Source organism: Ruegeria sp. G2 (assembly GCF_056533505.1).
The window spans coordinates 676,708-733,342 of sequence record NZ_JBQFON010000001.1; the positions used below are offsets into that span (position 1 = coordinate 676,708).

Below are 56,635 nucleotides of genomic sequence, written 5' to 3' on the forward strand. Positions count from 1 at the left end.
AAACGGCGGAAAATCGTCAATTTCCATGACCATTTTTGCACAAGATCATGGCAGTCGCCGCCACATTCGTATTCTCGCTGTGGAGGGATTGTTAGAATTCTCAGATTATAATATTGTTATTATTGTATTTTTTGCAAATTGAAGGATACGCGCGCCCGCATCCCGAGGCCACACGTAAAATTAAGCCGTCGGAACTTCCGTTCCGCTGGTCCAAAGAATCAGGATGACACTCACTCAGTGATTTCGACTACAACCAGCTCACGTTCGCTGGCGCCTCGGGCATGATCCAGTGCTTGTTGGTAAGCGGGTGAATTATAGCACTCAACTGCAGCCTCAACCGAGGGGAAACGGGCGACCACATTACGCGGACGTTCCTTGCCTTCCAACTGCACGTACCGCGCGGCACGGGCTATGAACTCACCGCCATGGGCGGCGATCGCAGGACCTGCCAGCTCGGCGTATTTTCCGTATGCATCGGCATCAGTCACAGTGACATGAGCAATCCAGAGTGCAGGCATCTTATCCTCCCAAAACCTGTTCCGCGGCTTTTATGGCTGCTTCTACGTTAGAGGCATCTTTGCCTCCGCCTTGTGCCATGTCAGCCCGACCACCACCACCCTTGCCGCCAAGTTCGGCAACGGCAGCGCGAACCAGATCCACGGCTGAAATTTTGTCCGTCAGATCCGGTGTAACACCGGCGGCAACGGCAGCTTTTCCACCTGTATCTGCGATTAGCAACACAGCACCTGAGCCCAACCGGTTTTTGTGCTCATCGATCAGCGTTGGCAGGTCCTTTCCGGACACGCCGGTCAGTGATTGGGCCAGGAAGGCCATACCATTGACCTCTTTTGCTTCAGAGCCGCCCTGCCCTGCGCCACCAGCCATCGCCAGATCACGGCGCAGTTGAGCAACTTCGTTTTGAAGCGATTTACGCTCATCCATCAACGATTTCACACGCGCAACAACATCATCCGGCTGTGCTTTCAACTCCAAAGCAATAGCGCCGAGACGCTGATCCTGAGCCGACAGGTGATTGAAAGCTTCTTCCCCAGTAAGAGCCTCAATCCTGCGCACACCTGCGCTGCTGGCGCTGTCGCCGAGAAGGACAAACGTACCTATGTCACCCGTCTGGCGCACATGGGTGCCGCCACACAATTCGATCGACCAGGTCTCACCATCCTGCCCTTTGCCGGTAGGTGCCTTACCCATCGACACGACACGGACCTCATCACCGTATTTCTCGCCAAACAACGCCTGTGCACCCAGCGCGCGGGCATCGTCTGGCGTCATGATACGCGTCTCGACAGCCGAGTTCTGGCGAATAAAGGCATTCACCTCACGCTCGACCTTTTGAATCTCTTCCCGCGTCAAAGCCTTTGAGTGGCTGAAATCAAACCGCAATCGGTCGGATGCATTTAATGAGCCTCGCTGAGCCACATGATCACCCAGCGTTTCACGAAGGGCTTCGTGCAACAGGTGCGTCGCTGAATGGTTTGCGCGAATGGCCGTACGTCTTGCGTGATCGACTTCAAGCTCAACAGCGTCACCTGTCGAGATTGATCCATGTTCAACTGTCACCTTATGAGCATAGACCTTCCCGTCGGCAAATTTTCTGGTGTCGTCAACACGGGCAACGTCTTTTCGTTCATCGAGCCTGCGGATTTCACCTGTATCGCCAACCTGACCACCGGCTTCACCATAAAACGGCGTCTGGTTAACCACGACCCAGCCACTGCCGCCTTTCTCAATACTATCGACCAAGGCACCATCGACTACCAGTGCAGCCACCTGACCTTCGGCTTTTTCCGTGTCGTAACCAAGGAAATCGGTAGCGCCGGCGGAATCTAACACATCGAACCAGACAACCTGATCAGCTGCTTCGCCAGAACCAGCCCAGGCAGCGCGCGCCTTTGCTTTTTGTTCGGCCATAGCGACATCAAACCCGTCAGTGTCTACTGTACGTCCTTTCTCGCGCAGCGCATCCTGAGTGAGATCGAGCGGGAAACCGTATGTGTCATAAAGCTTGAATGCCGCATCACCCGGTAGCGGATCACCTTCCGACAAACCAGAGACCTCGTCATCAAGCAGTTTCAAGCCGCGATCCAATGTTTGTTTGAACCGCGTTTCCTCCAGCAGCAATGTCTCTTCAATCAGAGGTTGCGCCTGACCAAGTTCGGTGTATTGCGCGCCCATCAGTTGAACCAGAGTTGGCACCAAACGGTGCATCACCGGATCTTTCGCCCCCAACAAATGCGCATGGCGCATCGCACGACGCATAATACGACGGAGAACATATCCACGCCCATCATTTGACGGCATCACCCCATCAGCGATCAGGAAAGATGTCGAACGCAGGTGATCCGCAATCACACGGTGATGCACATTCTGATCCCCATAAGGATCAACTCCGGTGGCCTCCGCGGAAGCCTCGATCAGTGTTTTGAACAGATCAGTGTCGTAGTTGTCATGACTGCCCTGAAGCAAGGCACCAATACGTTCCAGTCCCATGCCAGTATCGATCGACTGCATATCGAGCTCGACCATCGAGCCGTCTTCGAACTGCTCGTTTTGCATGAAAACGATGTTCCAGATTTCGATGAACCTGTCGCCATCTTCTTCGGCGGAACCCGGAGGGCCACCCCAGATGTGATCGCCGTGATCATAGAAAATCTCGGTACATGGGCCACATGGCCCGGTTGGACCCATTTGCCAGAAATTGTCATTGGTGGCGATGCGAATGATCCGGTCTTCGGGAACTCCTACCTTCTTCCAAATTTCAAAGGCTTCATCATCGGTATGATAAACCGTCGCCAGCAGGCGGTTCTTGTCGATCCCAAATTCTTTGGTGATCAGCTCCCACGCAAACGGAATCGCTTCCGGCTTGAAGTAATCTCCGAACGAGAAATTTCCCAGCATTTCAAAGAACGTATGATGGCGTGCGGTATAGCCCACGTTATCTAGATCATTATGCTTGCCACCTGCGCGCACACATTTCTGCGCTGTGGTTGCACGATGATAATCGCGAGTTTCTACGCCGGTAAACAGGTTCTTGAATTGAACCATACCTGAGTTCACGAACATCAAAGTCGGATCATTACGCGGCACCAATGGGCTGGACGCAACCACTTCGTGGCCTTGCTTGGCAAAGTAGTTCAGAAAGGTCGAGCGGATATCATTCAGCGTGGGCATTTGGGCTCTCTCAACGCGCATTCATAATGGTCTGCGAAGGTTTAGCCCTCTGTCCAAGGAGTGTCCACAGCATTGGACGACCCAAACGAAACAAGGCGGCTCCCTTGAGCCGCCCCGTTCTACGTATTCTAAGCACTATAGGAGTGCCGGGGGATTTCTGCTGATGCCGTCAGAGTGCATTACGCTTCGAGGATATCATCCTCTTCCGCCTCGGGGGGCATTTCAAAATCCAGACCGTGGGCCGCGCGAATCTTGTCTTCGATCTCCAACGCGGCGCGGGAATTGTCACGCAGATATTGCTTGGCGTTTTCACGTCCCTGCCCGATCCGCTCGTCGCCATAGCTGAACCATGAACCTGACTTTTCAACCACTCCGGCTTTAACGCCCAGGTCTAGCAATTCGCCCATCTTGCTGATGCCTTCGCCATACATGATGTCAAATTCCACCTGCTTGAACGGCGGCGCCACCTTGTTCTTCACAACCTTGACGCGGGTCTGGTTGCCGACCACCTCGTCGCGATCCTTGATCGCGCCGATGCGGCGGATATCCAGACGGACCGAGCTGTAGAACTTCAGTGCGTTGCCACCGGTCGTGGTTTCCGGGCTGCCGAACATCACGCCGATCTTCATCCTGATCTGGTTGATGAAGATCACCATGCAGTTCGAGCGATTGATCGAGCCGGTCAGTTTGCGCATTGCCTGGCTCATCAGCCGGGCCTGAACGCCCACGCTGCTATCGCCCATGTCGCCTTCCAACTCGGATTTCGGCGTCAGGGCCGCAACCGAGTCGACCACAACCATGTTCACCGCACCAGAGCGCACCAACGTATCAGTGATCTCGAGCGCCTGTTCACCGGTATCGGGCTGCGAAATCAGCAGTTCATCCAGATCAACACCCAACTTGCGGGCATATTGCGGGTCAAGTGCATGTTCTGCGTCTACAAAAGCGCAAACACCGCCACGTTTTTGCTGTTCAGCAATGCAATGCAGTGTCAACGTGGTTTTACCCGAACTTTCAGGCCCGTAGATTTCAACAATCCGCCCCATCGGTAGCCCACCGATACCCAACGCAATATCCAGGCCCAGTGAGCCGGTTGAGCTTGCCTCGATATCCTGCTTGGAATCCTCGCCCAACTTCATGATCGAGCCCTTACCGAACTGCCGTTCGATCTGAGCCAATGCGCTGTCGAGCGCCTTTTGCTTGTCTGCGTTTTTCTTGTCGCTCATCGTCAGAAGATCCGCCATTGTCCTGTCACTATCCCTTTTGTCACACCCTTTGACGGGCGGCAATCGCTGCTTTGTTCGCCTCTTGTTCCTTATGGGACCAAAAAGAGAACATTTCAACTAAAACTTATGAAATTCAGTCTTAGGCAATTGTGTTAAAGAGTCGTTTACGACAATCTGCCAATCGAAAAGCGTTGTAGAGAAAAGATAAATGCTTGTTTTTTATGAAGAGCGTCTCGCGCTTTTGTCCGTCCCCAAAACCGGCAGCACAGCTTACCAATCTGCTCTGAAAGACCGTGCCGATATCGTTGTCTCAGGTCCAACTGAATTAAAACACGCAAACATGCGCCGCTTTGACCGGTTCTATCAAACCATGTTCAAGAAGCTGTTTGACACTGAAATGGAGGTTATGGCCGTCGTCCGAGAACCCATCGACTGGTTAGGGAGTTGGTATCGATATCGCACGCGGCAAGAATTGAGAAATCATCCACACTCTACTCAGGGGCTTGATTTTGAGGCATTTGTAGTTGCCCATATGCAGAAATCCCCTCCGGCCTGTGTGGATGTCGGACGCCAAAGCGAATTCTTAATGCCCCGCAGCAATGGTGCCGGATTGAGCCACGTGTTTAAGTACGAAAACCAAAGCAAGATACTCGATTTCCTACGAAATCGCCTGAACTTCGACATACAACTTCCGCAAGAGAACGTTTCGCCGAAGCTCAAGCTTGAACTCTCGAAAGACACAGACCAGCAATTTCGCAGCTTATTCGCAGCGGAATTTGCACTGCATCAATCTGCTGAATAACGGCGTCAGTTGAGTTGCTGAAACACCGCTTCGGTCAACTGCGTCAATGAAAATGGTTTTGGCAGAAAGGTCGAGTTTTCAATCTCGGGACCGGATTCACCAAATGCGCCTTCCGTATAGCCGGACATAAAGACCACCCGGACCTCGGAGCGCGTTTTCATTGCCTCGCGCACCCAGGTCGGACCATCCATGCCAGGCATCACCACATCTGTGACAAAAACGTCGACCGTGAGATTTGGGTCCTCCAACATATGCAGCGCATCCTCGGCTGATTCCGCCTCAAGCACTGTGTACCCCTTCAGACGCAGCGCACGCGTGGCAAAAGCGCGGACGGGGGCTTCGTCCTCGACTAACAGAACAACACCTTCACCTTGCCGCGGCTTTTGCTCTTCGGGGGCCTCTGGTGTTATCGGTTCAGATGTCTGCGCCGCAGCACTGACAGGAAGAAGAACGGTAAATTCGGTACCCGTACCGGGTACGCTGTCCACGAATATGAATCCTCCGGTCTGTTTTACAATGCCGTATACCGTCGAAAGACCCAGACCTGTCCCTTCTCCGGTGCGCTTGGTGGTGTAGAAAGGTTCGAATACCTTTTGCAGCTTGTCCGGAGGGATACCTATGCCGCTGTCTATGACCTTGACCATCACATACTCGCCCGGCAGCACTGTCGCCCTGTCGCGCGAATAGGCCCGCTCTAGATTCAGAACTTCGGTTTCGATCCGAATCTCACCGCCGTCGGGCATCGCATCGCGCGCGTTTACAACCAGATTCATCAACACCTGCTCAAGCTGTCGTTTGTCGGCACAAACCGGCTTGAGCACGGGATCATGGCTGAGCGTCAAGCGGACCTTCTCGCCCACAAGGCGATTCAAAAGGTGGATCAGATCGGAAATCGTGTCTCGCAAATCCAACACCTCGGGCCTGAGGGTTTGCTTTCGCGAAAATGCAAGCAACTGACTGACCAGAGCGGCAGCGCGGTTGGCATTCTGGTTGATTTGTACAAGGTCACCATAATTCGGATCATTTTGGTCGTGGCGCAGCAACAGAAGATCGCAATGCCCTGATATTGCGGTCAGCAGATTGTTAAAATCATGCGCAACCCCACCTGCCAACTGGCCCACGGCCTGCATTTTTTGCCCTTGAACGAATTGCGCCTCAAGCGTTTTTAACTCGGTTGCGTCATTCAGAACTGCGATCAGATTTACCTGACCGTCACTCACAATGCGAGACAGCGTGACCTGAACGAACACTTCTTTGTCTTTACGGGTAAGGCGCAGAAACTCTGACTTTGGAGCAGAAGTCTGTTCAACCGTACGAGCGAGCCAATCCCGAATCGAATAGCCAAGCCCGTGCATAACCTCGTCAATTCTGGATTCGCCCAGCCGAACCTCACCCACCAGTTCGATTGCAAGGTGGTTGGCTTCGATGATCTCACCATCGGGCGCCAATCTCATGATCGGGACCGGCAAATCAGCGAACGAAGTTGCCTCGTGTTTTGCACCGCTATCATTGATCGGGGTCAAAATCAGTTCGCGTGCAATTCCGCTTCGGCGTAACTGAGAAACCAGGACAGTTTTATCACCCTCGGGCGTCACTACTCGAATTGCACTGCCAAGCCCGCCGGGATCGCCCAGCACAGCATTCTCTGGTGATAACTCTGCAAACGTGGCGGGCGTGCGGCCAAAAAATTTTGCAGCTGCATCATTGGTGTTTAGAATAACTTCATTCCGACCAATGGTGATGACCGGTAACCCGACATTTCGCCAGGCTTGCTCAGCCTCTAATGCGAAGCGCCAGCAATACCAATCTTGATCCAGTTTCGATACCGTCACCGGTATGGTTTGACCACGTGTGACTACATCCTCCTCAGCTTTTACCCGCGACCGGAGCTGAGTTTGAAGACGCAGCAGAATCGCCGCCGGATTGGCGAATACAGATCGCAAAGCGTCATCCAGTTGTTTCTCTGGTATGGCATCAAGGCCGAGGCTGGCCTGCGAATTGACCAGGACTATTCGGCCATTTTGATCCGTAACGATACAGGCTGCGGTATCTTGTTCCAAAAGCGCTGCAATCACGCCTTTTGTACGCTGCTCAATCTGCTTGGCGATCCAATTGCCTAAGATTGCAAACCCAACAACCGCAAGAAAAGACAGACCAACGGTTGCAACACCAGTGTTCCATTGTTTTGGAAGGACACCCAAGGCAGCAAGCAGGCAGAGAAGAAGGGCAATCAAACCCAAAGACACATAGCGCCCGCGATCAGATACGACCCGATCTGACAAACGGGGAAACGCTTGGGGAACACTGGGCATAAAGCAGCTCTTGTTAAGACTTATTTGACCAATATCGGCCCACAATCGTTAATTGCCGCTTAATAAATCAGCGGTGAGAACTCCTTTAAGTTGTTTGATCGGATCTAGGTTCTAGTCAAGTGGGCCGAATAAAATCCATCCGCCCCGTGTGAAACCAGCCACGTACCCCGAAACCCAGACCGCCAATCCGAATGCTCTTGCAGAAAACTGTCCACTATCGCGTCGTTTTCGACAGACAGCATTGAACATGTGGCATAAGCAATCGTACCTGCGTCTGCGGTCAATGGAGCGACGCTCTTCAAAATCATTGCCTGAATGCGGGTAAGTTCCAGCAAGCGCTCAGGCGTCAGCGCCCATTTCCCCGCGGGCGAACGGCGCCATGATCCGCTTCCAGAACAGGGCGCATCCACCAGAACGATGTCAAAAGGCGCCTGTCCTGATACCTGATCCGAGGTCAGCAGCGAAATTTCAGCGCGCGCCCGCTTTGCACGTGCAGGCAAATCTGCCATGCGACCTGGATTGATATCATGCGCAAAAACCTGAACGCCTTCGGCCCTTGCCGCCAAGGCCAAGGTTTTGCCACCACCACCGGCGCAATAGTCCAGAACCCTCATTCCAGGTTGCAATTCCAACGCTGCTGTAACGGCTTGGCTGGCGGCATCCTGCAGCTCGATTAAACCCTCAAGATATGGATTGCATTGTGAGATTTTTCGAGCACCAGCGGTGACTTCCAAAGCAGTGTCACACGCTGGGTGAGGCTGCGCCACTATGCCTTCATCCGAGAGGCATTGGATGATTTCAACCGGATCAGCTCGCGACCGGTTCACCCTCAAATGCACCGGGGCCCGCCCCTGCAATGCAGATGCGGCTGCGTTGGCCTCATCTTTCAACGACGCCTTGAATTCGGGCCACAACCAATCAGGGATGTCGAGGGCTTCGGCCTCGGTCTGGAAACCTCGGTCTTTCTCGGCATCTGTTACCGAGGTTGGCGCATATCGCGCGCCCGAGAAGTACTGAGCAAGATCCTGACCCGATGATCGCATCGCGCCGATCATCAAGCCCCGCCCTGTTTCAGCCCCACCACGCGCGGCAAAGGATCGTTTGCAGCGTAACGCATCAAATACGTGATCGCGGATTGCCGCACGATCTTTCGAGCCCGCAAACCGACTGCGCCGCGCCCAACCTGTCAACGCTTTCTCGACTGGCGCTCCGGCCAATATCTCATCGAGGATGTCGATCGAGGCCTGAACTCGGGCTGCGGGTGTCATAGCTGGGTCCGTTTGACTTTGTCATAAACTTCGATGCCCAGATACGAGCACCATAGCGGTTACATGATCCGATAGTTCGGGCTTTCGCGCGTAATCTGCACGTCATGCACATGGCTTTCCTTCAGGCCTGCACCGGTGATTTTGACAAAGTTGCAGTTGCGACGCATTTCATCCACCGTTGCGCATCCGGTATAGCCCATTGCTGCGCGCAAGCCGCCAACCAGTTGATGCACAACCGCACTGGCGGACCCTTTGTAGGGCACCTGACCCTCGATCCCCTCGGGAACCAACTTGTCGTTGGCTGCATCCTTCTGAAAATACCGATCCGCCGAGCCGCGCGCCATCGCGCCCAAACTTCCCATGCCGCGATAGGATTTGAACGAACGGCCCTGATACAAGATGACCTCACCCGGACTTTCGTCTGTGCCAGCGATCATCGAACCAACCATGGCACAAGATGCCCCCGCCGCGATCGCCTTGGCGAAGTCACCCGAGAATTTGATGCCACCATCAGCAATGACTGGCACGTCACCTGCTGCTGCCGCACAATCCATGATCGCAGTTAGTTGGGGAACCCCAACACCAGCGACCATCCGCGTTGTACAGATCGAGCCGGGCCCGATGCCCACCTTGATCGCGTCTGCACCCGCATCGATCAGCGCTTTGGTGGCCTCGGCGGTGGCAACATTACCAGCAATGATCTGAACCTCGTTCGACAGCGTCTTGGCGCGTTTCACCGCGTCCAGAACCCCCTGCGAATGACCATGCGCGGTATCTACAACGATGATATCAACCCCGGAATCGACCAGTTGCTCAGACCGTTCAAAACCCGCGTCCCCGACAGAGGTCGCTGCAGCTACGCGCAGACGGCCCAACCGGTCCTTGCAAGCTGTAGGATTCAGCACAGCCTGTTCGGTGTCTTTCAGCGTCAGCAATCCGGTCAGCTTGCCCTCGCCATCGACGACCAGCAGCTTTTCGATCCGACGGGCACGCATCAGGCTTTTAGCTTCTTCCAGATCGGCCGGCTCTTGCAGCATCGCCAGGTTGTCCGAAGTCATCATCGCTTTGATTGGCGTATCGTCTGAGGTCGCAAAGCGCATGTCGCGGTTGGTCACGATCCCCACGACCCGGCCACTTTCATCAACTACAGGAAAGCCGGTGAAATTATAGCGTTCGACCAGCGCCTGTGCATCAGCCAGCGTCTGATCCGCGCGCAATGTCACAGGATTGTAGACGATCCCGGATTCGAACCGTTTCACGCGCCGCACCTCTCGGGCCTGCTCCTCGACCGACAGGTTCTTGTGCACAACGCCGATGCCCCCGGCCTGCGCCATGGCAATGGCCATACGCGCCTCGGTTACCGTGTCCATTGCCGAGCTAAGCAGCGGAATGTTCATAGTGATCTCGCGCGTCACACGCGTGGTTGTATCCGCCGTCGCCGGAAGCACAGAAGATGCGCCCGGAACAAGAAGTACGTCGTCAAAGGTGAGTGCCTCACGAATCTGCATCTGAAAACCCCATGCAAAAGCCCGTTTGACGGTGACCCTATTACATGGATTTCACCCGAGGGAAAGCCCCGAACCCAAGTTGTTTTCCCCTGCGGGCTTCTGCCACGCCCGAAAACGACGCAAGCAATGCAAAACGTGCCGCTGAATGCCCTTTCCCTTTGCGTTCAAACCCATATGTTCGCCGGCATACGCGCGAATACAAAGGCAGGCCATTCATGACCACCGATCCTCTTGTCGTTTTCACTCCGTCCGGCAAACGTGGGCACTTTCCCGTTGGCACGCCAATCCTGACTGCTGCGCGCCAATTGGGCGTCGATCTGGATTCGGTCTGCGGCGGGCGTGGCATCTGTTCGAAATGTCAGATCACCCCCAGCTATGGCGAGTTCCCCAAGCACGGTGTGACGGTTTCCGAGGATGCCCTGAGCGAATGGAACGCCGTCGAGCAGCGCTATGATGACAAGCGCGGCCTGAAACCGGGTCGGCGTCTGGGCTGTCAGGCATCAGTTCAGGGCGATGTAGTGATTGATGTTCCGCCCGAAAGCCAGGTGCACCGTCAAGTCGTCCGCAAGGCCGCGGCGGCCCGTGCGATCACAATGGACCCAGCCACGCGCCTCTATTTCGTAGTGGTGGAAGAGCCAGACATGCATTCGCCCACCGGCGATCTGGAACGGTTGGAGCGCGCCCTGCGTGAGCAGTGGAAGATCGATGCGATCACCGCCGATCTGTCCCTTATGTCCAAGCTGCAGCCAGTTCTACGCAAAGGGAAATGGGAGGTCACGGTCGCCGTTCACAAGGGCCACAAGGATGAAGTGGCGCGCATCGTCGAAATCTGGCCCGGTCTGCACGAACACGGACTCTATGGTTTGGCCATTGACCTCGGCTCGACAACCATTGCGGCACATTTGACCGATCTGGAGACGGGTGAGGTCAAGGCCTCATCGGGTCTGATGAATCCACAAATCCGGTTCGGTGAAGACCTGATGAGTCGCGTCTCATATGCCATGATGAATCCCGGCGGCGACAAAGAAATGACCAAAGCCGTGCGCGAGGCGATTAATGATTTGACAAACTCAATCGCAGATGAGGCCGAGATTGACGCAGCGCTGATTGTTGAAACAGTATTTGTCTGTAATCCGGTGATGCACCATCTACTGCTCGGGCTTGATCCGGTTGAACTCGGCCAGGCTCCATTTGCGTTGGCAACCTCCGAAAGCATGTCCCTGCCCGCGCGAGAAATGGAGCTGACCAATATGAACCCGCGTGCGCTGGTCTATATCTTGCCGTGCATCGCAGGCCATGTGGGCGCAGACTGTGCCGCCGTTGCCCTTTCTGAAGAACCCGGCAAATCCGAAGACCTCGTGCTGATCGTGGATGTGGGCACCAATGCAGAAATCCTGCTGGGCAACACCCACCGCGTTCTGGCCTGTTCCTCGCCCACCGGACCCGCATTCGAGGGTGCTCAGATCAGTTCGGGACAGCGCGCGGCCCCCGGCGCGATTGAGCGTATAGAAATCGATCCCGTCACCAAAGAACCGCGTTTCCGCGTGATCGGGTCCGAGAATTGGTCGGATGAAGATGGCTTTGATCAGGACATCGCGACAACCGGCATCACCGGTATCTGCGGCTCGGGCATTATCGAGGCTGTCGCTGAGATGCGTATCGCTGGCCTGCTGGACGAAAGTGGGCTGATCGGCTCGGCTGAACAGACGGGTACTCCCCGTTGTGTTCCCGAAGGCCGCACCAACTCCTATCTGATCCATGATGCCAGCGCCGAGGGCGGTCCGCGCATCACGGTAACTCAGGGCGATATCCGTGCCATCCAGTTGGCCAAATCCGCGCTTTATGCCGGTGCGCGTCTGTTGATGGACGAGATGGAGGTTGACCGCGTGGACCGCGTGGTACTGGCCGGGGCGTTCGGCGCGCATATCTCGACCAAACACGCGATGGTTCTAGGCATGATTCCCGACGCGCCTCTGGACAAGGTTTCCAGCGCGGGCAATGCCGCGGGTACGGGCGCGCGAATTGCATTGTGCAACATCGGATCGCGGGCCGAGATCGAGCGCGTCGTGCGCGAGATCACCAAGGTCGAAACCGCGATCGAACCCAAGTTCCAAGACCATTTCGTCGCCGCCAACGCGATCCCGCACAAAACCGATCCGTTCCCTGAATTGGCGCAAGTCGTCACCCTGCCCGCTCCGTCCTTCAACACCGGTGGCGGAGACGATGAAAAGTCTGGTCGTCGTCGCCGCAGGAGGTCATAGTCCCTTCAAAACCTGGAGGGCGCGATGCTGACAATCAACGGAGATCAGGAAGAATTCTGGGGCAAGTCCGAAATGGGCACGCGCTGGCTGACCTTCGAGGATCAGTTGGACCATCTGTTCGCACCCGTACTGGATCTGGTCCTCGATCATGCCGCACTAGCCGAAGGAATGCGCGTCATCGATATCGGCTGCGGCACCGGGGCAAGTGCACTCCGGGCCGCGCAGCAGGTTGGACCCAAGGGGCATGTTCTGGGCATTGATATTTCGGAACAATTTCTCGAACGAGCGCGGATGCGCGCAGACGAGGCCAAGCTCGACAATCTCGAGTTCACATATGCCGACGCTCAGATCTCTGAGCTTTCGTCAGGCGGTTTTGATGCAATGATCTCGCGGTTTGGAGTGATGTTCTTCACCGATCCCGTAGCAGCCTTCGCCAATATGGCTCGGGCCTTGAAACCAGGCGGTCAGATAACCTTTGCAGCCTGGGGTGGTCTGTCAGAGAACCCTTGGTTCAAAATCCCGCATGTCGCCGCCGTCAAACGGTTGGGACAACCACCCAAAGTGGACCGGAATGCACCCGGCCCTTTAGCATTCCATGACCGTGACAGGGTTTCAAACCTGATGGCGCAGGCCGGTCTGAACGATATCCGGGTCGAGGCAGTCCCCCTAGCGCTCACCGCCCCTGCATCCGTTGAAGACGCCGCTCTTTTGTGTACCCGGGTCGGCCCCGCCGCGCGAGTGATCGCCCATTTCGAAGGTACACAGGAGGATGTTGATGCCATCGTGCGTGACGTGGCCGAAGAGTTTGACGCATTCCAGACATCAAAAGGCGTACAGGTTCCAGCAGTCATCAACCTGCTGCAGGCGCGTGTATCGAGTTGATCGATAGAGTTGGAGCGGGTAGCGGGAATCGAACCCGCGCGTTCAGCTTGGGAAGCTGACAGGCTACCATTACATCATACCCGCCGCTAAGAATTGACTATCACTTGTCCTGACCGGGGTTCAAGCCAAACCAGTGCCGACAAAAACGAAAGAGCCGGGTCAAAGACCCGGCCCAATCTGTTGTTTTCCATAGTTTAAGCGCGACGACGACGTCCACCGCCCCGACGCCCACCTGCGCCACCGGCGGCACCGGCTTCCTCAGGCGCTTTGTTGGACCTGATCCATTCACCACCATGCGGGTCATTGTTTGTAAGAAGATTTGCGGCGCGGATGGCCTCCATCTCTTTACCAGCGCGCGGTTTGGTCGAACCTAGGCCGAACATCTGAACGAAGGTTTCGTCATCCATGCCTTCTGGCAGGATGATGCCAGCGGCGGCAACCTGTTCCTTCTTCTCGGCAATCTTCTTCTGCGTTACCGGCAGGGCAACCGGGTTCATGATCGCCGACGTCATGCCAGCGCCCATTGCCATCGGCAGGAAAGCATTGTTGATACCGTGACGGTTCGGCAGCCCGAACGAGATGTTGGACGCACCACAAGTGGTATTCACACCCAGCTCTTCGCGCAAACGACGGACCAGAGCGAACACCTGCTGGCCTGCAGTTGCCATCGCACCGATCGGCATGACCAGCGGGTCGACCACGATGTCATGTGCAGGGATACCATGATCCGCTGCGCGCTCAACGATGGTCTTGGCGACGGCAAAACGCACATCGGGGTCTTCCGAAATACCGGTGTCATCGTTCGAGATCGCCACAACCGGTACGTTGTATTTCTTTACCAGCGGCAGAACCAGTTCCAGACGCTCTTCTTCGCCCGTGACCGAGTTTAGCAGCGGACGGCCCTCTGCGGCTGCCAGACCGGCTTCTAGCGCACCCGGAACCGAGCTGTCGATGCACAGCGGTACGTCAACCAGACCCTGCACCAGTTCGACAATCTTGCGCATCAGCGGCGGCTCGGTCTCGTTTGGGTTGGGGTTCGAGTTGTAAACAACTCCCGCGTTGATATCCAAAACGGTCGCGCCCGCCATAACCTGCGCCAATGCGTCTTTCTCAACGGTTGAGAAATCGCCCGCTTCCAATTCGGCGGCCAGTTTCTTGCGGCCTGTCGGGTTGATCCGCTCTCCGATCACGCAGAACGGTTCATCAAAGCCCAGAACGGCTGTTTTTGTTTTTGATTCGACGACTGTACGGGTCATGTCCGTTCCTTAGGAGTTTGCTGGCTTTGCCGAAGCGGCGCCGTTGTTGATCGCCCAGTTGGCGTTGGTTTTGATGCCGCCAAGCGGGAAGAAGTGGACGTTGGTGATGTTGAAATCCGGGTTGGCCGCTTTGTGGTTGGCCAGTTCGGTGATTACGTCAGTCGGCTCGTAAGGCAGCAGCAGTTTGGACACATCCATTGCGCGCTTTTGCAGAACTTTCAGCGACGGGCCTACACCGCAAGCAATGGCGAATTTAATCAGAGTCTGCAGCTTGGCAGGGCCCGCGATACCGATATGGACTGGGATATCAATGCCAGCCTCTTTCAGGCTGTCCGCCCAGGCGATGATCGGCTTGGCATCAAACGCAAACTGAGTGGCCAGCGCCATTTCCGCATCTGTTGTTTCGCTGAATTTTTGCTTCCAACGCAGCGCATCATCGACATTCTTGGTCGAGCCGTCGGGGTCGATGTCCTTGTTCCCCTCGGGGTGACCGGCAACGTGAAGACGCTTGAATCCAGCCTTGTCGAACAAGCCAGTTTCCAGCAATTGCATCGAGCTGTCGAAATCGCCGTGAGGGGTCGCGACACCACCGGCGAGCAGCAGCGCTTGTTCAACGCCCGCCTCGCCCTGGTACATCGAAATCCAGTTTTCCAGAGTCGCCGCATCCTTGATGATCCGCGCAGGGAAGTGCGGCATGACAGGGTAACCTTCAGCCGCAATGCGCTTGGCCGTTTTGACCATGTCTTCAATTGGCGTGCCCTCGATGTGGGCGATGTAAACGCGTGTGCCTTCGGGCAGCAGCGCACGGAAGTCTTCGACTTTTTCGGCGGTGCGCGGCATTACCTCGATCGAATAGCCCTGCAGAAAGGCTTCGACGGTCGGGTTCACAGGGCCGTTTTCGACCGCATCACGTTTCTTGAAGTTCAGCAAAGCCATAGCGGCCTCCCATAAAGATCTGGGGCTCATGCCCAACCGTCATTGGCGATAAGGGACTTGATTCGGTCCTGATCGTATTCCGTTTCCAGGCGCGCGGCCTCGGCCTCGGCAATCTCGGACGGGTCGCCCTCAACCGCGAAAGGTTCGGCTTTGCGCCACTCGGCCAGATAGGCATCACTATCCTTGGCGTTCACCTTCATTGCGGCCCGGTCGATGGCTTGTTCAAACCGCTCTTCCAATTGCCGCTTGGCGCCACGACGGCCTTTGCCGACGATGACCTGAGCGGGAATGTCGCGCCAGTATACGATGGTGACGTCAGGCATAACTGTGATTCCTCCTAACCCGATGGGCCGGTTCTAAACTTCAATATGGGCGCAGGTCGGTCGATTTTCGACACACGGCGTATTTGCAGCGACCTTTTTGCCCAGGATCGGATATCGCTGCTTTTAAAGACCCCTGCCTCGAAACCGAACATCAAAATCCTCATGACTTTAATGAGTGTCTTGCGTGATTGAAAAGCGCGACCTATGGTCGGGGTAACTCGAAAATCGGAGGGCGTTTCAGATGGCGCCCAAGCGTCCCAAAGGTGCGGGCGCGTTCCCGAAAGCGGTCGAAAGCCCCGCGCCGGCAAGACCCGATCCAGATGCGTTATATGCGGCGCTGGATTTGGGGACAAATAGCTGCCGCATGTTGATCGCCCAGCCCAAGGGCAGTGGCTTTCATGTGGTAGACAGTTTCTCCAAATCAGTGCAACTCGGCGCTGGTCTGGAACGCACCGGACGATTGTCGCGGGCGTCTATGGCGCGTACGGTACAAGCCCTTCGAATCTGTCAGCAAAAGCTGAAACGGAACAAGGTCAAGCGCATGCGCTTGATCGCGACCGAGGCCTGTCGTCGTGCCAAGAACTCACGCGACTTCATCCGTCAGGTCAAACGTGAAACTGGCCTGACGCTTGACATCATTCAGCCCGAGGAAGAAGCGCGCCTGGCCGTCATTTCCTGCGCGCCGCTGGTATCAACCAAAACCGAGCAATTGTTGGTCGTGGATATTGGCGGCGGCTCGACCGAGTTGGTCTGGATCGACATATCCTCGGTTCCGCGCCGCGACCGACCTGCCTCGATCATGCGGCTGCATAACGGATTCCATACAGCCGACAGCCCATTTCCTGCGGCCAAAGTCGTGGATTGGATCAGTGTACCGTTGGGAGTGGCCACTTTGCGGGACCAGTTCAACGACGTCGAAGACGATGCAGCGCGATTTGCGCTGATGAGCTGGTTCTTTGAAGAAAACCTTGCTGATTTTGCACCTTACAAAGATGAACAGGCTCGCGATGGGTTCCAGATCGTGGGCACTAGCGGAACCGTCACCACGGTGGCTGCTTCGCATCTGGGTCTAAAACGCTATGACCGAACCAAGGTGGACGGATTGCGAATGACCAGCGATCAGATTGACAAGGTCATACGAGGCTATCTAGAACTCGGCCCTCGTGGGCGCCGCCGTGATCCCCGGATCGGAGAAGATCGGCAGGCCCTGATCATGTCCGGCTCGGCCATTTTGCAGGCATTGTTGCGCTGCTGGCCCACTGATCGCCTTTCTGTGGCGGATCGGGGGCTACGCGAAGGTTTGCTCTATGCGCAAATGAGCGCGGACGGTGTATTGGAAGACGGACCGTTCTGATGGCGAAGACACCAACCGGCAAAGGCAACTCGGGTCGCGGGCAACGTGACCTGAAGGTTAAAGTTAAGACAGCGCGCGGGCGTAAGCTCAGCTCGACCCGCTGGCTTGAGCGGCAATTGAACGACCCTTATGTCAAGCGGGCGCAGGTCGAAGGGTATCGCGGACGCGCAGCGTTCAAGATACTGGAGCTAGACGATAAATTCCGGTTCCTTGTGCCCGGTGCGCGCGTGGTTGATCTGGGTTGTGCGCCCGGTGGTTGGCTGCAAGTTGCAGTGCAACGTGTTAACGCACTAGGCGAGAAGAGCGGTAAGCGTATTGGCACGGTTCTAGGCGTTGATCTTCAAGAGGTCGAACCCGTTGCGGGGGCCACCGCGCATGTGCTTGATTTCATGGAAGATGATGCCGACCAGAAGGTCAAAGACTGGCTGGGCGGCAAAGCGGATGTGGTCATGTCCGACATGGCGGCTGCATCCTCAGGCCACAAGCAGACGGATCACCTTAGGATTATGGCCTTGTGCGAAACTGCAGCCTATTTTGCGTTTGATGTGCTGGAAGAAGGCGGCACTTTTGTGGCCAAGGTTCTTGCAGGCGGTGCCGAGGGAGACCTTCAGAAGCTGCTCAAGCAGAAATTCAACAAAGTAGCCAATGTAAAGCCACCCGCGTCACGCTCGGACAGTTCGGAAAAATTCGTTGTTGCCACCGGGTTCCGTGGTTAAGTACGTGTAAGGGCGGAACATTTAATCAACTGCAAGTCTCGGTTGGCGATTTAGCCCGATAGCACAAGACGGCGCAGCTTACCGTGATGGCATTCTTTTCTCACCGCACTCGACGGTCATAGATTGGCCGCATTGCCGCTTTATCCGCCGATCACATGAGAAAAACCGTCTTAGCACTTATAATTGCCCTGATTGCGTTGGCCGCCTGGCAGTACAAACTGCAGAAAACTGCAAACCAACAACTTCTGATAGCCGAGCAGAGGGTTGCAGATGTCGTTTCTGCGGGAACGAACAGCCTTGATTTCAAAGATCTCACTGAACTTCGAAAGCTGCCCGCGAACATCTCGGATATTCCGAACCTCAAATCACTGAATGCACGGGGAACCAATCTAAGTGATCTGACCGCGCTGAAAGGGAATGCAACACTCGAGCGGCTTGACGTGAACATGACACGGGTCTCCGATCTTAGTCCACTTAATGGTTTGCCGAACCTGAAACTGGTTTATCTCCATGATACCTGGGTTTCTGATATCTCTCCCCTCGCGACCCTGCCATCGCTTGAACGCCTTGATATCGGCAAGACCCAAGTGGAATCACTGATGCCTGTTCTGCAAATCGAGAACCTGAATTGGCTGAATCTTCACAAGAGCCACGCACTTGACGGGTCTGGTGAGCAATATGCGATCTTGCAGGAACGCCCCTTGCTGGAGTTGTCAGGTGGTGCTGCCTTCCGCCAAAATTATCAACCGGGCTGGCAGTATAACATGATGCAGAACCTAACGCGCTTCCGGGAAGAGCTTGGGCTTTAGGGTTTGTCCGGTCGCTGCCCTAGTCCAGATCGATCTTACCCTGAGCAATACGCTGTTTCTTGAGTGACGCCGTCGCAATCCCCTGAAACAAGATTGCCTCTCCATGATTGATATCGATGGGCGCACGCGCGCGCAGTTCTTCAATGCGCTGATCCAGCGTAGTTTTCCGATCCGCGGAAATCGGCTTTATGGTCGTAGCTGTGCGATCCGGCATGTATCACCTGTTGACAGTCCAAGTGCTGACATCGGTGTCTATCCGGAGAATTAGCCCGCAACGTGGCGTAAATCTGCCGGATTGGTGCCGGTCACCGCCCCATATCGCGCGCCAATTGCCTCAGGTTCGGATCATCGGGAAGAATGGACAAAGCTTCGTCCAGTGTCGCAATCGCCGCCTGCGGGCCACGATTGATATGGGCCAGTTGAACCAGCATCGGCCAGGCCTCGGCCCGTTGCGGATCTAGCGTCACAACCTCTCGGAACGCCTTTTCCGCGGCTTGGGCATTTCTCAGCGTCAGTGCCCAGCCTCCCAACACTAAGTGTGTTTCAGGAAAATCCAGACGATGCGATATACTGCGCTGCCAGTCGGCCATACCCTGCTGAGCGGCCGCCTGTTGATCCTGCGACATGGCTTGTGCGGGAATGGCAAGAAACTCCTTGGCTGCCGAAATTCGGACATTGCGCAAGGGGTCGGACAATAGCGGCTCAAGCCGTGCAACACGTTCCGGCATTGGCGCTTGGCGTTGCAAAACCGGCCCGTTGGCGCGAACCAGCGGATCCGGATCGGATAAGAGCGGCGCCACCCGCTGCGCAAGTACAGGCGTCGCAAAGGGTTGCAGCAGATAGAGTGCAGTCGCGCGGACAATTCCTGCCTGCTCTTTGTCCAAAGCCATCGCGATTAACGCTTCGGGATCGTCCAATTGACCAATGCCCGCCGCAGCAAACGCTGTACCATAATGAACGGTTCGATGGGCAGAGTTTGGGAACCAGTCAGAAATCTGTTGCGCAGCCCAGGGCTGCCCCTCTTCCGCATGACAATCGGTGCAAGCGTCAACTCCAAGCCCCAAATCCGGTCGGGGGATTCGGAAACTGTGATCGCGCCTGCCGTCCACGCCCATATAGGTACGCTCGATCATGTGGCAGTTCTTGCATTGGGCACCCTCAGAGTTTTCTACATGGTGATGGTGTTCGGGCGTGTCATAACTGGCCAATCGAAGGGTTGGGAAATCCGAATTTCCAGCGGGCGAATGACACTGCGTGCACAAACCATTCCCTTCGGCTGTTACCTCGGCCCGGTGGGGATCATGGCAATCCATGCACCCTACCCCCTCAGCATACATGCGCGACTGAAGGAACGAGCCATATACGTAGACCTCGTCTAAAATCTGCCCATCCGGGTGGTAAGCGCCCGGTCGCAGGACAGCCAAATTATATGCGTCATGAAAAGGCGTACCGGGGACCGGATTACCATCCTCCAGCGCCTCGCGCCGGGAATGGCACCCGGCGCATTGCTGGATGTCTGCCTCGGTTTGCCCCTTGCCCAATTCGATTGGAAATCCAAACGCGCCCAACCCGTCGTCAAGCGCTTTCCCAGTCGTCCACTCAAGATGCGCTGATCCTGGCCCGTGACAAGCCTCACAACCGACGCCGATTTCAATTTGTGTCGACGCATAGCGCCTTGTCTCGGCATCGTAATTCTTCACGTAACCGGTCGCATGGCACTCGGCACAGCGCGCGTTCCAGTTCTTGTAGGGCCCTGTCCAATGCAGCCCGTCATTGGGTGGTAAATCCTGTTCTGGATAGAGGTGATACCAGCGGCTTTCTTCCGTGTCCCAGACGACATCGAAACTCTGCATTCTGCCTGGTTCAGTTTCAAAGAGGTATTGCTGCAACGGCGCAATGCCGACCACCGAATGCACCGGATAGTCGGTGATAACGCCATCTTTTTCGGTGACTCGCGCTGAAAGAACGCCGTTTTTATCCACGAATGAAACGCTCATCCCATCATGGGAAAAGCTGGTCCCATCGAAATCAGCCAGAACTTGGCCATCTTCTACCTCGGTCCAAGCGAGATCGTGATGTGACCCTTTCCAGGCTTCAGTTTCGTCTTGATGGCAATCTGCGCACAGCTCGGATCCGACATATTCCTGTGCCCAGCCAGCCGGCGTCGTTGCCCACAGGATCGCAATCAGAATGAGCTTGCGGAAGTACATCAAGTGGTTTCCGCATTTTTTAAGTCTATCAAGGCCCCGTTATACTCGGCACCCAGGATCAGCATGGCAGAACACAGGTAGAGGAAAATCAGCGCGGCCATTGCTCCAGCGAGGCCCGCATAGGTTGCGCTATAGGTGGCAAACTGGGCGATATAGATCGAAAACCCCCATCCACCTGCAGCCCACAATGCCAAGGTCAGGATGACACCCGGAAGTATTTGCGAAAGCCTGTGCCGCCGTGTGGGTAAGATCAGATGAGCCAGAATAACTGTGCCTGCCGGTACCGCAACGGTGAACGTCCATCGCAGGCGGTCAACGGACAGCCAGTTATCAACATCAACGGCCGTCTTTTCCGAGACCAGACGCGTGTAGACAGGCAAAACCACCTCAACCGCTGCGATGGCCAAAATTGCGGCCCCACCGATAATAACAAGCGCAAAACACAACAGCCGGGTTTTCCAGAACGGCCAGATATCTTTGTCATGATAGGCTTGCGTCATGGCGCGACGTACGGCAGCAACACCATTGGATGCGAAGTAGATCGCTAACAAACCGCCCAATGTGATCACGCCCGACCCCGCCCCTGCCAGCACAGCCCGCAACTCAGAAACAATCGGATCGGCGACGTCTTTGGGCCAGGCACCAAAAATCAGCTCTATCAACTCGTCCGTCACATATCCCTGTGACAAAGCCCCCGCCAACGCCACTGTGAATAGAACAAACGGAAACAGCGCCATCATCAATGACATCGCCACATGGCTGCTCATGACAAAACCGTCTTTGTCGTTGAACCGACGAACAGCAAGCCAGAGCGCGCGCAGAAACTGATTGGATGAGAGAATCGATACACGTGACATCGCAACAGCCTAACGCGCCTTTTGCGCTGGCAGAACCGCCAATTCGCCATTTGCAAGGAATTCCAGCGCTTAACCTTCTGTATGGATTGCATAAACTGGTAAGCCTGTGCAGGATCGTGCAAGATGTCCCAAATCACGCACCAGCGGCAAGCAGACCCAGGCCAACTCATGACCTCTGATCCCGAAAATAGCCCATCCAGAGCGCGCCTGCAGTTGGGCGTATTGAGGGATGTTGTGATCGTGGCCACTCTTGTGGTGCTTGGCCTTTATGCAGGGGCGAATTTTCTGGTGCCGTTGACCATGGCACTGCTGATCAATGTACTGATCCTGGCCCTCAGTGACCGGGTCATCGCGGTGACACGTGTACCAATCTGGATCGCGAACTTAGCCGGAGTTACTGTCGTTTTGGCAGGCTTGTTCATGATCATGTATATTCTCGGCAGTCAGGCCACGCAATTTGCGCGTTCGATCAACACCTATGAAAGCCAGTTTGATGGTGCGGTGCACAGAATTACCGGATTGGTCGGAAATGACGTCACCAGTTTCATTCGGGACAATCTGGTCAGCATCGACATGTCCTATGTTGCACGGCTTTTGCTGGGCAGTGCCACATCTCTGCTGAACCAGTTTTTCCTCATCAGCCTGTATGTCGCATTTCTGATGGCTGAGCGCCTGGCATTTCGCAAGAAAATCCAACTTGCAGCAGGTAACCCGCAGCTCGGCGCTGATCTGGCTTCGGTTTTGGATGCTATCTCGTACAGTCTGCAGCGCTATGTCGGGGTGAAGACTTTGATCAGCCTGATCACGGCCCTCATAAGCTATTCAATATTTAAGGCACTGGGACTGGAATATGCCGAGACATGGGCCGTTCTAACATTCGCGCTGAATTTCATCCCGTCTATCGGTTCGATTATTGCCGTGATCTTTCCGTCGATGATTGCATTGGTACAATTTGAAACCATTGGACCATTCCTTGTCATCGTCCTGGGCTGTGGCACGCTGCAATTTGTGATCGGCAATTTCCTGGACCCGGCCATGCTTGGCCGGTCTCTGAATATGTCGACCTTTCTTGTCATATTGGCACTGACATTCTGGACCACAGTCTGGGGTTTAATCGGAGCGTTTCTCAGCGTGCCCTTAACGGTGTGTATCCTGATTATTTTCAGTCATATTCCAGCACTCAGGCCCGTTGCCGTTCTGATGTCGCTGGATGGTCAATTGGGCGATGACAACCATGCGAGTGTTGAAGACAAACAATAAACCTCGACCCATCTTCATAGGCTCGGAAATCTATCGCACCTCGAGCTATGGCGCAAAACACCCGCTTGCAATCCCGCGCGTTTCCACTGTGATTGACCTCTGCAGATCGATGGGTTGGCTGAACTCGCAGAACTATCGGACCAGCCCGTGTGCCAAACCTAAGGCACTGCAGCGATTTCATTCACCTGCTTACATTTCAGCATTACTAAACGCCGAAAAAACACAGTCGGTCTCCGACGAGGTAAAACGCAGGTTTGGTCTGGGCACATTGTCCAATCCGGTATTTGGAGAAATGTATCGACGGCCAGCCACTGCCGCCGGAGGATCGATTCTGGGAGCCGAGTTAATTTGGAACGGCGGTATTGTGTTTAACCCAGCAGGAGGTACGCATCATGGATTAGAAAGTCGCGCCAACGGCTTCTGTTACCTAAACGATCCAGTTCTCGCGATCTTCAGACTGCTCGATCTTGGGCTTGAACGAATTGTCTACATAGACATCGACGCCCATCATTGCGATGGCGTCGAGGCTGCGTTCCACGGTTCGTCAATGGTGCGCATAATTTCGATTCATGAGGCGCGCAGATGGCCCTTTACCGGACTACTAGAAGATGACGCAGGTGGCGCCGCATGGAATTTACCTGTTGGTCGAAGTCTAAACGACGATGAATTCCAAGCCATTCTGGAGGGGATGATCCTCCCTGTAACTAAGGCTTTCCACCCGCAAGCCATTATCCTGCAATGCGGCGCCGACGCCGTCACCGAAGACCCGCTATCGCGCCTCGCATTGTCAAACAATGCGCACTGGCGTGCCGTTTCCAGCCTCCAACACTTAACACCTCGGTTTTTGATCTTGGGTGGCGGAGGTTATAATCCTTGGTCTGTCGGCCGTCTGTGGAGCGGTGTTTGGGCGACCCTGAACGGATATGAAATCCCTTCTCATCTGACAGAAGAACAGCAATCTATCCTAAACGCGCTGAGTTGGAACCGAAAGACCGGTCGCGACCGACCAACCCACTGGGCAACGACACTACGTGATCCCAGTAATCCCGGGCCCATCCGCGAGGAGTTAAAGAGTGATATTCAAAAACTCAGAACTCGGAATTCATTGTAGTCTGAGCAACTTCGCCCTGCTAACGTTCTATCATTACTTCAAGATCCCGACTCTCGGCCATCGCAGACGATAGAACGCGAGACCGGTATTTCGGGCTATTACGGGACAATTGTTATGAGCGCACTCAACCAGATTATGGATCTCAGATCCCGTATGGGCCAATCGATCATTGGCCAGATCGAGGTGATTGATCGCCTGCTGATCGGTCTCTTGGCCAATGGTAACCTTTTGATCGAGGGCCTGCCTGGTCTGGCCAAGACACGCGCGGTCAAGGCAATGGCGAAGAATATGGATGCAAGCTTTAGCCGCATTCAGTTTACGCCGGACTTACTGCCTTCGGATGTGACTGGGACCGAGATATTCCAGCAGACCGATGCGGGGGGTGAGTTCAAGTTCGAACCGGGACCGATTTTTGCGAACATCGTACTAGCGGATGAAATCAACCGTGCGCCCGCCAAGGTGCAGGCGGCGTTGCTGGAAGCGATGGAGGAACGGCAGGTCACTGTTTCAGGAACCACGCATAAAATGGATCCTCTGTTTATCGTTATGGCCACCCAGAACCCCATCGAACAGGAAGGTACCTACCCACTGCCCGAAGCACAGATGGATCGATTCCTGATGCATGTTCAAATCACTTACCCCCCCGTCGAAGACGAGGTTGAAGTTATTCGCCTGGTCCGGGGCGAAGATATCGCAGCCAACAAAGGTGGAGCGCGTGAAACTCCAGCTGCAATACCACAGGAAGCCATCTTTGCGGCAAGGTCAGAGATTGGTCAAATCCATGTGTCTGACGCGATGGATCGTTATATGGCCAACCTCGTGCAGGCGACGCGCACGCCCGAAGCTTTGAGCCCCGAACTCGCTAGTTGGATTGAGATCGGCGCCAGTCCACGCGCCTCACTGGCGTTGGACAAATGCGGGCGCGCCCATGCCTGGATGAACGAACGCGATTATGTTGATCCTGCAGACATCCGCGCCATTGCGCATGACGTATTTCGTCATCGCGTTACACTCAGTTTCGAAGCACAAGGATCGGGCAAATCCGCAGATGACGTAATCGCAGAACTCCTTCGCCTGGTGGCGCTTCCCTAATTGCTAAGGAAAACGGCTGCATGAACCAGACTGCGCCATATCCGAACGACCCACGCGTCCGTGTCGACGCGGACCATCTATTGCAATTGGGCCCCAGATCGCAGGCACTCAGCCTGTTACCGCGTCAACCCGCGCGTTCGATCCTGAATGGTCGTCACGCCTCGCGTTTGCGTGGTCGCGGCCTGAATTTTGAAGAATTGCGGGGCTATTTGCCGGGCGACGATATCCGAACCATCGACTGGAAGGTCACTGCACGCACCGGAAAGCCCCATGTTAGGGTCTACACCGAAGAACGTGATCGCCCTGCCCTGCTGTTGGTCGATCAGCGCATATCGATGTTCTTCGGAACAGAAGTCTATATGAAATCTGTCATCGCTGCCGAAGCCGCAGCAATTTCTGCGCATCGAATTCTTGGTCAAGGCGATCGTGTTGGAGGTCTCGTATTCAGCGATACAGACGTTGCCGAGCACAGACCACAGCGCCGCGCGGCAGCCCTTACGCGGTTCTTGTCCTCCATCGGAACAGCAAATTCCTGCTTGCATGCAGGTTTGACCCCACAGCCAACCGTGTTTCTGAATGACATGCTTTTTGAGGCAACCCGCATCACCCAAACCAGTGGACTAATTTGCCTGTTCTCAGACTGCGACGGGCTCAATGAAAGATCGGAGAATTTGTTGCGTCAACTGGCGTTCTCAAACGATTTGATCGTTTTCAATGTCGCGGATCCAACTGCAACGGCCCTCGCGCCGAACCTGAAGATGACGGTCTCTGATGGTAGCGAGCAGATTGAAATCGACGGATCCGACCCTGAGTTATCAGACAAAATTCGAAAATCCATGGAGGATAGGTTAGCACAACTGCACACTTGGTCCCGACGATATGGTTTTCCGGTAGTTCCTTTGACAACCTCGGAACCGGCTTTGGATCAGCTATTGCGCTTATTCGGGCACCGCGGAGGTCGGCGATGAGCATCGACACTACAGGAAAATCTCTGGTTGATCTGTTGGATATGCTCGAACCAGCGCCAGAACCTGAAGCTATTTCAATGATGCCTCAGACCTGGGGATGGGTCGTGGTCGCTGTCATCCTGCTGGCAATTTTTTCGGTCGCTACAGTCCTGATACTGCGGCACAGGCATGCGAACGCCTACAGGCGGTACGCGCTGGCAGAGCTCGCAGCGCCTGGCATCTCTGTGGCCAAGGTTGCCGAGATCCTTCGGCGTACTGCATTGGCCGCATATCCTCGCGAGCAGGTCGCAGGGATTCATGGCGAAGAATGGCTGAATTTTCTTTCCCAAACCATTGATAAAAATATTTTTAATTCTGAAAATTGCCAAGCGTTGGTTGAAGCCCCGTATAAAGACATACCGCCAAACCCCGCCGTCACGCAGCTTGCACTGCATTGGGTTAAAGCCCACAAACCATATCGGAGAAAGTGATGTTTTCCTTCGCTGCTCCGTGGGTTTTTCTGCTACTTCCGCTTCCGGCGCTGGTCTATTTCTTTGCTCCACCCCATCGCGAAAAAAACACTTCAATTCGTATTCCCTTCTTTCGCCGCGTTGCGCAGGCCGCAGGCGTCGAGCCGAAATCCGGCTCAGTCATCCCAGTTCGATCCCGCCTTCAAACCGCAAGCGTCGTGTTAATCTGGATTTTGTTGGTTCTGTCGCTGGCTCGACCAGAACAGTTGGGTGATCCCATAGTGATTGAAAAATCTGCGCTGGACGTCGTCCTTGCCTTGGATATCTCGGGCTCGATGGATCAGCGCGATTTCAAATCCGAGACTGGCGGCCCGGTGCAGAGGCTGGAGGCAGTTAAAGATGTCCTAAAACAATTCATCGCCGAACGCGATGGTGACAGGATGGCCCTCATCATTTTTGGAACACGCGCGTTCATTCAAGCGCCGTTTACAGAAGATCTTAATAGTTTGAATGGCTTCCTGGATCAAACTCAAGTTGGCATGGCTGGGCCGAACACTGCCCTGGGTGACGCGATCGGGCTTGGGATCAGAACATTCGAGTCCAGCGAAGTGGATCAACGCCTGATGATCGTACTAAGCGATGGGGCCGATACGTCTAGCCGTATGACGCCTGTAAACGCGTCGGCGATTGCCGCAAAAAAGAATGTGGTCATCTATACGATTGGTGTTGGAGACCCTAATGCTACGGGCGAAGATCGCGTGGACCTGCAAGCGTTAAAGGACATCGCGGATCGAACCGGTGGAGAATATTTCTTTGCAGATGATGCGTCAGCCCTCGCACAGACCTACGAGCGAATAGATCAGTTAAACCCCAGAATAGTAGAAACTCAAAGCTATCGCCCGACAAACAGCCTTGCCCATATTCCATTGGCGAGTGCGCTGATCGTTATTCTTATCAGCACAATCTGGTTCCATTTTGCCCAGCGGCGCAAGGAGGTTGCTCAATAATGGAACTTCCTGATTTCCATTTTATTCGAGGTTATTACCTTCTGTTTCTAATCCCAATTGTAGCGCTATGGTGGTTGATCAGACCCAAGCCTGCGGCCGAAACCAAGCTACCCTCAGGGATCGTTCCGCATCTGGCGACCGCATTGCAGCTTGGCAAGACTGAAACCCGTCGCATTCAACCAATTGATATTGCGATGGTCATCGCCACACTTGTTGCCCTCGCGGCCTCCGGTCCAACCTGGTCGCGTGCACCCAACCCGCTGATTGCAGATACCGCCCCGTTAGTGATCGCTCTAAAGGTCACCGACAGCATGGAGAACACGGATATTGCTCCTTCACGGTTGGACCGAGCACGGTTCAAGATCGCTGATCTGATTGATGAGCGCGCTGGAGCCCACACTGCCCTGATCGCTTATTCCGGAACGCCGCACCGAGTTGCTCCCCTAACCGAAGACGCCAACATTCTTCGCCCTCTGCTTGAAGGCTTAACGCCGGCTGTGATGCCAACCCCAGGCGACGCAGCGGCCGATGCTCTCGATTTAGCGCAATCCATACTGGATGAAAGTGAGAGCCCAGGGGCAGTGCTTTTTGTTTTGGATGACTTAGACCCGTCTCAGGTATCTGGGTTAAACACTTCGAATAACGACATTTTCTTTCTCACTATGCTGCCCAATGGTGAGCGAATTGTACAGCTAGGCAACATCCAAGGCGCATCCGTGGTAGCGTTTTCGGATGACGATCGGGACATCAGTCGTCTGCAGCGTCAAATCCAAACTGCCTACACTGCAGCTCTGGATGATGATGAACGTCTTGATTGGCAGGACAATGGCTGGATTTTGGCATGGCCTGCTGCGTTATTTTCACTTCTTTGGTTCAGAAAAGGCTGGGTGATCCGCTGGGCACTGCTGGCTTTGATGATGATACCACCATCAGGAGCTCGAGCCGAAGGATGGAAAGATTGGTTCCTTACGGCCGATCAGCAAGGTCAGATTGCAATGAATCAAAAGCGCTTTGCTGAAGCGGCGGAATTGTTTGAGGGCTCGTATCACAAGGGATATGCCTATCTCAGGGACGGTCAATATTCAGAGGCGTCCTCCATATTTGCAGGGCTGGACACACCGGAAGCCGCGTTTGCTGAAGGTATGGCACGAATACGGAACCGTGAGTATCGCCCAGCCATATCCGCCTTCGAGACCGCCTTGGAACGGCGTCCTGAATGGCCCGAAGCGCAGCACAATCTCGAGGTGTCGAAAGCCATCCTTGATTACATTGAAACGACCCGCGAACAATCTGATACGGGTGAAGAGGCTGGCATTGGTGCGGATGACACGGTGTTCGACAATGATGCGGCCCGCGGTAACGAAACTACGGTTCAAGCTCCTAAAGAAGGGCCGCAAACCCTTTCGGCCGATCAATGGATCAGCTCAATAGATACTGACATGCAAGACTTTCTGCGCAATCGTTTTCTTCTTGAAAATCAGGAGCGAACAGAATGAGATATGTTACTTTCTTTATTCTTTTTCTTGCTCTTCCAGTATTTGCGCAGAATAACGATGCGACTGCCCCTCAGGTCTCGGTCGAAGCGCCTGATGAACCGGTCATTGTAGGGCAACCAGCGATCGTTCGAATCAAAGTTCTAGTGCCAACATTCATGCCACAACCTCCGGTGTTTCCCTCTTTAGAACAACAAAACCTCGTGGTTCGTCTTCCTGAACGTGCCTCTGGACCAATCAGCAAGACGGTGAACGGAGCGACCTGGTCCGGTGTGCAGCGCAGCTATCGCCTATACCCTCTGGCAGCAGGTCCGGTTGCGTTTGACTCGCAAGAGGTAGTTGTAACTTATGCCGATCCTCAAACCAACGATCCAATTCAGGTTTCGTTGGCGCTTCCGTCTGTACAACTCAGCGCCGAGATTCCGGAAGGTGCTCGTGGTCTTGATCCGTTAATCATCGCAAACGGGTTTTCGCTCCAGCAGCAAATAGAAGGCACAACAGATATGCAGGCTGGTGACGCCATTACGCGCGAATTGAGCGCGCAGATATCTGGCACGACGCCTCTTTTGATCCCAGTGCTCACACCTCACGAGCAAGACCCGTTGGTGCGCGCATATCCTAAGGAGCCGCGCATTACAGAAACCGAAGATCGAGGGGTGTTGTCCGGACAACGCATGGAGAAGACGGTATATATTTCGCAGGAGGGCGGCCAGACAAGGTTGCCAGCTGTGTCAATCGATTGGTTTAACTTGCAAACCAGACAAATTGAAACGGTCGCCGTCCCAGCGATCGAGTTAACGCTGGCACCACCAAAATGGCAGCCGCCGGATATCGAAACCCTTGCAAAGGCTGCATTCTGGATCACGATTGTTGTTTTGGCATTGTGGGCCGCAGTGCGATCTCTTCGCCCACGCTATCAGCGCTGGAAAGACAAGCGACACAGTAGATATCTTGCCTCCGAGGAATACGCCGCCGAAGCTTTGAGAGCAGCATTGAGAGCTCGGGATTTGTCTGCAGCTTATGAAGCTATAGAACTTTGGAAAGAGCGCAGCCTCCAACCAGAACGCGCCGCGCCCCTTGAGAGCAGCCTGACCCAGATAGGTGCTGAGCGGTATTCAAAGAAGAGCCAAACCGGCTTTGAGGATTGGAGTGCGGTCATGCGGAAACTGAATACCCTGAATCACTCTAGTCGTCCCAAACCGGGTGTGTTGCCGCCACTTAATCCCTAGGCTTCAACTTTGGCAGCTTGCGATAAGTTTGCGCCTGTCGATTAGACGTAGTCGACCATATCCCAGCTCAACTAGGCCTAAACCTGAAAGTCGATGCAAGTTACGATGCAACGTTGGTTGAGACACTGCGACCATCGCAGCCAGCTCATCCTGCGATACAATAATCCAGCCGTCTGATTTCGAGGCGCCCTCGTCCAAATGCAGCAGACGTAAGACAAGGCGCTTCTCCGACCCCGTAACTGCCAAGTTGGCCATGATCCGGAGGGCTGTTTTCATGTTTTCACGTGTTAACGCGTAGAAATCGCGGACATATTCCGGATTCTCTTGCACCATTCTTTCCACCCGTGAACTGGGAAAAAACAATGTACGCGTCTGTTGGGTGGTCATCACGCTGACCAGTCTTTGCGCTTCGGCGAAAAGAGCAAGATCTCCAATCCAGAAACCTGCGCCTTCCCGATGCACAACAAATTCTTGCCCGTCATCGGCGGGTGCCGTGATCTGAACAGACCCATCAAGCACAGCATGAATACCATTTGCCGGATCACCATGGTGATAGAGTGTTTCGCCTGGATCAAACGTTCGGACAACCGCACAAGTCATCAGATCATTCTGAAATTTCGGCCCGCGTGCCCCAAACCAGTCGGTTTGGGTCAGGATCTGCATATCATCATCATTATCAAACATTTGTATCTTTCAAAATGATCATATGATAGGTTTTAGACACGTTTCATCGCTTAAAGTAGTTCTGTTCGATTCCCGGTCCATTACATATTTTTTCTTCCGGTAATCAACAGTTTGCACGCGGCCATCGAGTTCAATTTAGCCGCTGCCTCTAAAACTAAATTTGCTGGGCCATTAAGGCTCGTTTAATCAGGAGCACCCTATGTCACCTCCACAAATGATTGCAGATAGCTGGCGCAAATCGATGCGCAAGTTCGCAGTGGCAACCGTTGCTGTTGCGCTTGCACTGCCCGCCTGGGCGCAGGATCAAAAACCTAATATTCTTGTGATTTGGGGCGATGACATTGGGCAATCGAATATCTCAGCCTACACCATGGGCCTCATGGGATATCAGACACCCAATATCGATCGCGTGGCCAATGAGGGCATGATCTTCACCGATTACTATGGTGAGCAATCCTGCACTGCTGGTCGCTCATCCTATATCATGGGACAGTCCGTGTTCCGGACAGGCCTGTCCAAGGTCGGTCTTCCGGGGGCTGATCTTGGCATGCAGGTCGAAGACCCAACCATACCTGGTTTGTTGAAAGACCACGGTTATGTCACTGGTCAGTTTGGCAAAAACCATCTTGGAGACAAGGATGAACACCTGCCAACAAACCACGGTTTTGATGAGTTTTTTGGCAATCTCTATCACTTGAATGCTGAAGAAGAACCAGAAAACGAGGACTATCCGGGTGACCGGGTATTGGCTGATGGCCGCACCTTCCGCGAGGCGTATGGGCCGCGCGGCGTTATCAAATCAAAGTCAGATGGTACCATCGAAGACACGGGCCCCTTGACCCGCAAACGCATGGAAACTGTTGATGACGAAACCGTGGCGGCGGCGATTGATTTCATCAAGCGGGCACATGAGCAAGGGCAACCCTTCTATGTCTGGTGGAATGGTACCCGCATGCATTTCCGTACCCACGTCAAAGACGAGATGCGCGCAAAAGCCAATGAAATCTCAGGTCGCATTGCGGATGAATACACCGCAGGCATGATCGAACATGATATGCATGTGGGTCAGCTGCTGGATCTGCTGGACGAGCTTGGCATCGCCGACAATACCATAGTTCACTATTCCACAGACAACGGTCCGCACATGAACACATGGCCCGATGCGGCCGCAACGCCGTTCTGGGGTGAAAAGAACACCAACTGGGAAGGGGGATGGCGCGTTCCCTCGATGGTCCGCTGGCCCGGTCAGATCGAAGCCGGATCTGTCACCAACGAGATCGTGCACCACATGGATTGGTTGCCAACATACCTCGCGGTCGCCGGTGATCCCGAAATTAAAGACAAGCTGAAGGCAGGTTATAGCTCCTCTGGTATGGGGCGCGAATACAAGGTGCACCTGGATGGCTATAACATCCTGCCTCTGTTGACTGGTGAGACTGCCGAAAGTCCTCGCAAAGAGATTTTCTATTTCTCGGATGACGGAGACCTAACGGCGCTGCGCTTCGAAGACTGGAAGCTAATATTCCTGGAGCAGAAAGCCTGGGCAACTCTGCGGGCCTGGATCGAACCTTGGACCGAGCTGCGCATACCCTTGATCGTTAACCTGCGCCGTGATCCGTATGAGCGTGCCTACCGGACCTCTAACACCTATTACGATTGGCTGTTGGACCGAGCCTATTTCCTAGTTCCTGCGCAGCAGTATGTTGGTAGTTTTCTGAGCACATTCCAGGAGTTCCCACCACGTCAGAAAGCGGCCAGCTTCAACTTGGATCAGGTTATGGAGAAGTTAACAACACCGACCAACAATTAGGCCTTGAATGAAACTCTTAGGGTCGCCCTCTACAGGGCGGCCTTTTTCCTTTTTTGAAAATGTCGAGAGTCATATGCGATACGCCGCTCTAGCTGCCGTGCTCAGCTGCACCCCCCTCACACTGTTCGCAGACCCACTTCCGAGTTGGAACGATTCTGATTCAAAAAATACGATTATTGAGTTCATAGGCAACGTCACAGATCCTGGAGGGCCGAACTATGTCACCCCCGCCGACCGGATTGCAGTGTTTGACAATGACGGCACGCTCTGGGCTGAACAACCGGTTTATTTTCAATTCATATTTGCCATGGACCAACTGGCAGAGCTTGCTGCACAAGACCCGTCGATCTTATCGACCCCAGCCCTGAAAGCAGCTGCCGAGGGTGATTTGCAAACCATTCTGGAAGGCGGGCATGACGCTCTGATCGAAGTGGTTAACGCGTCGCATTCCGGCATCAGTGTTGAAACGTTCCAGGCGTCGGTGGCCGACTGGCTGGGCACTGCACGACATCCCGAGACCGATCTGCCTTACGACCAGATGACCTATCAGCCGATGGTCGAGCTGTTGCGTTACCTGCGGGATAAAGAATTCAAAACCTATATCGTTTCAGGCGGAGGCCTGCATTTCATGCGCGTATTCGCCGAACAGGCATATGGCATCCCGCCCGAACAAATTCTGGGCACCTATGGTGAGACCACCTATGACAGCGTTAAAGGTAACCCAGTGATAAATAAGGCTCCCGGCATCGCCTTCATCGATGACAAAGAAGGCAAGCCGATCAACATCGAACGCACCATCGGAAAGCGCCCCATATTTGCTGGGGGAAACTCGGACGGGGATTTTGCCATGCTTGAATGGACCACCGCAGGCGACGGACCCCGGCTGGGCGTTTTGATACACCACACTGATGCGGACCGTGAATGGGCCTATGACCGCGAAAGTCCGATCGGTCGGCTGGTCGACGGGTTGGATAAAGGCCCTGACATGGGGTGGGTCATCGTTGATATGGCCAATGACTGGTCGCGCATCTACACTGGGGCCAACTAACAAACCGGATCATTGCGCGCCCATGTGGACATTGCTCGTTTCGTTTTTTCTGTTTGCGCTCTATTGCCTAGCGGTCGTTTTTTCCGTGCGCGCTGCGCAAACGGCGCGCACACCTCAGGGTGCAGTTGGGTGGGTGGTTTTCCTGCTGTCGGCGCCGGTGTTTGGCGTTCCTTTCTATCTGTTTCTGGGGCACCACCGCTTCAAAGGCTATCGCATCGCGCGACAGGAAAGCGAACGTGTGGTGGAAGGGATCAAAACCTTTGCCGACTACTCGAAACCTGATCCTAAGACGATGCGCATCAATCCGCGGCCATTCGAGGCTCTGGCACACCTACCCGTCTCACGCGGCAACGGAGCCGAATTACTGATTGATGGTGATGTCACGTTTCAGTCAATACTGGACGCAATCGACGGGGCAAAGAATTATGTCCTGATCCAATTCTACATCGTGCGCGATGATGAGCTGGGGCGAAAAGTACAAGATCGGCTGATTGCAGCGGTCAAACGCGGCGTTCATGTTCGGTTTATGACTGATGCCGTAGGCAGCTATGGCCTGCCGTCGAGCTATCTAGAAACACTGCGCGGGTCGGGTGTGGATGTGGCTGATCCGCGCGAACAGCGCGGGCCGAACTTCCGCTTTCAACTCAATTATCGCAACCATCGAAAGACCGTGATCATTGACGGTGAGACAGGCTTCATCGGCGGCCACAACGTTGGTGTCGAGTATCTGGGGCAAAGCCCTCGGTTCGGGCGTTGGCGGGACACGCATATTAAGATGACCGGCCATGTTGTGCGGCAGCTGCAACTGATCTTTACCGAAGATTGGCACTGGGCACGCAACGAAGACCTGATCGATAAGCTCGATTGGGCAGGCAGCGAATCTGAACAGGATATGAACGCGTTGCTGGTCGCTACTGGTCCGGGCGATGATACCGAAACCGGCGCGATGATGTTCTTTTCTGCCATCGCCGAGGCCAAGGAACGGCTGTGGATCGCCTCACCGTATTTTGTGCCCGACATCGACATCATGACCGCGTTGCAACACGCGGCGTTGCGCGGCGTGGATGTGCGGATACTCGTGCCCGATGTCATTGACCATCGCCTGCCCTGGTTAGCGGCATTTGCGTATTTCGATGAAATTCGCGACTGCGGTGCACGTGTGTTTCGCTATACCGATGGCTTTATGCATCAGAAAGTGTTTGTCGTTGACGATACACTGGCAGCTGTTGGTACCACCAATCTGGACAACCGATCTTTCCGTCTGAACTTTGAGGCGATGGCGCTGTTTTTTGATCCCCGCGCGGCACGTGCTGTATCTGACATGCTGGAAACCGATTTCCATTCTAGCTACGAGTTGACGCGCGACCTGCCTCAGCAGCCGTTTCACATCCGGTTTTTCGCGCCAATCGCGCGATTGTTCGCGCCGATCCTTTAGTTCAGGAACCGTTCTTCAAACACCCGCGTCATTAGGGCGACGAGGAATGCCGTAGACAACCCAAAGGCCAGAAGTCCAGTAACCGAGGCGAATGCGCCGAAAATACGCAAACCTTCGCCCAAGACGATGTCTCCGTAACCCAGCGTCGTGAAAGTCACCAACGAGAAATAGAGGGCCGAATTCCAATCCGGCAGCACATCGCCCCACACCCATACAATCGCCCAGATCCAAACTTGTACCGTATGGGTAAGCACAATGAACATAAGCGCTACGCTGATCGGGCCCGCAGTTGCCAGGATCGTGCTCCGGGTCTCCCATCTTTCGACGAGTTTGCGGATGACCAGAACGCACCATGTCAGCAGCATGATTTCGATCAGAAAACAAATACCTAAGTAAAAGCTGCCCCAAATAATCTGCTGCGACAATGTCATATAGATGGCCTTTGTTCCGATTGCAGCCAGCATGGAACTTTCGCGCGCGCTGGACAACCCCGCCCTCAATGTGCGGGCTGCGGCGAATAGAACCGATCTCTGCTCTGGACACTGTTTCGTTGCGCTGCACATTGTGACAGAACGAATGAGTGCTCAAATGTTGCTATCGATTGATCACGTCCAAAAATCCTATCCCGGCGGACGTCCGGTCCTGAATGATGTCTCGCTGACCTTGGAACAAGGCCAGACCCTGGCGCTGACCGGGGAAAGCGGCAGCGGCAAAAGCACTTTGCTGCACTTGGTTGCCGCCTTAGATGGGTTCGATGGCGGGGAAATCACTCTGGATGGAAGGCCCATGTCGTCTCTGAATGACATTGAGCGTGCTGCCTTGCGCCGAAATACGCTGTCATTGGTGTTCCAGCAGTTTAATCTGATCCCGTCGCTGACCATCGCTCAAAACCTTTCAATCCACGCGCGGCTTGCTAAACGTGAGGACTCAGAGTGGATCGAGCATCTGACCAAGCGTCTTGGACTGGCCGATCTGCTTAACCGCTACCCTGAACAGCTATCGGGTGGGCAGCAACAGCGCGTGGCCATCGGGCGGGCCATGGCCATCCGGCCGCGATTACTGCTGGCTGATGAACCGACAGGTAATCTGGATGAGACAGCAAGCGCGGTAGTGCTGGATCTGATGCTTTCTTTGGTGGCCGATACAGGGGCCGCCCTCTTGCTGGTCACCCACTCGAACGAGATCGCCAGCAGACTGGACCGTCGTGCCCATCTGACGGGCGGACGGATCGAATGACACGCGCTGCAGTCCAGGCGTTACTGTCCCATTGGCGGGCGCATCCATTGCAGTTGCTGACCCTTCTGACCGGCATCGCGCTGGCAACCTGCCTCTGGTCGGCGGTACAAGCGATCAACGCCGAAGCGCGCGCCAGTTATGAGCGCGCCAGCGCACAGCTTGCCATTGGACAGTTTGACGAGCTGCGCGCGACCGGATCCATGATCCCTCTGTCGCGATATACGGAACTCAGGCGCGCAGGCTGGCAGGTGGCCGCGGTGCTCGAGGGCACACTGCGCGTAAATGGCCGTTCAATACGCCTAATGGGCGTGGATATGGTCGCTTATCCTGCCCTGCCCGCCATTATGCAACTCGAGCAAAGCACCAATGCGCCAGATCCGGCTGATATGCTGACAGCTCCGGGACGGCTCCTGATGTCGCCTCAACTTTCGCAGGTATTTCAATCCGCTGACCGATTTCCACCAATTCTTACCAGCGGCGCGCTACCGCCTGATCTGGTCCTCACAGATATCGGAGTAGCCGAGCAACTGCTCAACCGCCCCAATCAAATATCCCGACTGATAATTTTGCCGGATCAGCCTCGCAAATTGCCACCTCTGTCGGAAATCGCACCTGAACTGCAGCGTATTGCACCATCTTCACAATTGGATACCACCCAACTCACCGACAGTTTTCACTTGAACCTGACTGCTTTTGGTCTGCTGTCATTCGCAGTTGGTTTGTTCATCGTCCACGGTACCGTCGGCCTAGCTTTCGCGCAGAGGCGCGGCGCAATCCGAACATTGCGAGCCCTGGGTCTTCCAATGCGGAACCTGATCGGGATTGTTCTGGGTGAACTTTTGTTGCTGGCTCTGATCGGAGGCCTATTCGGGCTTGTGCTGGGATATTTCCTGGCCGGCGCGCTTCTTCCAGACGTTGCTTCTACCTTACGCGGCCTCTACGGAGCACCAATCGACGGGCAAATGTCACTGCGTCCTGAATGGGTCGCCGCAGGTCTTGCCATGGCAACAGGTGGCACTCTGGCTGCAAGCGGGCAAGCGCTCTGGCGGCTTTCCCGCATGCCCATACTCGCCGGACCCGGCTTGCAGGCCTGGGGAGGTGGAAAGATATCTGCCTGGATTTCTGGCGGATTCGGATTTGCTTTGATTGCTTTGGGTATCATTGCCTACTTTACTTTCGGCGGACTTATTGCCGGATTTGCACTGCTCGCCGGGTTACTGACTGGGGCTGCATTGGTACTGCCACTCTTCATTTCAGCTGTGTTGGGCCTGTTGATCCAAAAGGCCAAAACGCCGGTCACACAATGGGTTCTTGCCGATATGCGCGCGCAACTGCCCGGGCTTTCCTTGGCGCTAATGGCCCTGTTGCTGGCGCTGGCGGCAAATATCGGAGTTGGAACCATGGTTTCCAGTTTCCGCCTGACTTTCACCGGATGGCTGGATCAACGTCTAACTTCGGAGCTTTACGTGACCGCTGCGGATGAAACCCAAACTGAGGCGATTACCCAATGGCTTACACCAAGAACTTCAGCAATCCTTCCGATCCGCAGTACAGAGATAACGCACGAAACCGGACCGCTTTTCCTGTATGGAATCGTTGATCACCAAAGCTATCGCCGAAACTGGCCCTTAATCGCCAAAGAACCTGATGTCTGGGACAGCGTCCTGAACCGGGGCGCAATCCTGATCAACGAACAACTTGCCCGCCGTGCGAATTTGTGGCCGGGAGATACGGTCGCGATCACGCCAGAGCACGTTCTGACCATAAGTGGGGTCTATTCCGACTACGGGAACCCAACCGGACAGGCGATCGTATCAATGCCAATGCTGGATCGGATAGCTCCGGATACGGAAACCCGGCGCTTTGGAATCCGCATTGCGCCAGAGAAAGCCACGGAGTTGGCGCAGGCGTTGCGTGCCCAGTTTGAACTGTCGCCCACGGCCGTGGTGCAACAAGCTGCCATGAAGGCCCGGTCGCTTGCTATCTTTGAGAAAACCTTTGTCATCACCTCAGCCCTGAACGTGCTGACCTTAGGCGTCGCAGGATTTGCGATCTTGACCAGTTTGCTGACGTTGTGGACCCAACGCTTGCCTCAGGTCGCGCCGGTTTGGGCGTTGGGCCTGACACGTTCGAAACTTGCCCAGCTGGAACTTTTGCGCAGCGCCCTGCTTGCTGCTTTAACTGCCTGTCTGGCTTTGCCACTCGGGCTGATACTGGCCTGGGTATTGTTGGCCGTGATCAACGTACAGGCATTCGGGTGGCGTCTGCCTATGCATCTGTTTCCGGGTGATTGGCTGGCGCTGTTTCTGCTGACATTGATTGCCGCAACCCTTGCCGCTGCTTGGCCTGCCTGGCGATTGCTCCGCCTGCCACCTGCGGCTTTGCTACAGGTTTTTGCCAATGAACGTTAGAGCTTTCTTCCTATTCTTAATGTTCCCTATAGCTAGTTGGGCACAAGGCTATGCCGGACTGGGAGGTATTGCCGAAGGTTTTGCGCGGCCTGAAGCAGGTTACCAATTCCAGTTCCCGAAAGATCACGGCCCGCACCCTTCTTACCGGATTGAGTGGTGGTATCTGACTGCGAATCTCAAAGACGCAGAAGGCAATGACTATGGTGTTCAATGGACTTTATTCCGGTCGGCCCTGAAACCTACTGAGTCAGAGGGCTGGCAGAGCCCTCAGATCTGGATGGGTCACGCAGCCGTAACAACATCAGACACGCACTATTTCGCGGAACGGCTATCCCGTGGAGGTATCGGACAGGCCGGTGTCACCGCCCAACCTTTCGAAGCCTGGATCGACGAGTGGCACCTGCGTGGAGGCGATTTGACCCAATTGAGTCTAAGTGCGTCGGGATCAGATTTTGGTTACGACCTAAGCCTACAAGCGCAAGGCCCATTGGTGTTCCACGGCGACAGGGGTTATTCCGTGAAATCTGCCGATGGGCAGGCCAGCTACTACTATTCACAGCCAATCTACACAGTAGAAGGTATCCTTCACCTACCAAATCAAGACATCGAAGTGACTGGACAGGGCTGGCTGGACCGCGAATGGTCCTCGCAACCATTGGCCGAAGATCAAAGCGGTTGGGACTGGTTTTCGCTCAGCTTTGACAACGGCGACAAATTGATGGCGTTTCGCCTGCGTGGGGAACGTGGGGATTTCACAGCTGCCACATGGATCGAGGCGGATGGGCAAACAACATCTCTGCCGGACGGATCGGTACTATTGACACCACTAGAAACAAACCACGTCGCTCAACGCGATATACCTACCAGATGGCAAATATCACTACCTGAGAAAGGTATTGATGTAGTTGCATCGGCCCTAACGCCCAAAGCCTGGATGGGGACTCGGTTCGAGTATTGGGAAGGCCCCGTCACGATATCTGGCAGCCATTTAGGGCGGGGGTATCTGGAAATGACCGGGTACTGAATATGAACCGACCACCCTTGAAGATCTGTTGAGATGCCCATGGAGAGCATTCGATACTCAAACCAATACGACGAATACCAAACAAATAAGATATTTACAGAATACTCAAAAGATTCAATTTTTCTGAACGTCTATTCGATCACCGAATAATTTATCTTGATATCGCCAATTTACCGACTAGCGCAGGATTGCGAGGTTTCTCTGTGACAAAACAAAATCGCCAAAAAGAAAAAACAGCAGGCCGGTTCCCCTAACCTACTGTTTTTACTTTGGTACCCAAGGCCGGACTCGAACCGGCACGGTATCACTACCGGGGGATTTTGAATCCCCTGCGTCTACCATTCCGCCACTTGGGCCACGAACAATGGATTAGCGCTCATGCGCAGGAAGGTCCAGAGGCAAAAAACAACCAGAGCATCGATTGTTTCGGCGACGGAGGTTGACGGTCAGGCAGGTGCGTGGTTTGCCTTGCAACAACAGTTATCAGGACAACAGTTCTTTATGTTACGACCACTTTATGACTGGACCCTTCGTCTGGCCGAACATCCTCATGCGCTGTGGGCGCTGGCCATTGTGGCCTTTGTTGAAAGTTCTTTCTTTCCGATCCCACCCGACGTCCTGATGATTCCGATGATCATCGCGAGACCATCGCGCGCCTGGCTGATCGCCACCGTTGCCTTGGTGGCATCTGTGCTGGGCGGAATGCTGGGTTACGCCATCGGGGCATTCTTCTACGAGAGCCTCGGGCAGCCAATTCTCGAAGCCATGGGCAAGGCCCACGCGATGGAAGAATTTAACACCCGCTTCAACGATTTCGGTTTCTGGGCCGTGCTCGCAGCCGGGGTAACTCCGTTCCCCTATAAGGTCATCACAATCATGTCCGGTTGGACCGGGATGCCGCTGGGGACTTTCATTGCCACTTCGATTCTGGCACGCGCATTGCGGTTCTTCCTTGTTGCCGGACTGCTGTGGAAATTTGGTGAGCCAATCCGCGATTTCATCGAAAAGCGGTTGGGTCTGATGTTCACCTTGTTCATCGTGCTGCTGTTTGGTGGCTTCCTTATTGTGAAATACCTATGACCAAGAAAACGCTCATACTTATTGCAACCACAGGTTCGGCCGCCCTATTGCTAGGTGCTTGGGGATTTCAATACATCGGCGGGTTGGCGCCGTGCAAAATGTGCATCTGGCAACGCTATCCGCACGGCGCGGCGATCGTTCTGGGTGTGCTTGCTTTCGCCTTTCCGGGCATTCGACCATTGCCCCTGTTGGGAGCCCTTGCGGCAGCCACAACCGCAGGGGTTGGATTCTATCATGCGGGTGTCGAACAAGGCTGGTGGGAAGGCCCATCAACATGCACTTCTGGTGATATTGGAGGCCTCAGCGCCGAAGAGCTGATGAACCAGATCATGTCCGCCCCATTAGCGCGCTGTGATGAAATTCCATGGGAAATGTTCGGGATATCAATGGCCGGATGGAATGGATTGATCTCGGCGGGTCTGGTCCTGGTCTGGATCGCAGCTTGGCGCGTGCGTTAGGTGTTATTGCTGATCCAATTCGGCATCCCAGTATAGAAAATCAATCCAGCTATCATGCAGATGGTTAGGTGGAAACTTACGGCCAATATTTCTAAGAGCTTCAGCGCCCGGCTGACGCGGCGGTTTGCTCAGAGACATTCTGGCCTGCCGAAGCGACTTTGACCCCTTACGCAGATTGCATGGGCTGCAGGCTGCCACGACGTTCTGCCAACTGGTCACACCTCCGGCAGCGCGCGGGACGACGTGATCGAAGGTCAGTTCTCCGCGGCTTCCGCAGTACTGGCATTTGAATTCGTCCCTCAAAAATAAATTAAAGCGCGTGAAGGCCACGCGCTTTCTGGGTTTTACATAATCTTTCAGGACAACAACCGAAGGTATTCGAATTTCGGTGCTCGGGCTTCGGACGACCTCGTCGTACTCGGCCACAATATCCACCCTGTCCAACCAGGCCGCCTTGATCGCCTCTTGCCAGGGCCACAGGGATAACGGGTAATACGACAGCGGGCGATAATCGGCGTTCAGAACCAATGCCGGATGATGCTTTAGCGCACCGGGTTCCCTGACAAATTCGGTCCTGAAGTCTCCGTCCATAACAGAATCGCTCCTCGCTCTGTACTGCCCGTTTGTGACATCAGAGCGGGGAACACCCGCCCCGGCCTTAACTTAACTATATATCGTGTTAAAACTCTGACAAGTCCCGATTTTACACAACATCTCGAGTAATGCTTAGGCTGATTCCGTAACAGTTAGGTAACATTTATCCACAGGTTGCGCTGCCGTGGTCTGGGCGGTATGGCGGGGGCATGTCTTGGTTTATCCGCTTTAACAAACCTTATGATGTGTTGCCGCAGTTCACAGACCGCGCCAATGTGGATTCACCTCGCAACACGCTGTCGGATTTCATCGATCTGCCCGGCGTCTATCCTGCCGGGCGTTTGGATCGGGACAGCGAGGGTTTGATGCTGCTGACCGACAATGGGAAGTTGCAAGCACAGATATCCGATCCCAAGCACAAGATGGCCAAGACCTACTGGGTTCAGGTCGAGGGTATCCCGGATGGGACCGTGCTGAAGGCACTGCGCGATGGGGTTGAGCTAAAGGACGGGCTGACACGCCCTGCCAAGGCCCGTCTGATTGACGAGCCCGAAGGCTTATGGCCGCGAAACCCGCCAATACGCGCCCGCCAGACCGTACCGGACAGTTGGGTCGAACTGACCATACGCGAGGGTCGCAATCGTCAGGTTCGCCGGATGACCGCAGCAGTCGGGCATCCAACCCTGCGCCTGATCCGTGCACGGATCGGCGACTGGTTTTTGGACGGCCTTGACCCCGGTCAGTGGGATAGCCTGCCGATGCCTTCAATAAGTGCAGCGCCAGCACGCAAACGCGACCGACGTCCGCGTCGATGACAAAAACTGCGTGATGTGATATACTTACGGCATGAAAGTCACACCAGACATTCCTGCCCCGTCGGCGATCCTTGAAGCCGCACTTTATGTCGACGATCTAGACGCGGCCGAGGATTTCTACGGTCAAATACTGGGCCTCGAAAAGATTCAGCGCGCAAACAACCGCCATGTCTTCTATCGGATCGGCGGGTCAGTCCTGTTGTTGTTCATTGCCGACGAGACCGAGAAACCGCCGAGCAACCCGGAACTTCCGGTCCCACCACATGGCGCTCGCGGCCCCGGTCACGTATGTCTTGTCCTCACCCGCGACGAGATCGCAGTGATGCGCAAGCACCTGTTGGACTGGAACATCCCTATCGACGCCGAATTTGACTGGCCCAATGGGGCCTTGTCGCTGTATGTGCGAGACCCGGCGGGCAATTCGGTCGAGTTCTCAGAAGGTTGGTTGTGGGACTGACCGGCTAGCGCAGCGGCTGCTTTTCGCCTCCGATCACGCGGTAGATCTCGCTTGAGGTCACGCCGACCTCACCCAATTCAGCCTGAAACGCGGCCATATGCGGGGTCGCAAAGTGGGCTTCCAGCGCAGTCTGATCCTGCCACTCTTCATAAACCCGAAACCGGCTCGCATGGCCCAGAACTTGGCTGAACTCATAGATCATGCATCCTGGCTCTTTCAGGGTTTCCGCGACCATTTTCTGCGCAGCAACCGAGGCTTTTTCGACGCCTGCTTCGGCAACTTCCACAATACCTGTCACGATCAGCATCAAATGCTCCTTTAGTAGACGCCCAGAGATCAGAGGCTGAGCTTATCCCGCATGAAGGCCAGTGCAACACTCAAGCCATCCGGAGCGATCCCGTGGCCGGTGCCTTTCATCACATGGGCGTAGACCTCCTTGAAACCAGCGGCCTGCAACGCCTCAGCCGCCTCAGGCAGCGATTGCGGCGGCACCACATCATCGGCATCGCCATGCACCAGCAGCACCGGCATCCGACTGACGGTTTCGTCCGGCAACAAGTCAGGTTCCAACAACCGACCCGAGAACGCGACAATTCCGGCCACAGGATCTTCACGGCGCGGGGCGACATACAGGCTCATCATCGTACCCTGGCTGAAACCGAATAGCACAACCTGTTCGGGCAGGACATCCTCGTCAACCATCAGCGCGTCGAGGAACGCGTTGAAATCCTCGACGGCCATTTCCATACCACGGCGGGCCTCTTCTTCGGACGAGCCATCAATCCACGGAATCGGAAACCATTGAAACCCATTGGGCATACCTGGGATCTGTTCCGGCGCGTCGGGTGACACGAAAAGCGTATCCGGCAAATGTTCCCCCAGCGGATCGGCCAGCCCCAAAAGGTCAGCCCCATTGGCGCCATAACCATGAACGAACACAACGACCGAGCGTGTATCCCCCGAAACCGGCTCTTTTCGGAGCGCATTCAAAACTCGTGTCATCTGATCCCTTCTCTGTCTTTTGCGACCCGGTAATAGGCCCACAGCACCCGGGCCGCAACCGATCGCCAGGGCGACCATGCTTCAGCCATCTGGCGTAACTCTTTGTCTTTTGGTCGTTCTGGCAGGTCGTAAAGAATTCGAGCCGCTTCCTGCAACGCCAGATCACCCGGCGCAATCACGTCAGCGCGACCAAGCGAAAACATGGCATAAATCTCGGCGGTCCAGACACCGATTCCCGGTACCTCGGTCAGAATTGCGACCACCTCGTCATCCGGGGCATCACGAAGTGCTTTGTAGTCGATCCGCGCTTCGGCCAAGGCTCGGGCATAACGGATTTTCTGACGGCTGAGACCCACCGCCCGCAGATCATCATCCGTGGCCCAAATGATCTTGCGCGGGCCGGTCAGTTTTGCGTCCTGCAACCGCTTCCAGATCGCGTTTGCCGAGGCCACGCTGACCTGTTGGCTGACAATGGCGCTGAGCAGTTGGGCAAACCCGTCAGGCTTGCGCCTGAGCGGCAGAGGGCCGGTTTGCTCCATCGCATAGGCCATACGGGGGCAGGTCCCTGCCAGCCATTCGGCCCCTTCACTCACGCAGTCCGGGGTTTCGATGATGCGTCCGACGGACATGCGCTCTCCGATAAGTGATCCTCGTCCGCACGTTAGGCGGATGTGCCGCATATGCAAGCCGCTTGTGCCTAGTCTCAATCGTAGATAACCATTCGCCCATGACAATGATCACTGCCACCCCCGACGACAGTCAGGCCAAACGAAACGTCGCCGTTCTGGTGGCGGCCCAGGCGATCTTGGGTGCGCAGATGCCGATCATGTTCATTGTCGGCGGATTGGCCGGGCAATCGTTGGCCAGCAACGCCTGCCTCGCGACGCTACCGATTTCACTGATCGTTCTGGGTTCGATGCTGGCGGCCACGCCGATCTCGGCCATCATGCAACGCTGGGGACGCCGCGCAGGGTTCCTTGTAGGCTCCACAGCGGGTGCTACCGGTGGCATTATTGGGGCTTACGGCCTCTATCTCGGCTCATTCCCTGTGTTCCTTGTTGGCAGCTTCCTGACCGGCATCTATATGAGCGCACATGGCTTCTATCGCTTTGCGGCAGCCGACACCGCTTCTGATGCGTTCCGGCCCAAGGCAATTTCTTACGTCATGGCCGGGGGGCTCGCGGCGGCCATCATTGGCCCACAGATCGTAAAACTGACCTCGCAAGCCTATGTGATCCCGTTTCTGGGCACTTATTTGGCTGTGATTGCAATCAACGTACTGGGTTCTGCCCTTTTCTTCTTTCTTGATATTCCCACTCCACCCAAGCCCACCGAGGATGAACCCAAGGGCCGCACGCGGCTGGAGCTGCTGAAAACCCCGCGCATCGCTGTGGCGATCATCTGCGCGATGGTCTCCTACGCGTTGATGAACCTTGTGATGACATCGACACCTTTGGCCGTTGTCGGATGCGGATATACTGAAGGCGATGCGGCAGATATCGTAACCAGCCACGTACTGGCGATGTATATCCCCAGCTTTTTCACCGGCCACCTAATTACAAGATTTGGCGTTGAAAAGATCGTGGCCCTCGGTCTGGCCATCCTCGGCGGCGCGGGCCTTGTTGCCCTGCAGGGTGTAGATCTGGGTAACTTTTTCGTCGCCCTCATCCTGCTGGGCATCGGCTGGAACTTTGGTTTCATCGGCGCCACCAGCATGCTCGCCGACTCGCACGAAGTGCACGAGCGCGGGCGGATGCAGGGCCTGAACGACCTTATGGTCTTTGGCGGCGTCACCTTTGCGTCGTTGGCGTCGGGTGGGCTGATGAATTGCTCGGGCGGCTCAGCGGTCGAGGGCTGGACAGCCGTGAATTTAGCAATGATCCCGCTGCTGACACTGGCAGGAGGCGCGCTGTTGTGGCTGGTGCTAAGGCCGTCAGACCCTCAAACGGCCTGACTTACCAGCGCCCTGTCGCGGCTGTCTTCATCAAGGAGAACCGACGGCGAATTTCGCCTTGCGCTAAGGCACCCGCAGCCACACGTTCTGGCCGTTCCAAGGCCGCCTGCAGCACCCATTCTGTCTGCCACCCTGCAAAGAGTGCAGGCCGTGCTGCCGCCGATATTTCGCCACGTGCAGATCGCGCACGCGCCAGCCGGTCCAACGCTTTCTGCGCCAAAGCCCGAACACCATCCTGTGTGCCGTCTAACAATGGGATACGACCTCGCGACTCGAGCTCGGGAATAGCACGCATCCAATTCGCAATCCCGGCCGCATAACCAAAATTTCGAAGAACAGTCTCATCCGACGCACCCAAAACCTGCGCCGACACCACCATCAACGATCCGGCGCTGTGGTCGATATAGGAGTCAAAATGCTCCTCATCCTCAAACGGATCGCGGTATATATCCCAACGCCTTACGGCGACATATTCATCCAATTGCGCCGCCAGATGCGGTGAGAGAATACGCGACAACGGCGTGACAACTTCGTGCCGACGAACGGATGGACCTTCGGCAACTTCCTGCAAGGCATCGCGCCACCATTGCAGCCGCATCTCAGCGATCATGCTCTCCTGTGTCACCCACGGGGCGCGGGCCACTTCGACGTTCAGCGCATAGATCGGGAACAGGACAGCCCGTGCCTCGACCGGTGCGGCCATGGCCGCCATAAAGCGATCAGGATCGGCCCGATGCACCAGTTCTGCACAAGCCTTGATGTCGTCGTCGAACTCCACCTTATTCGGCTGCCGCGGACTGCGGGGCGCAATCGTTCACCAGTTTCCACTGGATCGCGTCCAATAGCGCCTCGAACGAGGCATCGATTATGTTCGCGCTGACACCGACAGTGGACCAGCGCCGTCCCTGTCCGTCTTCGCTATCGATGATCACGCGGGTCACCGCCTCGGTCCCACCTTGAGTGATGCGCACCTTGAAGTCGACCAGCCGCATATCCGAAAGTATCTGCGAATAATGCCCCAAATCCTTGGCCAGAGCTTTGGCGAGCGCGTTCACCGGGCCGCGATCACTGCCGCTTTCATCCAGCGACTCACTGACCGATAGCTTCTTCTCGCCATCCACTTTCACAACAACAACCGCCTCTGACAGGCTGACCATCTTGTTGTATTTATTCTTGCGGCGCTCAACGGTCACCTTGTAGCGCTTGACCTCAAAGAACTCGGGCAACTGCCCCAGCTCATCCCGCGCCAACAGCTCGAAACTGGCCTGCGCGGTGTCATAGGAATAGCCCTCGGCCTCGCGCAGTTTGATTCGCTCAAGGATGTGTCCCAATGCCGGATCACCCGCTTCAACGGCCAATCCCGCATCGGTCAGACGTTTGCGCAGATTCGATTGCCCAGCCTGGTTCGACATCGGAATGATGCGCGCATTGCCGACGCTTGCAGGATCGATATGCTCATAGGTCGTCGGATCCTTGAGGATCGCGCTGGCATGCAGCCCGGCCTTATGTGCGAACGCCGACGCGCCGACATAGGCGCTCTGCTTGCTGGGCACGCGGTTCAGGATGTCATCCAACATGCGGCTGATCCGGGTCAGCCCAGCCAAAGCCTCGGGCTTCACGTTAACCTCATAGCGTGAAGCATAGGGTTCTTTCATCATCAGTGTCGGAATCAAAGCGGTCAGGTTGGCGTTGCCGCAACGCTCTCCCAACCCGTTCAGAGTGCCCTGAATCTGCCGCGCACCCGCGTCGACGGCAGCCAGAGAACAGGCCACTGCGTTTTCGGTATCATTGTGGGTGTGAATGCCCAATCGGTCCCCCGGCAGACCGGCCGCAATCACCTCAGACACGATCCGCCCGACCTCGGCGGGCAACGCGCCGCCATTGGTATCGCACAAGACGACCCACCGTGCACCGGCGTCAAGCGCTGCACGACAGACCTCAACCGCATATTCCGGGTTGTCCTTATAGCCATCAAAGAAATGTTCGGCATCGAACAAGGCCTCACGCCCCTGCGCCACGATATGCGCGACCGAAGCCCTTACGTTCTCAGTGTTTTCCTCCAACGAGATGCCTAGCGCATGAGTCACATGGTAATCATGTGACTTTCCCACCAGACAAACGGCTGGCGTTCCGGCATTCATGACGGCCGCCAAAACGTCATCATTCTCTGCCGACCGACCAGAGCGTTTGGTCATCCCAAACGCGGTCATACGGGCCGAGGTCTTGGGAACACTCTCAAAAAACGCACTGTCGGTCGGGTTCGCCCCAGGCCAACCCCCTTCGATATAGTCGAGACCAAGCCCATCCAATGCCTGCGCGATCTGAACCTTCTCGGCAGTCGAGAACTGTACGCCCTGCGTCTGCTGCCCGTCGCGCAAGGTGGTGTCGTAGAGATAAAGGCGTTCCTTGGTCATTCGACCCCCTCCAGCTTGGTGGCATCGAACCCGGCGCCGGGTACCAACTCCACACCATCCTTGCTCATCCGAACCTCAAGCCCTGCAGCGATATATGCTGCCTTAAGACGATCAACCTCAGAGAAATCCTTGCTCTGCATCGCAAACGCCCTCGCATGGGCAAGTTTTTCGGCGTGGGAAGATAGGTCGATCGAAGCACATTCTGCCCAAGAACCCATCTCGTCGACCAACAGCCCGACCACCTGAGCACTTGCCAACAGTAATGCGGCCTCTCCCTCGGCCGCGAGCCGATGAAGTTCCGCAATGGCACCTGCCGTGTTCAAATCATCCGCAAGCGCATCGATGACTGCAGGTGTCGCGGTGGTTGCGGGCTCGATGCCCGCCGTCAGCGCCCGCCACTTGCGTAACGTCGCCTCGGCCTCACGCGCCTTCTTCTCGGTCCAGTCCATTGGCTTACGATAATGTGTCTGAAGGAATACAAACCGGATCACTTCACCAGGCACACCTTGCTCCAACAGATCATGCACGGTGAAGAAATTGCCCAGCGACTTGGACATCTTCTTGCCCTCGACCTGCAGCATCTCATTATGCATCCAAACGCGGGCGAATTCACCATGCGGATGGGCGCATTTGCTCTGAGCAATCTCATTTTCATGATGCGGGAACATCAGATCGTTGCCGCCGCCATGAATATCAAAGCTCTCGCCCAACAGCTCATAGCTCATAGCCGAGCATTCAATATGCCAACCCGGACGCCCGCGTCCCCAAGGACTGTCCCAGCCAGGCAACTCATCGGTCGAAGGCTTCCACAGCACGAAATCCATCGGGTTTTTCTTGTAAGGCGCGACTTCAACCCGCGCACCGGCAATCATGTCATCGACCGAGCGGCCAGACAGCCTACCATAGTCTTCTTTCCAACTGTCCACCGCAAACAGGACATGACTCTCGGCAGCATAGGCATGCCCTTTGGCAATCAGGTCCTCAATCATTGCGACCATCTGCGCGATATATTCCGTGGCGCGCGGCATTGCATTCGGCTCCATCGCCCCAAGCGCGCCCATATCATGCAAGTACCAGCCTATGGTCTCGTCCGAGCGCTCCTGAACCAACTGCTCCAGCGTACCTTCTGCTCCGGCCTGTTTGCGCGCCAAAGCAGTGGCGTTGATCTTGTCGTCCACATCGGTGAAATTGCGCACATAGGTCACGTGATCCGCACCATAAGCGTGCCGCAGCAAACGATAGAGCACGTCGAACACCACCACGGGCCGCGCATTCCCAAGATGGGCGCGGTCATAAACCGTCGGACCACAGACATACATCCGCACATTGCTTGGATCGATCGGCACGAAATCCTCTTTCGTCCGTGTCCTTGTGTTGTGCAGTTTGATCGTCGTCATCGGGTCGTGCTCCTGAAACAGCATGTTCGTCACGCGTTGGCGCGGGCTTAGCAACTTGTCTCAGGGATGAAAACGAAAGAAACCGGCCCGCTTGTTAAATCAGCAGGTAATGCAGCAAATAATGATGCAGGTTTTCTGGTTCATGCGCCGTGGGTAGCACGAGTTCTACGCTGAGCCAAGTCTTGAGTTTTACCAACCGTATCGGCACACTGCCTCTCATGAGCCGTGAATACGTCAATTCCATTTGCGCTGAACTGCCCGGGGCCGAGCTTTCCGATCCTTGGGGCGGAGGTCACGACGCCTGGAAAGTGGGCGGCAAGATGTTCGCCTGCGTCGGCTCAGTCGGGGATGGGGTGTCAGTCAAGACACCTGACATTAAGACAGCCCAAATGCTGATCGATGCTGGAGTTGGGATCAAGTCCCCATACTTCCATCGCAGTTGGGTTCGTCTGCCCTGGTCAACAGAATCTGAAGAAATGCGCCACCGCCTTGAATCATCCTACGATATCATACGCACGTCGCTCCCCAAGAAAGTTCAAGCAACCTTAACCAATCGTATCTGATTGGTGGTTTTGAAGAGCGCGAAGTGGTTTATTCAACCTACCCAAAGCGTTTGTTAAAAGCGGAATGTAGTGCGCAGGTTGAAGACGTTTGCGTCAAGCTTCCCACCTGACTGAGGAACATTCTCAAAATCCTGTCTCAACGCCTCGCCGCTGATCACGAAGCGATCACCCAGAGGATAAGCCACACCGATGCCGTATACTGCTGCCGTGTCGCTATCGCCCGATGTGCTAGCCCGCGCTGCGCCGACGACGACGTATCCCAGTGCAGAGCCGAAATCGTAGCCCCCACGTAATTTCAAACGCGACATGCTGTCTAAACTGCCTTCCGACTGGCCAAGATCAAGGTTGAGCCAGTTGTATTCGAGTTCACCACCCAACACGAAATTTCCGAAATCGTAGTCGTATCCGATCACAGGGCCAAAACCGACATCGCTTCCGCCAACATTGCCTGATCCGTCAACATCCGCATAGCCGAAACTGAAACCTGCATATGCTCCGGTCCAATCTTCCGACAATACCGGCCCGACACCTGCGAACAGCGCGATGACGAGTGCGGCAATCGTTGACTTCATCAAGCCCTCCAATAAACCAGAAGCGGTCCATAAAAGAATGTGGCGATATCCAACAGAAGGACAATCCGCACCGAACTTCTAATTCAAACCAACAGTTGTCTCAAAATTAACTAGGGATAGGTTAACAGATTTTTAGCGTAACGGAAAAAAAACATTTCTGTGTATTAATTTAACCTGTTCCCATCGCCGGTGAAATTTTTGCATGGAAATTCATTTGCAGGTCGCAAACAGAACAGATTGTGACGCTGAGCGTTGAAACTATGAGCTCAGTTAGATTGGAACACAATGCACAACGAAGTTTGGAAAATACGTCTGGTCAGCCGCACCATCGGAGCGGATCGCGGACGTGCGGCACGAGGGCGACCAGCAGCGGTCTGAGTTCACTCAACCCAATACGCATTTCTTCGACCGGATTCCAAAATGAACGAACAAACCCGAAACTCATCCCGTAGCGGTGGCCGCGCTGCACGCCGTGCAGCCCGCGCCTCGGCACTGCCAGAGCATTTGCGCCCTATTCGACCCGGCATGGAGGGTGGAACGCTGAAGGTACTGACTCAGCACCAGATTGAGCGTATCCATGAGGCCGCATTGACCGCGCTGGAAACTATCGGACTTGCCGATGCGCCACAAAGCGGGATCGATTATCTGGTGGCCGCCGGTTGTTCCCTAGGCGACGATGGCCGCATCCGCTTCCCGCGTGCATTGGTCGAAGACACTATCGCCAAAGCAAATCATTCAGTCATGCTGTACAGCCGGGATGGAAAGTCCGATCTGGAGCTGTCGGGAAACCGGGTTCACTATGGAACGGCCGGGGCGGCGGTCAGCATGGTCGATGTGCACGGGCAGGAATATCGTGATTCGACCCTTCAGGATCTCCACGATGCATCCCGCATCTGTGAACAGCTTGAAAACATTCACTTTGTTCAACGTCCTATGGTGTGTCGCGATATTGCGGACAACCTCGAGATGGACCTGAACACGGTCTACGCCACCACTTCCGGTACGTTCAAACACATCGGCACGTCTTTCACTGAACCCAGCCATGTCGCGCCCGCGATCGAAATGCTGCACATGATTGCAGGCGGAGAGGACAAGTGGCGCGAACGGCCTTTCATGTCCAACTCCAACTGTTTTGTTGTTCCACCGATGAAATTCGCCACCGAAAGCTGCGAGGTGATGGAGGAATGCATCAAGGCTGGCATGCCGGTTCTGCTGCTGTCCGCCGGCATGGCCGGAGCCACAGCGCCCTCGACAGTTGCCGGGGCGATAGCGCAAGCCACGGCTGAATGTCTGGCCGGTTTGGTTTATGTAAACGCCGTAAAGCCCGGTGCGCCTGCGATTTTTGGCACCTGGCCCTTTGGGTTGGATCTGCGCACCGGTGCAATGTCTATCGGCTCTGGGGAACAAGCCCTGCTAACCGCTGGTTGTGCCCAGATGCACCATTTCTATGACCTGCCTGGCGGAGCCGCCGCGGGAGCATCGGACGCGAAACTGCCTGATATGCAGGCCGGTTGGGAACAGATGTGCTCGAACGTCATGGCCGGACTTTCGGGCCTGAATATGGTTTATGAGGCCGCAGGCATGCACGCCTCACTGCTGGGCTTCTGCCATGAGAGCTTAATTCTAAGCGACGATCTGATCGGACAAGCGCAGCGCTGCGTACGAGGAATTGAAGTGTCGGATGAAACTCTGGCGCTGGATCAGATGGCCGAGGTCTGCATGGGCGGCCCCGGTCACTATCTAGGGACAGATGCGACACTGGGCCGTATGCAGGCGGACTATGTCTATCCAACCTTTGGCGACCGTTCGTCTCCAAAAGAATGGGTTGAACTTGGAAAACCTGATCTGATCGAGAAAGCGGTGAAACGGAAAGATGAGATTCTGGCGGTGCCATCGCCGGCCAGATTTGATCCTCTGCTGGATGCCGAACTCCGCGACAGGTTTAACATTCACTTGCCTGCGTAACCTACTGAAATATAAGCGGCCCGAATAAATCGGGCCGCCATTTTTCTAAGTGGATCAACCGTTGGAGGGCGGCAACAGTCCTGCCTGTTGGGCGATTGTGATCTCATCCTGATCAAGCGCGCCGTCGCCGTTTGCGTCCATCTGCGCGAAACCCTCGGCGTCAACTTCTGGCACAACGGCCTGAACCTCGTCGATTGTCAGCACGCCATCGCCGTTGGTGTCAGCCGCGTTCTGGGCCAACGCCAATGTCGGCAGTCCAAGGGCCAGCGCCGAGATTACGGCCAATTTCTGCGGTTTCATATTTGCCTCCTGAGTGAGTTTTCTTAAGTGTTTGTGTCCGGACGAGCGCCAAAAGAAAGCCACCCAAAGGACAAGTCACCCGCTCAGATTGATTTTGCTCCATTCGAGCCAATCTCTGCGTGTTTGTCCGAGTCGCATCTGCGGAGGTTTGCCGGGCAAAATGGCCCACACAGGTTTCGGCAACTCTTGCCCGACCCGGGCAAGATAATCTGGCAATCCCCTGCTCAAAAACCGACTCGCACTTGAAAAAAGAAAGGGGGCCGAAGCCCCCTGTCAGTTTCGCCTTCCAGGCTCATTTCGTTGACCGCCCGGTGTTTTTTTGCCTGCGGCCTGGACTGCGCATGGGACGAGCGCACCCGCCCCGTGAGAGAGTGGGAGGGAGCAAATATTCCGCCCCACCCTGTTCCCGGCCAACACGGGCATGTCGGCCGAGTGGACCAAGGCATCGATGGTAAGTCTCAGCGCCTTGCTCCGTATTCGTCGGGGTCGGTACCTGTGGCAGCTATCCGACCCCTGCACCCCGGGTTGCCGAGGCGCTAAAACCATCCCAACTAAGCGTTGGGAGTGTCTCGCCCATCAGGTTCCTTGGCGACACCTTTGTAGGGTTTGCCATCGTCCTTCACGGGCATAAATTGGCCAGTACGTTCGTCACGCTTTTGCCAATTTCCATCGTCTCGCTGAAACTGAGTGCGTCCAGTCACAGCGCCTCGGCGATATCCGTCTCCGGTATTTTTTGCCATTTCGCAGGCTCCTTATTCACAGGCGGTCGCGATTTCTTGTTGGTAAGTCTCGGGACAACTCTGTATTTCCAAGCACGCTATTGATCACCAAATACCGATCTGTCTTCCTTTCATCTGTCGACCCTACTTGGGCCGGATTTGGTTTATCTCGCAGCGCGCTAACCGTTTGCGAGATCAGCCGGGGATCGGTGTTGCAGCACTGATCCCCAACTTTCAATTTCTCAGCTACACCCGCTTGTCGCGCCGCAGGTGTTGCACTTCATGCAGGTACCGTTGCGCACCAGCGTGTAGTTTCCACATTCACCGCAAGGATCACCCTCGTATCCTTGCATCTTGGCCTTGGTGCGAGCGTCCATTCCGGTCGCAACCGCCGTCTCAGCAGGTGCTTCGAATGTCGCTGCGGTTTCGGCCCTACCGGTCACGTCGGCTTGACCGCCGTTGAAGACCATCAGATCCTGTGGCAGACGCTTACGCAGATAGCCAGTCGAGCTGATTTGTTTCAACACTTCCAATGACTTGGTCGCCGCAGTTTCACTGATTTCTGAAACATTCGAAAGACCGTCTTCTTCGCCCCTACCCAAATCATCGAAGGTTGCGCCTTCGGGTTTCACATGTGCCAGATCGGTGCGGTCCAGATAGGACACGGCCAGTTCGCGGAATATGTAATCCAGGATCGACGTCGCGTTCTTGATCGAGTCGTTGCCCTGAACCATTCCCGCCGGTTCGAACTTGGTGAAGGTGAAGGCGTCGACAAACTCCTCCAGCGGCACGCCGTATTGCAGACCGACTGACACGGCGATGGCAAAGTTGTTCATCATCGCTCGGAAGCCAGCACCTTCCTTGTGCATGTCGATGAAAATCTCACCCAGCTTGCCGTCTTCGAACTCACCGGTGCGCAGATAGACCTTGTGGCCGCCAACGATCGCCTTTTGGGTATAACCTTTGCGGCGATGCGGCAGTTTCTCGCGATGGCTGCGGATCATTTCCTTGACCACGACCTTCTCGATTACCTTCTCGGCCAGAACGACGGCTTTTTCCTGCGTCGAACCGCTTTCCAGCACTTCTGCTGCTTCGTCGTCGTCCTCAACCAGTGCCGCGGCCAGAGGCTGAGACAGTTTCGAGCCGTCACGATAGAGTGCGTTCGCCTTCACACCCAACGACCAGCTGAGTTCATAAGCCTTCTGGCAATCCTCGATGGTCGCGTCATTCGGCATGTTGATCGTTTTCGAGATCGCGCCCGAGATGAAGCTCTGCGCTGCCGCCATCATGGTGATGTGGCTATCAACCCCAAGGAAACGCTTGCCTTTCTTACCGCACGGGTTGGCGCAGTCGAAGATCGAATAGTGCTCTTCCTTCAGATGCGGCGCGCCTTCCAGCGTCATGGTTCCGCACACATGGTCGTTGGCCGCGTCGATATCTGCCTTGGTAAAGCCCAGATGACGCAGCAGGTCGAAGGTCGGGTCATTCAGCTTGGTCGCCGGGATGCCCAGAACGCCGGTGCAGAAATCCTCGCCCAAGGTCCACTGGTTGAACACGAACCGGATATCAAAGGCGCTTTCCAGTGCAGCATCCACTTTCGCCAACTCGTTGGGCCCAAAACCATGGCCGGTCAGCGAGGTATGGTTGATCCCCGGCGCATTGCCGATGGTGCCGTGACCGACTGCGTAACCCACGATCTCTTCGATCTGAGCCGAGGAATAGCCCAGCTTTTCCAGCGCCGAAGGCACCGAGCGGTTGATGATCTTGAAGTAGCCACCACCGGCCAGCTTCTTGAACTTGACCAGCGCAAAATCGGGCTCGATTCCAGTCGTGTCGCAATCCATCACCAGACCGATTGTGCCGGTGGGAGCGATCACGGTGGCCTGCGCGTTGCGGTAGCCGTTCTTCTCACCAAGGCTCAACGCCTCATCCCAGGCCGACATGGCCAGATCGACCAGACGCTTGTCCGGGCAGTTGCCATGGTCCAGAGGCACTGGCTTCACCGCCAGCTTCTCATACCCCTCGGTCACGCCCTGCGACGCGCGGCGGTGATTGCGAATGACGCGCAGCATGTGGTCTGCGTTACGCTCATACCCTTTGAACGGTCCCAGCTCACCAGCGATCTCGGCCGAGGTCGCATAAGCCACACCGGTCATGATCGCAGTCAGCGCGCCACAGA

52 protein-coding genes and 2 tRNA genes (1 of these 54 cut by a window edge) are annotated in these 56,635 nt (G+C 55.3%); 27 read left to right on the forward strand and 27 right to left on the reverse strand.

What is annotated here, in order from left to right:
* Positions 1–230: 230 nt before the first annotated feature.
* From ACR0DU_RS03365 to recA, 3 genes are all read right to left on the reverse strand, one after another.
* Positions 231–518, reverse strand: a complete 288-nt coding sequence (locus ACR0DU_RS03365) for a DUF1330 domain-containing protein (protein ID WP_010440216.1) — start codon at positions 516–518, stop codon at positions 231–233.
* Position 519: 1 nt separating this feature from the next.
* Entirely contained in the window at positions 520–3,189 is a 2,670-nt protein-coding gene (gene alaS / locus ACR0DU_RS03370) for an alanine--tRNA ligase (RefSeq protein WP_480872469.1), read from the reverse strand.
* Between the two features lie 179 nt (positions 3,190–3,368).
* On the reverse strand, positions 3,369–4,433 hold the full coding sequence (gene recA, locus ACR0DU_RS03375) for a recombinase RecA (protein WP_010440218.1): 1,065 nt from the start codon (positions 4,431–4,433) through the stop codon (positions 3,369–3,371).
* Positions 4,434–4,623: 190 nt separating this feature from the next.
* Here recA and ACR0DU_RS03380 point away from each other — a divergent pair, with 190 nt between their 5' ends.
* Complete coding sequence (locus tag ACR0DU_RS03380; protein ID WP_480872471.1) at positions 4,624–5,217, forward strand: gamma-glutamyl kinase; 594 nt, start codon at positions 4,624–4,626, stop codon at positions 5,215–5,217.
* Between the two features lie 5 nt (positions 5,218–5,222).
* On the opposite strand, the gene ACR0DU_RS03385 is transcribed toward ACR0DU_RS03380, so the two are convergent.
* The 3 genes from ACR0DU_RS03385 to guaB all read right to left on the reverse strand — a co-directional run bounded on the left by ACR0DU_RS03385 (position 5,223) and on the right by guaB (position 10,305).
* Positions 5,223–7,529, reverse strand: coding sequence for a two-component system sensor histidine kinase NtrB (locus tag ACR0DU_RS03385; RefSeq protein ID WP_480872473.1), 2,307 nt, complete (start codon positions 7,527–7,529; stop codon positions 5,223–5,225).
* A gap of 104 nt (positions 7,530–7,633) precedes the next feature.
* On the reverse strand, positions 7,634–8,797 hold the full coding sequence (locus tag ACR0DU_RS03390; protein WP_480872475.1) for an RsmB/NOP family class I SAM-dependent RNA methyltransferase: 1,164 nt from the start codon (positions 8,795–8,797) through the stop codon (positions 7,634–7,636).
* Positions 8,798–8,856: 59 nt separating this feature from the next.
* Positions 8,857–10,305 (reverse strand): IMP dehydrogenase, encoded by a 1,449-nt coding sequence (gene guaB / locus ACR0DU_RS03395; RefSeq protein ID WP_170470449.1) that lies wholly within the window; start codon positions 10,303–10,305, stop codon positions 8,857–8,859.
* 215 nt (positions 10,306–10,520) lie between these two features.
* Here guaB and ACR0DU_RS03400 point away from each other — a divergent pair, with 215 nt between their 5' ends.
* Positions 10,521–12,566, forward strand: a complete 2,046-nt coding sequence (locus ACR0DU_RS03400; protein WP_480872476.1) for an ASKHA domain-containing protein — start codon at positions 10,521–10,523, stop codon at positions 12,564–12,566.
* A 24-nt stretch (positions 12,567–12,590) separates the two neighbouring features.
* On the forward strand, positions 12,591–13,448 hold the full coding sequence (locus tag ACR0DU_RS03405; RefSeq protein WP_480872478.1) for a class I SAM-dependent methyltransferase: 858 nt from the start codon (positions 12,591–12,593) through the stop codon (positions 13,446–13,448).
* 10 nt (positions 13,449–13,458) lie between these two features.
* On the opposite strand, the gene ACR0DU_RS03410 is transcribed toward ACR0DU_RS03405, so the two are convergent.
* The 4 genes from ACR0DU_RS03410 to ACR0DU_RS03425 form a co-directional block, all read right to left on the reverse strand.
* Positions 13,459–13,532 (reverse strand) — tRNA-Gly (locus tag ACR0DU_RS03410).
* Positions 13,533–13,642: 110 nt separating this feature from the next.
* Positions 13,643–14,704, reverse strand: coding sequence for a methyltetrahydrofolate cobalamin methyltransferase (locus ACR0DU_RS03415; protein ID WP_170774150.1), 1,062 nt, complete (start codon positions 14,702–14,704; stop codon positions 13,643–13,645).
* Positions 14,705–14,713: 9 nt separating this feature from the next.
* Entirely contained in the window at positions 14,714–15,640 is a 927-nt protein-coding gene (locus tag ACR0DU_RS03420) for a methylenetetrahydrofolate reductase (RefSeq protein WP_480872480.1), read from the reverse strand.
* 26 nt (positions 15,641–15,666) lie between these two features.
* A complete protein-coding gene (locus tag ACR0DU_RS03425; RefSeq protein WP_010440228.1) occupies positions 15,667–15,963 on the reverse strand; it encodes a virulence factor in 297 nt (98 codons plus the stop codon).
* Between the two features lie 241 nt (positions 15,964–16,204).
* Between ACR0DU_RS03425 and ACR0DU_RS03430 the strand changes: the two genes are divergently transcribed.
* The 3 genes from ACR0DU_RS03430 (at position 16,205) to ACR0DU_RS03440 (ending at position 18,842) form a co-directional block, all read left to right on the forward strand.
* Positions 16,205–17,317, forward strand: a complete 1,113-nt coding sequence (locus ACR0DU_RS03430; protein WP_480872482.1) for a Ppx/GppA phosphatase family protein — start codon at positions 16,205–16,207, stop codon at positions 17,315–17,317.
* A complete protein-coding gene (locus ACR0DU_RS03435; protein ID WP_170539829.1) occupies positions 17,317–18,033 on the forward strand; it encodes an RlmE family RNA methyltransferase in 717 nt (238 codons plus the stop codon). The genes ACR0DU_RS03430 and ACR0DU_RS03435 overlap by 1 nt, the downstream gene beginning before the upstream one ends.
* 155 nt (positions 18,034–18,188) lie before the next feature.
* A complete protein-coding gene (locus ACR0DU_RS03440) occupies positions 18,189–18,842 on the forward strand; it encodes a leucine-rich repeat domain-containing protein (protein WP_480872484.1) in 654 nt (217 codons plus the stop codon).
* 19 nt (positions 18,843–18,861) lie between these two features.
* Here ACR0DU_RS03440 and ACR0DU_RS03445 read toward each other — a convergent pair whose 3' ends face one another.
* From ACR0DU_RS03445 to ACR0DU_RS03455, 3 genes are all read right to left on the reverse strand, one after another.
* Positions 18,862–19,056 (reverse strand): hypothetical protein, encoded by a 195-nt coding sequence (locus ACR0DU_RS03445; RefSeq protein WP_480872486.1) that lies wholly within the window; start codon positions 19,054–19,056, stop codon positions 18,862–18,864.
* A gap of 91 nt (positions 19,057–19,147) precedes the next feature.
* Positions 19,148–21,052, reverse strand: coding sequence for a cytochrome c3 family protein (locus tag ACR0DU_RS03450; RefSeq protein WP_480872488.1), 1,905 nt, complete (start codon positions 21,050–21,052; stop codon positions 19,148–19,150).
* Entirely contained in the window at positions 21,052–21,909 is an 858-nt protein-coding gene (locus ACR0DU_RS03455; RefSeq protein WP_170703207.1) for a YihY/virulence factor BrkB family protein, read from the reverse strand. Before ACR0DU_RS03455 ends, ACR0DU_RS03450 begins: the two co-directional genes overlap by 1 nt.
* A gap of 123 nt (positions 21,910–22,032) precedes the next feature.
* Between ACR0DU_RS03455 and ACR0DU_RS03460 the strand changes: the two genes are divergently transcribed.
* From ACR0DU_RS03460 to ACR0DU_RS03495, 8 genes are all read left to right on the forward strand, one after another.
* Positions 22,033–23,169: an AI-2E family transporter gene (locus tag ACR0DU_RS03460; RefSeq protein WP_480872490.1), complete on the forward strand. Its 1,137-nt coding sequence runs from the start codon at positions 22,033–22,035 to the stop codon at positions 23,167–23,169.
* The gene (locus ACR0DU_RS03465; protein ID WP_480872741.1) at positions 23,144–24,280 is read left to right on the forward strand and encodes an acetoin utilization protein AcuC; all 1,137 of its coding nucleotides are present in this window, start codon (positions 23,144–23,146) and stop codon (positions 24,278–24,280) included. The genes ACR0DU_RS03460 and ACR0DU_RS03465 overlap by 26 nt, the downstream gene beginning before the upstream one ends.
* A 114-nt stretch (positions 24,281–24,394) precedes the next feature.
* Complete coding sequence (locus ACR0DU_RS03470; protein WP_480872491.1) at positions 24,395–25,372, forward strand: AAA family ATPase; 978 nt, start codon at positions 24,395–24,397, stop codon at positions 25,370–25,372.
* A gap of 20 nt (positions 25,373–25,392) precedes the next feature.
* Positions 25,393–26,340: a DUF58 domain-containing protein gene (locus tag ACR0DU_RS03475; protein ID WP_480454937.1), complete on the forward strand. Its 948-nt coding sequence runs from the start codon at positions 25,393–25,395 to the stop codon at positions 26,338–26,340.
* Between the two features lie 41 nt (positions 26,341–26,381).
* Positions 26,382–26,810 carry a DUF4381 domain-containing protein gene (locus ACR0DU_RS03480; protein WP_480872742.1) on the forward strand — a complete coding sequence of 143 codons (429 nt, stop codon included), beginning with the start codon at positions 26,382–26,384 and terminating at the stop codon, positions 26,808–26,810.
* A complete protein-coding gene (locus ACR0DU_RS03485) occupies positions 26,810–27,796 on the forward strand; it encodes a VWA domain-containing protein (RefSeq protein WP_480872493.1) in 987 nt (328 codons plus the stop codon). Before ACR0DU_RS03480 ends, ACR0DU_RS03485 begins: the two co-directional genes overlap by 1 nt.
* The gene (locus tag ACR0DU_RS03490; protein ID WP_480714863.1) at positions 27,796–29,292 is read left to right on the forward strand and encodes a VWA domain-containing protein; all 1,497 of its coding nucleotides are present in this window, start codon (positions 27,796–27,798) and stop codon (positions 29,290–29,292) included. The genes ACR0DU_RS03485 and ACR0DU_RS03490 overlap by 1 nt, the downstream gene beginning before the upstream one ends.
* Positions 29,289–30,518, forward strand: a complete 1,230-nt coding sequence (locus tag ACR0DU_RS03495) for a hypothetical protein (RefSeq protein ID WP_480872495.1) — start codon at positions 29,289–29,291, stop codon at positions 30,516–30,518. The genes ACR0DU_RS03490 and ACR0DU_RS03495 overlap by 4 nt, the downstream gene beginning before the upstream one ends.
* Before the next feature lie 3 nt (positions 30,519–30,521).
* On the opposite strand, the gene ACR0DU_RS03500 is transcribed toward ACR0DU_RS03495, so the two are convergent.
* The gene (locus ACR0DU_RS03500) at positions 30,522–31,202 is read right to left on the reverse strand and encodes a Crp/Fnr family transcriptional regulator (RefSeq protein WP_170778511.1); all 681 of its coding nucleotides are present in this window, start codon (positions 31,200–31,202) and stop codon (positions 30,522–30,524) included.
* Positions 31,203–31,443: 241 nt separating this feature from the next.
* On the opposite strand from ACR0DU_RS03500, the gene ACR0DU_RS03505 reads away from it, so the two are divergent.
* From ACR0DU_RS03505 to cls, 3 genes are all read left to right on the forward strand, one after another.
* Positions 31,444–33,012 (forward strand): arylsulfatase, encoded by a 1,569-nt coding sequence (locus ACR0DU_RS03505; protein WP_480872743.1) that lies wholly within the window; start codon positions 31,444–31,446, stop codon positions 33,010–33,012.
* 73 nt (positions 33,013–33,085) lie between these two features.
* A complete protein-coding gene (locus tag ACR0DU_RS03510; RefSeq protein WP_480872497.1) occupies positions 33,086–34,060 on the forward strand; it encodes an HAD family hydrolase in 975 nt (324 codons plus the stop codon).
* A 22-nt stretch (positions 34,061–34,082) separates the two neighbouring features.
* The gene (gene cls, locus ACR0DU_RS03515) at positions 34,083–35,495 is read left to right on the forward strand and encodes a cardiolipin synthase (protein ID WP_010440246.1); all 1,413 of its coding nucleotides are present in this window, start codon (positions 34,083–34,085) and stop codon (positions 35,493–35,495) included.
* On the opposite strand, the gene ACR0DU_RS03520 is transcribed toward cls, so the two are convergent.
* Positions 35,492–35,926: an ion channel gene (locus tag ACR0DU_RS03520; protein WP_029621819.1), complete on the reverse strand. Its 435-nt coding sequence runs from the start codon at positions 35,924–35,926 to the stop codon at positions 35,492–35,494. The two genes, cls and ACR0DU_RS03520, sit on opposite strands and share 4 nt — an antisense overlap.
* Positions 35,927–36,083: 157 nt before the next feature.
* Here ACR0DU_RS03520 and ACR0DU_RS03525 point away from each other — a divergent pair, with 157 nt between their 5' ends.
* The 3 genes from ACR0DU_RS03525 to ACR0DU_RS03535 are packed head-to-tail and all read left to right on the forward strand — an operon-like array spanning position 36,084 to position 40,166.
* The gene (locus tag ACR0DU_RS03525; RefSeq protein WP_319547226.1) at positions 36,084–36,731 is read left to right on the forward strand and encodes an ABC transporter ATP-binding protein; all 648 of its coding nucleotides are present in this window, start codon (positions 36,084–36,086) and stop codon (positions 36,729–36,731) included.
* Complete coding sequence (locus tag ACR0DU_RS03530) at positions 36,728–39,142, forward strand: FtsX-like permease family protein (protein WP_480872498.1); 2,415 nt, start codon at positions 36,728–36,730, stop codon at positions 39,140–39,142. Before ACR0DU_RS03525 ends, ACR0DU_RS03530 begins: the two co-directional genes overlap by 4 nt.
* Positions 39,132–40,166 (forward strand): lipocalin-like domain-containing protein, encoded by a 1,035-nt coding sequence (locus ACR0DU_RS03535; RefSeq protein WP_480872499.1) that lies wholly within the window; start codon positions 39,132–39,134, stop codon positions 40,164–40,166. The genes ACR0DU_RS03530 and ACR0DU_RS03535 overlap by 11 nt, the downstream gene beginning before the upstream one ends.
* Positions 40,167–40,436: 270 nt before the next feature.
* Here ACR0DU_RS03535 and ACR0DU_RS03540 read toward each other — a convergent pair.
* Positions 40,437–40,522: transfer RNA gene (locus ACR0DU_RS03540), tRNA-Leu, on the reverse strand.
* Between the two features lie 145 nt (positions 40,523–40,667).
* On the opposite strand from ACR0DU_RS03540, the gene ACR0DU_RS03545 reads away from it, so the two are divergent.
* Both ACR0DU_RS03545 and ACR0DU_RS03550 read left to right on the forward strand, forming a co-directional pair.
* Positions 40,668–41,246: a YqaA family protein gene (locus ACR0DU_RS03545; RefSeq protein ID WP_029621823.1), complete on the forward strand. Its 579-nt coding sequence runs from the start codon at positions 40,668–40,670 to the stop codon at positions 41,244–41,246.
* A complete protein-coding gene (locus ACR0DU_RS03550; RefSeq protein ID WP_480454947.1) occupies positions 41,243–41,704 on the forward strand; it encodes a disulfide bond formation protein B in 462 nt (153 codons plus the stop codon). Before ACR0DU_RS03545 ends, ACR0DU_RS03550 begins: the two co-directional genes overlap by 4 nt.
* Positions 41,705–41,707: 3 nt before the next feature.
* Here the strand turns inward: ACR0DU_RS03550 and ACR0DU_RS03555 are convergent, their stop codons facing one another.
* Positions 41,708–42,295 (reverse strand): HNH endonuclease, encoded by a 588-nt coding sequence (locus tag ACR0DU_RS03555; RefSeq protein WP_480872502.1) that lies wholly within the window; start codon positions 42,293–42,295, stop codon positions 41,708–41,710.
* A gap of 212 nt (positions 42,296–42,507) precedes the next feature.
* Here ACR0DU_RS03555 and ACR0DU_RS03560 point away from each other — a divergent pair, with 212 nt between their 5' ends.
* Entirely contained in the window at positions 42,508–43,113 is a 606-nt protein-coding gene (locus ACR0DU_RS03560; RefSeq protein WP_480872503.1) for a pseudouridine synthase, read from the forward strand.
* Positions 43,114–43,144: 31 nt separating this feature from the next.
* Positions 43,145–43,570 carry a VOC family protein gene (locus tag ACR0DU_RS03565; protein WP_480872504.1) on the forward strand — a complete coding sequence of 142 codons (426 nt, stop codon included), beginning with the start codon at positions 43,145–43,147 and terminating at the stop codon, positions 43,568–43,570.
* A gap of 4 nt (positions 43,571–43,574) precedes the next feature.
* Here the strand turns inward: ACR0DU_RS03565 and ACR0DU_RS03570 are convergent, their stop codons facing one another.
* From ACR0DU_RS03570 to ACR0DU_RS03580, 3 genes are read right to left on the reverse strand one after another with little or no spacing between them, the layout of a single operon-like run.
* Entirely contained in the window at positions 43,575–43,877 is a 303-nt protein-coding gene (locus ACR0DU_RS03570) for a putative quinol monooxygenase (RefSeq protein ID WP_480872505.1), read from the reverse strand.
* A gap of 29 nt (positions 43,878–43,906) precedes the next feature.
* On the reverse strand, positions 43,907–44,572 hold the full coding sequence (locus tag ACR0DU_RS03575; RefSeq protein ID WP_010440258.1) for an alpha/beta hydrolase: 666 nt from the start codon (positions 44,570–44,572) through the stop codon (positions 43,907–43,909).
* On the reverse strand, positions 44,569–45,201 hold the full coding sequence (locus ACR0DU_RS03580; RefSeq protein WP_170778500.1) for a DNA-3-methyladenine glycosylase 2 family protein: 633 nt from the start codon (positions 45,199–45,201) through the stop codon (positions 44,569–44,571). The genes ACR0DU_RS03575 and ACR0DU_RS03580 overlap by 4 nt, the downstream gene beginning before the upstream one ends.
* Positions 45,202–45,299: 98 nt before the next feature.
* Between ACR0DU_RS03580 and ACR0DU_RS03585 the strand changes: the two genes are divergently transcribed.
* Positions 45,300–46,526, forward strand: coding sequence for an MFS transporter (locus tag ACR0DU_RS03585; protein WP_170778499.1), 1,227 nt, complete (start codon positions 45,300–45,302; stop codon positions 46,524–46,526).
* A 1-nt stretch (position 46,527) separates the two neighbouring features.
* On the opposite strand, the gene ACR0DU_RS03590 is transcribed toward ACR0DU_RS03585, so the two are convergent.
* Genes ACR0DU_RS03590 through cysS form a run of 3 tightly spaced genes read right to left on the reverse strand, consistent with a single transcriptional unit; the run spans position 46,528 to position 50,337 of the window.
* Positions 46,528–47,304, reverse strand: a complete 777-nt coding sequence (locus tag ACR0DU_RS03590; protein WP_480872508.1) for a squalene/phytoene synthase family protein — start codon at positions 47,302–47,304, stop codon at positions 46,528–46,530.
* A gap of 1 nt (position 47,305) precedes the next feature.
* Positions 47,306–48,940 (reverse strand): citramalate synthase, encoded by a 1,635-nt coding sequence (cimA, locus tag ACR0DU_RS03595; protein ID WP_480872509.1) that lies wholly within the window; start codon positions 48,938–48,940, stop codon positions 47,306–47,308.
* Positions 48,937–50,337: a cysteine--tRNA ligase gene (gene cysS, locus ACR0DU_RS03600; protein WP_480872511.1), complete on the reverse strand. Its 1,401-nt coding sequence runs from the start codon at positions 50,335–50,337 to the stop codon at positions 48,937–48,939. The genes cimA and cysS overlap by 4 nt, the downstream gene beginning before the upstream one ends.
* Before the next feature lie 218 nt (positions 50,338–50,555).
* Between cysS and ACR0DU_RS03605 the strand changes: the two genes are divergently transcribed.
* Positions 50,556–50,900, forward strand: coding sequence for an MmcQ/YjbR family DNA-binding protein (locus ACR0DU_RS03605; RefSeq protein ID WP_480872744.1), 345 nt, complete (start codon positions 50,556–50,558; stop codon positions 50,898–50,900).
* 53 nt (positions 50,901–50,953) lie between these two features.
* Here the strand turns inward: ACR0DU_RS03605 and ACR0DU_RS03610 are convergent, their stop codons facing one another.
* The gene (locus ACR0DU_RS03610; protein ID WP_480872512.1) at positions 50,954–51,472 is read right to left on the reverse strand and encodes an outer membrane protein; all 519 of its coding nucleotides are present in this window, start codon (positions 51,470–51,472) and stop codon (positions 50,954–50,956) included.
* A gap of 420 nt (positions 51,473–51,892) precedes the next feature.
* Between ACR0DU_RS03610 and ACR0DU_RS03615 the strand changes: the two genes are divergently transcribed.
* Positions 51,893–53,437, forward strand: coding sequence for a trimethylamine methyltransferase family protein (locus tag ACR0DU_RS03615; RefSeq protein WP_480872514.1), 1,545 nt, complete (start codon positions 51,893–51,895; stop codon positions 53,435–53,437).
* 54 nt (positions 53,438–53,491) lie between these two features.
* On the opposite strand, the gene ACR0DU_RS03620 is transcribed toward ACR0DU_RS03615, so the two are convergent.
* The 3 genes from ACR0DU_RS03620 to ACR0DU_RS03630 all read right to left on the reverse strand — a co-directional run.
* Complete coding sequence (locus ACR0DU_RS03620) at positions 53,492–53,737, reverse strand: EF-hand domain-containing protein (protein WP_170539906.1); 246 nt, start codon at positions 53,735–53,737, stop codon at positions 53,492–53,494.
* 551 nt (positions 53,738–54,288) lie between these two features.
* The gene (locus ACR0DU_RS03625) at positions 54,289–54,477 is read right to left on the reverse strand and encodes a hypothetical protein (RefSeq protein ID WP_480872516.1); all 189 of its coding nucleotides are present in this window, start codon (positions 54,475–54,477) and stop codon (positions 54,289–54,291) included.
* Positions 54,478–54,698: 221 nt separating this feature from the next.
* A protein-coding gene (locus tag ACR0DU_RS03630; RefSeq protein WP_480872518.1) for a vitamin B12-dependent ribonucleotide reductase crosses the window boundary here: on the reverse strand, positions 54,699–56,635 show its 3' portion. The gene runs 1,681 nt beyond the window's last position; 1,937 of the gene's 3,618 nt are visible here — the last part of the coding sequence; its start codon lies beyond the right edge, outside the window; its stop codon occupies positions 54,699–54,701.

Excerpts from the sequence above, each read along its gene's own strand:
- ACR0DU_RS03480 (WP_480872742.1), top strand. The coding sequence starts at position 26,382 with ATGCTCGAACCAGCGCCAGAACCTGAAGCTATTTCAATGATGCCTCAG.
- ACR0DU_RS03495 (WP_480872495.1), top strand. The coding sequence starts at position 29,289 with ATGAGATATGTTACTTTCTTTATTCTTTTTCTTGCTCTTCCAGTATTT.
- ACR0DU_RS03380 (WP_480872471.1), top strand. The coding sequence starts at position 4,624 with ATGCTTGTTTTTTATGAAGAGCGTCTCGCGCTTTTGTCCGTCCCCAAA.
- ACR0DU_RS03585 (WP_170778499.1), top strand. The coding sequence starts at position 45,300 with ATGACAATGATCACTGCCACCCCCGACGACAGTCAGGCCAAACGAAAC.
- ACR0DU_RS03470 (WP_480872491.1), top strand. The coding sequence starts at position 24,395 with ATGAGCGCACTCAACCAGATTATGGATCTCAGATCCCGTATGGGCCAA.
- ACR0DU_RS03485 (WP_480872493.1), top strand. The coding sequence starts at position 26,810 with ATGTTTTCCTTCGCTGCTCCGTGGGTTTTTCTGCTACTTCCGCTTCCG.
- ACR0DU_RS03425 (WP_010440228.1), bottom strand. The coding sequence starts at position 15,963 with ATGCCTGACGTCACCATCGTATACTGGCGCGACATTCCCGCTCAGGTC.
- ACR0DU_RS03620 (WP_170539906.1), bottom strand. The coding sequence starts at position 53,737 with ATGAAACCGCAGAAATTGGCCGTAATCTCGGCGCTGGCCCTTGGACTG.
- cimA (WP_480872509.1), bottom strand. The coding sequence starts at position 48,940 with ATGACCAAGGAACGCCTTTATCTCTACGACACCACCTTGCGCGACGGG.
- ACR0DU_RS03605 (WP_480872744.1), top strand. The coding sequence starts at position 50,556 with ATGAGCCGTGAATACGTCAATTCCATTTGCGCTGAACTGCCCGGGGCC.
- ACR0DU_RS03440 (WP_480872484.1), top strand. The coding sequence starts at position 18,189 with ATGAGAAAAACCGTCTTAGCACTTATAATTGCCCTGATTGCGTTGGCC.
- ACR0DU_RS03385 (WP_480872473.1), bottom strand. The coding sequence starts at position 7,529 with ATGCCCAGTGTTCCCCAAGCGTTTCCCCGTTTGTCAGATCGGGTCGTA.
- ACR0DU_RS03505 (WP_480872743.1), top strand. The coding sequence starts at position 31,444 with ATGCGCAAGTTCGCAGTGGCAACCGTTGCTGTTGCGCTTGCACTGCCC.
- ACR0DU_RS03365 (WP_010440216.1), bottom strand. The coding sequence starts at position 518 with ATGCCTGCACTCTGGATTGCTCATGTCACTGTGACTGATGCCGATGCA.
- ACR0DU_RS03525 (WP_319547226.1), top strand. The coding sequence starts at position 36,084 with ATGTTGCTATCGATTGATCACGTCCAAAAATCCTATCCCGGCGGACGT.
- ACR0DU_RS03465 (WP_480872741.1), top strand. The coding sequence starts at position 23,144 with ATGCGAGTGTTGAAGACAAACAATAAACCTCGACCCATCTTCATAGGC.
- ACR0DU_RS03520 (WP_029621819.1), bottom strand. The coding sequence starts at position 35,926 with ATGACATTGTCGCAGCAGATTATTTGGGGCAGCTTTTACTTAGGTATT.
- ACR0DU_RS03610 (WP_480872512.1), bottom strand. The coding sequence starts at position 51,472 with ATGAAGTCAACGATTGCCGCACTCGTCATCGCGCTGTTCGCAGGTGTC.
- ACR0DU_RS03490 (WP_480714863.1), top strand. The coding sequence starts at position 27,796 with ATGGAACTTCCTGATTTCCATTTTATTCGAGGTTATTACCTTCTGTTT.
- ACR0DU_RS03445 (WP_480872486.1), bottom strand. The coding sequence starts at position 19,056 with ATGCCGGATCGCACAGCTACGACCATAAAGCCGATTTCCGCGGATCGG.
- recA (WP_010440218.1), bottom strand. The coding sequence starts at position 4,433 with ATGGCGGATCTTCTGACGATGAGCGACAAGAAAAACGCAGACAAGCAA.
- cysS (WP_480872511.1), bottom strand. The coding sequence starts at position 50,337 with ATGACGACGATCAAACTGCACAACACAAGGACACGGACGAAAGAGGAT.
- guaB (WP_170470449.1), bottom strand. The coding sequence starts at position 10,305 with ATGCAGATTCGTGAGGCACTCACCTTTGACGACGTACTTCTTGTTCCG.
- ACR0DU_RS03435 (WP_170539829.1), top strand. The coding sequence starts at position 17,317 with ATGGCGAAGACACCAACCGGCAAAGGCAACTCGGGTCGCGGGCAACGT.
- ACR0DU_RS03405 (WP_480872478.1), top strand. The coding sequence starts at position 12,591 with ATGCTGACAATCAACGGAGATCAGGAAGAATTCTGGGGCAAGTCCGAA.
- ACR0DU_RS03500 (WP_170778511.1), bottom strand. The coding sequence starts at position 31,202 with ATGTTTGATAATGATGATGATATGCAGATCCTGACCCAAACCGACTGG.
- ACR0DU_RS03535 (WP_480872499.1), top strand. The coding sequence starts at position 39,132 with ATGAACGTTAGAGCTTTCTTCCTATTCTTAATGTTCCCTATAGCTAGT.
- cls (WP_010440246.1), top strand. The coding sequence starts at position 34,083 with ATGTGGACATTGCTCGTTTCGTTTTTTCTGTTTGCGCTCTATTGCCTA.
- ACR0DU_RS03430 (WP_480872482.1), top strand. The coding sequence starts at position 16,205 with ATGGCGCCCAAGCGTCCCAAAGGTGCGGGCGCGTTCCCGAAAGCGGTC.
- ACR0DU_RS03625 (WP_480872516.1), bottom strand. The coding sequence starts at position 54,477 with ATGGCAAAAAATACCGGAGACGGATATCGCCGAGGCGCTGTGACTGGA.
- ACR0DU_RS03460 (WP_480872490.1), top strand. The coding sequence starts at position 22,033 with ATGTCCCAAATCACGCACCAGCGGCAAGCAGACCCAGGCCAACTCATG.
- ACR0DU_RS03545 (WP_029621823.1), top strand. The coding sequence starts at position 40,668 with ATGTTACGACCACTTTATGACTGGACCCTTCGTCTGGCCGAACATCCT.
- ACR0DU_RS03390 (WP_480872475.1), bottom strand. The coding sequence starts at position 8,797 with ATGACACCCGCAGCCCGAGTTCAGGCCTCGATCGACATCCTCGATGAG.
- ACR0DU_RS03560 (WP_480872503.1), top strand. The coding sequence starts at position 42,508 with ATGTCTTGGTTTATCCGCTTTAACAAACCTTATGATGTGTTGCCGCAG.
- ACR0DU_RS03420 (WP_480872480.1), bottom strand. The coding sequence starts at position 15,640 with ATGGCTTTGCTGAACTTCAAGAAACGTGATGCGGTCGAAAACGGCCCT.
- ACR0DU_RS03570 (WP_480872505.1), bottom strand. The coding sequence starts at position 43,877 with ATGCTGATCGTGACAGGTATTGTGGAAGTTGCCGAAGCAGGCGTCGAA.
- ACR0DU_RS03580 (WP_170778500.1), bottom strand. The coding sequence starts at position 45,201 with ATGTCCGTCGGACGCATCATCGAAACCCCGGACTGCGTGAGTGAAGGG.
- ACR0DU_RS03510 (WP_480872497.1), top strand. The coding sequence starts at position 33,086 with ATGCGATACGCCGCTCTAGCTGCCGTGCTCAGCTGCACCCCCCTCACA.
- ACR0DU_RS03575 (WP_010440258.1), bottom strand. The coding sequence starts at position 44,572 with ATGACACGAGTTTTGAATGCGCTCCGAAAAGAGCCGGTTTCGGGGGAT.
- ACR0DU_RS03455 (WP_170703207.1), bottom strand. The coding sequence starts at position 21,909 with ATGTCACGTGTATCGATTCTCTCATCCAATCAGTTTCTGCGCGCGCTC.
- ACR0DU_RS03450 (WP_480872488.1), bottom strand. The coding sequence starts at position 21,052 with ATGTACTTCCGCAAGCTCATTCTGATTGCGATCCTGTGGGCAACGACG.
- ACR0DU_RS03565 (WP_480872504.1), top strand. The coding sequence starts at position 43,145 with ATGAAAGTCACACCAGACATTCCTGCCCCGTCGGCGATCCTTGAAGCC.
- ACR0DU_RS03400 (WP_480872476.1), top strand. The coding sequence starts at position 10,521 with ATGACCACCGATCCTCTTGTCGTTTTCACTCCGTCCGGCAAACGTGGG.
- ACR0DU_RS03615 (WP_480872514.1), top strand. The coding sequence starts at position 51,893 with ATGAACGAACAAACCCGAAACTCATCCCGTAGCGGTGGCCGCGCTGCA.
- ACR0DU_RS03550 (WP_480454947.1), top strand. The coding sequence starts at position 41,243 with ATGACCAAGAAAACGCTCATACTTATTGCAACCACAGGTTCGGCCGCC.
- alaS (WP_480872469.1), bottom strand. The coding sequence starts at position 3,189 with ATGCCCACGCTGAATGATATCCGCTCGACCTTTCTGAACTACTTTGCC.
- ACR0DU_RS03555 (WP_480872502.1), bottom strand. The coding sequence starts at position 42,295 with ATGGACGGAGACTTCAGGACCGAATTTGTCAGGGAACCCGGTGCGCTA.
- ACR0DU_RS03475 (WP_480454937.1), top strand. The coding sequence starts at position 25,393 with ATGAACCAGACTGCGCCATATCCGAACGACCCACGCGTCCGTGTCGAC.
- ACR0DU_RS03415 (WP_170774150.1), bottom strand. The coding sequence starts at position 14,704 with ATGACCCGTACAGTCGTCGAATCAAAAACAAAAACAGCCGTTCTGGGC.
- ACR0DU_RS03530 (WP_480872498.1), top strand. The coding sequence starts at position 36,728 with ATGACACGCGCTGCAGTCCAGGCGTTACTGTCCCATTGGCGGGCGCAT.